This window comes from Olivibacter jilunii (assembly GCF_900607235.1).
GTDB classification, from domain to species: Bacteria; Bacteroidota; Bacteroidia; order Sphingobacteriales; family Sphingobacteriaceae; genus Olivibacter; species Olivibacter oleidegradans.
Genome location: NZ_LR027859.1, coordinates 115,344 through 164,550 on the forward strand (window position 1 = coordinate 115,344; position 49,207 = coordinate 164,550).

Annotated in this window: 42 protein-coding genes and 2 tRNA genes (1 of these 44 running past the window's edge); 17 read left to right on the forward strand and 27 right to left on the reverse strand. The window is 39.6% G+C overall.

The genetic code is table 11. The features are described from left to right. From acnA to ileS, 5 genes are all read right to left on the reverse strand, one after another. Nucleotides 1-2,147 carry the 5' portion of an aconitate hydratase AcnA gene (gene acnA, locus E0E36_RS25685; protein ID WP_013663374.1) on the reverse strand. It extends 577 nt beyond the left edge of the window, so 2,147 of the gene's 2,724 nt are visible here — the first part of the coding sequence; it begins with the start codon at nt 2,145-2,147; the stop codon falls past the left edge of the window. Between the two features lie 148 nt (nt 2,148-2,295). Further along, entirely contained in the window at nt 2,296-3,006 is a 711-nt protein-coding gene (locus E0E36_RS25690) for an SIMPL domain-containing protein (protein WP_013663372.1), read from the reverse strand. Nucleotides 3,007-3,158: 152 nt separating this feature from the next. Next, nucleotides 3,159-3,809 (reverse strand): lipoprotein signal peptidase, encoded by a 651-nt coding sequence (locus E0E36_RS25695; RefSeq protein WP_130858337.1) that lies wholly within the window; start codon nt 3,807-3,809, stop codon nt 3,159-3,161. Between the two features lie 82 nt (nt 3,810-3,891). Next, the gene (locus E0E36_RS25700) at nt 3,892-4,275 is read right to left on the reverse strand and encodes a TraR/DksA family transcriptional regulator (protein WP_013663370.1); all 384 of its coding nucleotides are present in this window, start codon (nt 4,273-4,275) and stop codon (nt 3,892-3,894) included. 82 nt (nt 4,276-4,357) lie between these two features. Continuing rightward, the gene (ileS, locus tag E0E36_RS25705; RefSeq protein WP_013663369.1) at nt 4,358-7,771 is read right to left on the reverse strand and encodes an isoleucine--tRNA ligase; all 3,414 of its coding nucleotides are present in this window, start codon (nt 7,769-7,771) and stop codon (nt 4,358-4,360) included. 207 nt (nt 7,772-7,978) lie between these two features. On the opposite strand from ileS, the gene E0E36_RS25710 reads away from it, so the two are divergent. The 5 genes from E0E36_RS25710 to E0E36_RS25730 all read left to right on the forward strand — a co-directional run bounded on the left by E0E36_RS25710 (nt 7,979) and on the right by E0E36_RS25730 (nt 11,221). Beyond that, nucleotides 7,979-8,179, forward strand: coding sequence for a signal peptidase (locus E0E36_RS25710; RefSeq protein ID WP_242627399.1), 201 nt, complete (start codon nt 7,979-7,981; stop codon nt 8,177-8,179). A gap of 2 nt (nt 8,180-8,181) precedes the next feature. Beyond that, a complete protein-coding gene (locus tag E0E36_RS25715) occupies nt 8,182-8,556 on the forward strand; it encodes a diacylglycerol kinase family protein (protein ID WP_130858338.1) in 375 nt (124 codons plus the stop codon). Then, nucleotides 8,546-9,268: a DNA repair protein RecO gene (gene recO, locus E0E36_RS25720; protein ID WP_013663366.1), complete on the forward strand. Its 723-nt coding sequence runs from the start codon at nt 8,546-8,548 to the stop codon at nt 9,266-9,268. The genes E0E36_RS25715 and recO overlap by 11 nt, the downstream gene beginning before the upstream one ends. Before the next feature lie 25 nt (nt 9,269-9,293). Continuing rightward, the gene (locus E0E36_RS25725; protein WP_013663365.1) at nt 9,294-10,253 is read left to right on the forward strand and encodes a M20/M25/M40 family metallo-hydrolase; all 960 of its coding nucleotides are present in this window, start codon (nt 9,294-9,296) and stop codon (nt 10,251-10,253) included. Between the two features lie 68 nt (nt 10,254-10,321). Then, entirely contained in the window at nt 10,322-11,221 is a 900-nt protein-coding gene (locus E0E36_RS25730; RefSeq protein WP_130858339.1) for a DUF72 domain-containing protein, read from the forward strand. A gap of 68 nt (nt 11,222-11,289) precedes the next feature. Here E0E36_RS25730 and E0E36_RS25735 read toward each other — a convergent pair whose 3' ends face one another. Further along, nucleotides 11,290-11,925, reverse strand: coding sequence for a hypothetical protein (locus E0E36_RS25735; protein ID WP_013663363.1), 636 nt, complete (start codon nt 11,923-11,925; stop codon nt 11,290-11,292). A 333-nt stretch (nt 11,926-12,258) separates the two neighbouring features. On the opposite strand from E0E36_RS25735, the gene E0E36_RS25740 reads away from it, so the two are divergent. Together E0E36_RS25740 and E0E36_RS25745 are read left to right on the forward strand one after the other, a co-directional pair. Beyond that, nucleotides 12,259-12,336 (forward strand) — tRNA-Val (locus E0E36_RS25740). Between the two features lie 52 nt (nt 12,337-12,388). Continuing rightward, nucleotides 12,389-12,463, forward strand: a tRNA-Val gene (locus E0E36_RS25745). Nucleotides 12,464-12,867: 404 nt separating this feature from the next. On the opposite strand, the gene E0E36_RS25750 is transcribed toward E0E36_RS25745, so the two are convergent. From E0E36_RS25750 to E0E36_RS25770, 5 genes are all read right to left on the reverse strand, one after another. Then, nucleotides 12,868-13,380, reverse strand: coding sequence for a glutathione peroxidase (locus E0E36_RS25750; protein WP_130858340.1), 513 nt, complete (start codon nt 13,378-13,380; stop codon nt 12,868-12,870). Nucleotides 13,381-13,392: 12 nt separating this feature from the next. Further along, on the reverse strand, nt 13,393-14,244 hold the full coding sequence (locus E0E36_RS25755; RefSeq protein WP_013663359.1) for an N-acetylglucosamine kinase: 852 nt from the start codon (nt 14,242-14,244) through the stop codon (nt 13,393-13,395). A 90-nt stretch (nt 14,245-14,334) separates the two neighbouring features. Beyond that, complete coding sequence (locus tag E0E36_RS25760) at nt 14,335-15,642, reverse strand: TolC family protein (RefSeq protein WP_013663358.1); 1,308 nt, start codon at nt 15,640-15,642, stop codon at nt 14,335-14,337. 13 nt (nt 15,643-15,655) lie between these two features. Then, a complete protein-coding gene (locus E0E36_RS25765) occupies nt 15,656-18,772 on the reverse strand; it encodes an efflux RND transporter permease subunit (protein ID WP_013663357.1) in 3,117 nt (1,038 codons plus the stop codon). 3 nt (nt 18,773-18,775) lie between these two features. Continuing rightward, entirely contained in the window at nt 18,776-19,834 is a 1,059-nt protein-coding gene (locus E0E36_RS25770) for an efflux RND transporter periplasmic adaptor subunit (RefSeq protein ID WP_130858341.1), read from the reverse strand. A gap of 268 nt (nt 19,835-20,102) precedes the next feature. Here E0E36_RS25770 and E0E36_RS25775 point away from each other — a divergent pair, with 268 nt between their 5' ends. Further along, nucleotides 20,103-21,872: a M61 family metallopeptidase gene (locus tag E0E36_RS25775; protein ID WP_242627400.1), complete on the forward strand. Its 1,770-nt coding sequence runs from the start codon at nt 20,103-20,105 to the stop codon at nt 21,870-21,872. A gap of 50 nt (nt 21,873-21,922) precedes the next feature. Here E0E36_RS25775 and E0E36_RS25780 read toward each other — a convergent pair whose 3' ends face one another. After that, nucleotides 21,923-22,417: a hypothetical protein gene (locus E0E36_RS25780; protein WP_013663354.1), complete on the reverse strand. Its 495-nt coding sequence runs from the start codon at nt 22,415-22,417 to the stop codon at nt 21,923-21,925. 268 nt (nt 22,418-22,685) lie between these two features. Here E0E36_RS25780 and E0E36_RS25785 point away from each other — a divergent pair, with 268 nt between their 5' ends. Continuing rightward, nucleotides 22,686-24,479 (forward strand): AMP-dependent synthetase/ligase, encoded by a 1,794-nt coding sequence (locus tag E0E36_RS25785; RefSeq protein WP_130858343.1) that lies wholly within the window; start codon nt 22,686-22,688, stop codon nt 24,477-24,479. A gap of 27 nt (nt 24,480-24,506) precedes the next feature. Here E0E36_RS25785 and E0E36_RS25790 read toward each other — a convergent pair whose 3' ends face one another. Continuing rightward, on the reverse strand, nt 24,507-25,373 hold the full coding sequence (locus E0E36_RS25790; protein WP_013663352.1) for a cupin-like domain-containing protein: 867 nt from the start codon (nt 25,371-25,373) through the stop codon (nt 24,507-24,509). 256 nt (nt 25,374-25,629) lie between these two features. On the opposite strand from E0E36_RS25790, the gene E0E36_RS25795 reads away from it, so the two are divergent. The 5 genes from E0E36_RS25795 to E0E36_RS25815 all read left to right on the forward strand — a co-directional run bounded on the left by E0E36_RS25795 (nt 25,630) and on the right by E0E36_RS25815 (nt 32,581). Further along, nucleotides 25,630-26,067 carry a MarR family winged helix-turn-helix transcriptional regulator gene (locus tag E0E36_RS25795; protein WP_013663350.1) on the forward strand — a complete coding sequence of 146 codons (438 nt, stop codon included), beginning with the start codon at nt 25,630-25,632 and terminating at the stop codon, nt 26,065-26,067. A gap of 60 nt (nt 26,068-26,127) precedes the next feature. Further along, nucleotides 26,128-28,557: a 3-hydroxyacyl-CoA dehydrogenase/enoyl-CoA hydratase family protein gene (locus tag E0E36_RS25800; protein ID WP_130858344.1), complete on the forward strand. Its 2,430-nt coding sequence runs from the start codon at nt 26,128-26,130 to the stop codon at nt 28,555-28,557. Nucleotides 28,558-28,579: 22 nt separating this feature from the next. Further along, complete coding sequence (locus E0E36_RS25805; RefSeq protein WP_130858345.1) at nt 28,580-29,752, forward strand: acetyl-CoA C-acyltransferase; 1,173 nt, start codon at nt 28,580-28,582, stop codon at nt 29,750-29,752. 62 nt (nt 29,753-29,814) lie between these two features. Beyond that, complete coding sequence (locus tag E0E36_RS25810; protein ID WP_130858346.1) at nt 29,815-31,608, forward strand: acyl-CoA dehydrogenase family protein; 1,794 nt, start codon at nt 29,815-29,817, stop codon at nt 31,606-31,608. A gap of 172 nt (nt 31,609-31,780) precedes the next feature. Next, the gene (locus tag E0E36_RS25815; protein WP_165447084.1) at nt 31,781-32,581 is read left to right on the forward strand and encodes a DUF4198 domain-containing protein; all 801 of its coding nucleotides are present in this window, start codon (nt 31,781-31,783) and stop codon (nt 32,579-32,581) included. 17 nt (nt 32,582-32,598) lie between these two features. Here the strand turns inward: E0E36_RS25815 and E0E36_RS25820 are convergent, their stop codons facing one another. The 11 genes from E0E36_RS25820 to pdxA all read right to left on the reverse strand — a co-directional run bounded on the left by E0E36_RS25820 (nt 32,599) and on the right by pdxA (nt 43,171). After that, the gene (locus tag E0E36_RS25820) at nt 32,599-33,987 is read right to left on the reverse strand and encodes a LutB/LldF family L-lactate oxidation iron-sulfur protein (RefSeq protein ID WP_013663345.1); all 1,389 of its coding nucleotides are present in this window, start codon (nt 33,985-33,987) and stop codon (nt 32,599-32,601) included. A 42-nt stretch (nt 33,988-34,029) separates the two neighbouring features. Continuing rightward, nucleotides 34,030-35,610, reverse strand: coding sequence for a M28 family peptidase (locus tag E0E36_RS25825; RefSeq protein ID WP_130858348.1), 1,581 nt, complete (start codon nt 35,608-35,610; stop codon nt 34,030-34,032). Between the two features lie 10 nt (nt 35,611-35,620). Further along, on the reverse strand, nt 35,621-36,061 hold the full coding sequence (gene rpiB / locus E0E36_RS25830; protein ID WP_013663343.1) for a ribose 5-phosphate isomerase B: 441 nt from the start codon (nt 36,059-36,061) through the stop codon (nt 35,621-35,623). A 12-nt stretch (nt 36,062-36,073) separates the two neighbouring features. Continuing rightward, complete coding sequence (gene tatC, locus E0E36_RS25835; protein ID WP_013663342.1) at nt 36,074-36,958, reverse strand: twin-arginine translocase subunit TatC; 885 nt, start codon at nt 36,956-36,958, stop codon at nt 36,074-36,076. Nucleotides 36,959-37,185: 227 nt separating this feature from the next. Next, the gene (accC, locus tag E0E36_RS25845) at nt 37,186-38,526 is read right to left on the reverse strand and encodes an acetyl-CoA carboxylase biotin carboxylase subunit (protein WP_130858349.1); all 1,341 of its coding nucleotides are present in this window, start codon (nt 38,524-38,526) and stop codon (nt 37,186-37,188) included. Between the two features lie 49 nt (nt 38,527-38,575). Continuing rightward, the gene (gene accB, locus E0E36_RS25850; protein ID WP_130858350.1) at nt 38,576-39,061 is read right to left on the reverse strand and encodes an acetyl-CoA carboxylase biotin carboxyl carrier protein; all 486 of its coding nucleotides are present in this window, start codon (nt 39,059-39,061) and stop codon (nt 38,576-38,578) included. A gap of 104 nt (nt 39,062-39,165) precedes the next feature. After that, nucleotides 39,166-40,155, reverse strand: a complete 990-nt coding sequence (locus E0E36_RS25855) for a beta-ketoacyl-ACP synthase III (RefSeq protein WP_013663339.1) — start codon at nt 40,153-40,155, stop codon at nt 39,166-39,168. Nucleotides 40,156-40,163: 8 nt separating this feature from the next. Beyond that, a complete protein-coding gene (plsX, locus tag E0E36_RS25860; protein WP_130858351.1) occupies nt 40,164-41,102 on the reverse strand; it encodes a phosphate acyltransferase PlsX in 939 nt (312 codons plus the stop codon). Between the two features lie 105 nt (nt 41,103-41,207). Next, a complete protein-coding gene (gene rpmF / locus E0E36_RS25865) occupies nt 41,208-41,399 on the reverse strand; it encodes a 50S ribosomal protein L32 (RefSeq protein WP_013663337.1) in 192 nt (63 codons plus the stop codon). A gap of 14 nt (nt 41,400-41,413) precedes the next feature. Continuing rightward, nucleotides 41,414-41,950, reverse strand: a complete 537-nt coding sequence (locus E0E36_RS25870) for a YceD family protein (protein WP_013663336.1) — start codon at nt 41,948-41,950, stop codon at nt 41,414-41,416. Nucleotides 41,951-42,115: 165 nt separating this feature from the next. After that, nucleotides 42,116-43,171, reverse strand: coding sequence for a 4-hydroxythreonine-4-phosphate dehydrogenase PdxA (gene pdxA / locus E0E36_RS25875; protein WP_013663335.1), 1,056 nt, complete (start codon nt 43,169-43,171; stop codon nt 42,116-42,118). A 207-nt stretch (nt 43,172-43,378) separates the two neighbouring features. Between pdxA and rsmA the strand changes: the two genes are divergently transcribed. Together rsmA and E0E36_RS25885 are read left to right on the forward strand one after the other, a co-directional pair. Continuing rightward, nucleotides 43,379-44,161: a 16S rRNA (adenine(1518)-N(6)/adenine(1519)-N(6))-dimethyltransferase RsmA gene (gene rsmA / locus E0E36_RS25880; protein WP_041386989.1), complete on the forward strand. Its 783-nt coding sequence runs from the start codon at nt 43,379-43,381 to the stop codon at nt 44,159-44,161. A gap of 8 nt (nt 44,162-44,169) precedes the next feature. After that, nucleotides 44,170-45,144 carry an NAD(P)-dependent oxidoreductase gene (locus E0E36_RS25885; protein WP_013663333.1) on the forward strand — a complete coding sequence of 325 codons (975 nt, stop codon included), beginning with the start codon at nt 44,170-44,172 and terminating at the stop codon, nt 45,142-45,144. Between the two features lie 93 nt (nt 45,145-45,237). Here the strand turns inward: E0E36_RS25885 and E0E36_RS25890 are convergent, their stop codons facing one another. Together E0E36_RS25890 and E0E36_RS25895 are read right to left on the reverse strand one after the other, a co-directional pair. Further along, nucleotides 45,238-45,591, reverse strand: a complete 354-nt coding sequence (locus E0E36_RS25890) for a HesB/IscA family protein (RefSeq protein ID WP_013663332.1) — start codon at nt 45,589-45,591, stop codon at nt 45,238-45,240. A gap of 90 nt (nt 45,592-45,681) precedes the next feature. After that, nucleotides 45,682-46,128: an acyl-CoA thioesterase gene (locus tag E0E36_RS25895; RefSeq protein WP_130858352.1), complete on the reverse strand. Its 447-nt coding sequence runs from the start codon at nt 46,126-46,128 to the stop codon at nt 45,682-45,684. Nucleotides 46,129-46,258: 130 nt separating this feature from the next. On the opposite strand from E0E36_RS25895, the gene E0E36_RS25900 reads away from it, so the two are divergent. After that, the gene (locus tag E0E36_RS25900) at nt 46,259-46,696 is read left to right on the forward strand and encodes an Hsp20/alpha crystallin family protein (RefSeq protein ID WP_130858353.1); all 438 of its coding nucleotides are present in this window, start codon (nt 46,259-46,261) and stop codon (nt 46,694-46,696) included. A gap of 74 nt (nt 46,697-46,770) precedes the next feature. On the opposite strand, the gene dnaA is transcribed toward E0E36_RS25900, so the two are convergent. Beyond that, nucleotides 46,771-48,201 (reverse strand): chromosomal replication initiator protein DnaA, encoded by a 1,431-nt coding sequence (gene dnaA, locus E0E36_RS25905; RefSeq protein WP_013663329.1) that lies wholly within the window; start codon nt 48,199-48,201, stop codon nt 46,771-46,773. Nucleotides 48,202-49,207: the final 1,006 nt, after the last annotated feature.

Consider the following 49,207-nt stretch of genomic DNA (forward strand, 5'->3'; position numbering starts at 1 on the left):
TTAACCTCGACGCCTTTGTTTTCCAGATATTGGCCGGCGGCCGTATCTGATTTGAAGGAACCGGCAGGCGAGATATGATCGGTCGTTACAGAATCACCTAAATATAGCAGTACACGCGCTTCTTTAATATCGCTTGATGGTGTAAGCTCGCTACTAATGTTTTTAAAGAAGGGAGCTTCCTGTATATAAGTAGAATGCTCGTCCCACTGATAATCGCTTCCGGTAGGTGCAATTAAATTTTGCCATTGTTCATTTCCGTCGAAGATTACGTCATACACTTTCTTAAAATCGCTCTGCTGAAGTGACGATAGAATGACTTGATTAATTTCCTCTTGCGTCGGCCAAATATCTTTTAAATAGACGGGTTCTCCATTCGGGTCCGTGTCGATGGGGTCATTTAAAATATCAACATCGATTCTGCCGATAAGTGCATACACAACAACGAGCATTGGTGAAGCAAGGAAATTCATTTTTACCTGAGGATGAACGCGTGCTTCAAAATTTCGGTTGCCACTTAGAATGGAGGCTACCACTAGTTCCGCTTGATCAACTGCTTCTGCAATGTGGGGCGGTAGCGGACCACTGTTGCCGATGCAAGATGTGCATCCATAGCCTACGTGATGAAATCGCAGGGCTTCAAGATCTTCTAATAAACCTGAGCGCTCCAAATAAGCCGTTACTACTTTGGAACCAGGGGCCAAGCTTGTTTTAACCCATGATTTGGTCCGTAAGCCGCGAGCAACGGCCTTTCGAGCGACTAAGCCGGCACCAATCATGACCGCAGGGTTGGAGGTGTTTGTGCAGCTAGTGATTGCAGCAATTACGATGGAACCGTCACTCAGTTCATATTCTTGGTTATTGTCGATTATTCTTACTGTTTTCAGTTGGTCACTTTTGATCGTAGTTTGCGGCGATGGATGGGGTTTCGTAGGCGTGAACTGTGTTCTGGATCCACCTTCCGACAGCCAGGTATTAACCTCCCTGTCTTTGAAAGAAACGTAGGTACGACTATATTCCTTTTCTAACAAGGCACCGAACTTGTGATATAGATCTTTGATCAGAATCTTGTCCTGAGGTCGTTTTGGACCGGCAACTGTAGGTTCTAAAGTATTCAGGTCCAAATGAAGGATATCGGTATAATGAATTTTTTCTTCCCCCGTACGCCATAATAGATTTTCCTTGCAATAATCCGCTACCAAACGAATGTGGTCCTCTGATCGATTTGTCCGCTGCATATAATCAAGTGTCTGGTGATCAATGGGGAAATAAGTGACGGTACAACCGAACTCGGGCGACATATTGGAAATGGTTGCCCGATCGGTAACCGTTAAGTTATCGAGGCCTTCTCCAAACACTTCTACGAATTTTCCCACAACTCCATAATCTCGGAGCAGCTTGGTAATAGCTAATACCATATCGGTAGCTGTACATCCCTCCGGTATTTTTCCCGTAAGTTTTAATCCGATGACTTGAGGGCAGGTGAAATATATCGGTTGCCCCAGCATCGCAGCTTCTGCTTCTATACCACCGACACCCCATCCCAACACACCGATGCCGTTGACCATCGGAGTATGTGAGTCTGTGCCTACCAAGGTATCCGGGAAATACCAGCCGTCTCGGTCAATAACGCCCTTGGCCAAGTATTCAAGATTTACCTGATGACAGATTCCCATTCCTGGAGGAACTACTGTAAAGTTATTTAATCCTTTTTGCGCCCATTTCAGTAATTGATAACGCTCTGCATTTCGTTCATATTCTAAGTCAACATTTTTTTCATAAGCATAGTCGGTACCGAAATAATCCACTTGAACAGAATGATCAATTACCAGGTCGACCGGGATTGCCGGGTTAATTTTATCTCCGTCTTTCCCCTTTCGTATTACTTCAGCCCTAATTGAAGCAATATCTACGACTGCAGGTACGCCGGTAAAATCCTGCATTAACACACGTGCAGGTTTGAATGGGATCTCTTTGTCAGTACCGGCGGGGTTCCACTGAATAAGTGTTTCTAAATGCTCATCGGTAATAGAAAATCCATCATGATTGCGTATAACATTCTCCAATAGGATTCGAATAGAAAATGGAAGTTTTTCTATAGGCTTTCCCTCCTTTCTCAATTGACTAAGTGAAGCTATTTTTTTGTCCATTTTAGTTTAGTTTTAGTACTATTATAATACTTCATTTTCCTTAAAAATGTTTTTAACTACATCATTCCTGAATTTTAAATGACTTATAAAAAGAAAAGCCAAGAGATGATTTAAAATCTCTTGGCTCATCAATATAATTCGGTGTTTATTACTTTAGTTCAAATACAACACGAAATTGATAGTTAATCTTAATTTTCTTAAAATCGATATCTAGTGATTCCTCCTGTGCATAATCTGCCGCTTTTCCGCGCATGGCCATTGCACTGTACATAGCTGGCTGCGGACTGCCTGCGTCTGTATTATTATCGTTTACTTCCAAGGCCTTTCCTAAGCTGTCGCCTAACGCTTGAGCTAACACGGTTGCTTTCTCCCGCGCATTTTTTACCGCTTTTATGCGTAGCTCATTCCGTATTTCGGTCATCCTGCTATGGTCATACCCAGCAATAGCGGTAGATTGAATTCCTTTTTCATCTACGCTTGAAAGAATGGAATTGATTGCATTTAAATTAGCTACTTTCACTTTGTATTGCTTGCTTGCTAAAAAACCGGGATCTTTCTTCTTCTTGGGATCTATATAATTATAGCTTGAGATGTTTTCTATAGTGAAATCCTCTTCCTTTATTCCGGCTTTTTTTACAGCAGTTGACAACTGCTTTTCCAATTCATCAATTGCTACCTTATTTTTGTTGTTATTATCCTTAAAATACTCTTTTAAGGATATGGACACATAAATAATATCCGGGGTTACTTCCTCCTCAGCAGATCCATAAACTTCTATCTTCCTTCTTGTATCAACATTTTGTGCTGAAGCGGATAATGCGATTGTTCCTAACAATACTGCTGCTAATATTTTTTTCATCTGCATAATTTTTTCTTAAAAGTGATGAATCCTGCATGAGCTTTGCACGTATTACTATGGCCCAAACAGGTTGCTTATGCTATAAGTTTTATATTTGTGTATGAAACGATACTGTAAAAGAAAATGCTACAATAGGTTATTTTTTTAGAATTTTATTCTTCTATAACTTCGCTGTGATAGCTTGCAGATTCTTGAACTTCCTCCTTAAAATAACGTTTCTGGAAGATTAGTATGATAATTACGCCTACTGAAATGGCAGAGTCTGCTAAATTAAAAACCGGTCTGAAGAAGATAAATTCTTCATTTGACCATAACGGAAACCATGATGGGAAAGTCCCTTGCAACAGAGGGAAATAAAACATATCTACTACTTTTCCGTGGAAAATACTACTATATCCACCTCCAGCAGGAAACAGAACCGCTTTTTCATACCACGTGCTTTCACTAAAAATCATACCATAGAAAGTAGAGTCAATGATATTTCCTACAGCACCGGCAAAAATTAACGATACACAAAGAATGAGTCCGCGGTGATATTTACGTTTAATCATGTAAACCAATCCATATCCAATGCCCAATACAGCCAATATACGGAACACAGATAATGCTAATTTTCCGCTCTCGCCACCAAATTCCATACCGAAAGCCATACCGTTGTTTTCAGTAAAATGAATGAGTGCCCGGTTTCCGACAATTTTAAATTCCTGTCCCAAGGTCATGTTGAGCTTGACCCAAAATTTGATAACTTGATCTAAAAATAAAACAACTAATACGAGGAAGAGCGGTCTAGTATATCCTTTCATTATTTCGTTCGCACAAAATCAATCAGCCATTTCCCTAAAGAAGAATGAGATCCTCCGTTAATGAGAAATGGCCGATTTGTTTTTAATATTGTTTTAATTTGGCTTCCATGCTTAGAGTAGTGTGGGGAACAGCGCGTAAACGCTCTTTTTGAATTAGTTTACCCGTTTCTCTGCACACGCCATATGTTTTATTTTCTATTCTTACCAATGCAGCCTCTAAATTGTCAATGAACTTTTTCTGACGAGCAGCTAATTGATTGATCTGCTCTTTTTCAAGCGTAGCCGAACCATCTTCCAACGTTTTGAAAGTACCCGCCGTATCATCTGTACCATTGCTGTTTGGGTTACTTAAAGATTTAGTCAAAGAGGCTAATTCTTCTTTCGCTACTCGAAGTTTTTCCAAGATAATTTCTTTAAACTCTTGTAGTTCGGCATCGCTGTAACGTGTCTTTTCTGTGTTTTCCATTTTTCAAATTTTTTAACAAGAATCTAAATCTGCCAAGGTTTTGCTAAAGACCTTGCTATAATACGGGTTATAGATTCTAAAACTACACTTTTTCAATTAATACATTTAGCTCAGTCTCTTCTATTTCAACACGTTCTCCACCGGTTAAGTTGTTTTCAACTTTAAACGAGTTGGCTAGGATCTCTGTGCTAATATAAGATAAATTATCTTTAATAGCATCGGCAATTAAGGAACTATTGCTTATCGTCACATTGATCTTATCAGTTACTTCAAAGTTAAGTTCCTTTCGAAGTGTTTGTATGCGATTCACAAGTTCACGTGCCAGGCCTTCATTTTTTAGTGTCGGTGTAATATGAACATCTAAAGCTACCGTGAGCTTGTCTAAGTTGGCAACTTGCCAGCCAGCTACATCTTCTGCGATTATTTCTACATCCGCTAAGGTAACTGTATAAGGAGCCTCCGTTAAGGTAAAGGATCCAGATGTTTCCAATTGACTAATTTCCGACTCTCCAAACGCTTGAATAGCTGCTGCAACCAGTTTCATATCTTTTCCAACCTTAGGTCCCAAGGCCTTGAAGTTAGGTCTGATTTTTTTTCGTATAATCCCGGAAGTATCCTTTATAAACTCTATTTCTTTGATGTTTGTCTCCGATAAAATCAAATCTTTCACTTTCTCTACTTTCTCCCTGAATGTATCATCTAACACCGGAAGTAGAATTTTGTTTAGTGGTTGACGAACATTTATACCTACTTTTTTACGTAGAGATAAAGTTAACGACGATATATCTTGGGCCAAGGTCATCCGTTCTTCCAGATTTTTGTCTACAAGCGCTTCATTATAAGTCGGGTAGAAAGAAAGGTGAACTGATTCCGCCCGATCTTTCTGCGTTGCGTTATTGAGGTCCAGAAATAGTTGATCACTGAAAAAAGGAGCGATTGGAGACATGAGTTTCGCAACTGTGTCTAAGCAGGTATATAGGGTTTGATAAGCAGAGATTTTATCTTCACTATATTCGCCTTTCCAAAAACGGCGGCGACATAGTCGTACATACCAATTACTTAAATGCTCATCCACGAAATTTTGGATGGCACGAGCTGCTTTTGTTGGCTCGAAATCTTGATAGAATGTATCTACCTCTTTTGTCAAACTATTCAAGAGTGATATGATCCAACGATCAATTTCAGGACGGTCATTATAGGCGATCTCTGCTTCCATGTAAGAGAAGCCGTCAATGTTGGCATATAGCGCAAAGAAAGCATAAGTGTTGTATAGTGTTCCGAAGAACTTACGCCGCACTTCATCTAAACCTTCTTCATTGAATTTTAAGTTATCCCAAGGTGCAGCATTGCTGATCATGTACCAACGGGTAGCATCGGCACTGTATTTTGAAATGGTGGCAAAAGGATCTACCGCATTACCTAAGCGTTTGGACATTTTGTTTCCATTCTTATCGAGCACCAGACCGTTAGAAACCACATTTTTAAATGCTACGGAATCACAAAGCATGGTTGCTATTGCATGCAATGTAAAAAACCACCCCCGCGTTTGGTCTACGCCCTCAGCTATAAAGTCGGCTGGATACGCCTCTTCAAAACCTTCTTTGAATGGAAATTTCTCTCCTTTTGCTAATTTTTCATGGTCTAACCCCCACTGTGCATACGGCATTGATCCGGAATCGAACCACACATCGATAAGGTCAGGCTCTCTAAACAATTTCTGAAGGCTATCAGACACAAGCACAATGTCGTCTACATAAGGTCGGTGAAGATCAAATTTATCAGTGTCGAGTTTTACCAGATATTCGCGTAGTTTGGCGCTTTCTTCTTCATTTAACACATTGGTAGTTAAACTAAACTCGATATATTCACGTAATTCCTGTATCGATCCTATACAAATTTCTTCATTTTCATCTTCTGAACGCCAGATAGGCAGGGGAGTGCCCCAATACCTAGATCGAGATAGATTCCAATCAACTAGATTTTCCAGCCAATTTCCAAAACGTCCTGTGCCGGTAGCTTCAGGCTTCCAATTGATCGTTTTATTAAGTGCCACGAGTTTTTCCTTAACGGCAGTGGTTTTTATAAACCAGCTGTCTAAGGGATAATACAAGATAGGCTTGTCGGTACGCCAACAATGTGGATAACTGTGTTCATATCGTTTGACATCAAAGGCTTTATTCTCCTCCTTTAACTTGATCGCAATTAACACATCCGTTGGTTTAAAGTCCGGCTCTTGCCTTTCTTCGTCGCTGTAGTATTCTTCCTTAACAAAACGTCCGGCGAAATCTGTAATTTCTTTGACGAATCGTCCCTGTTTGTCTACAATTGGAACATCTTTGCCATTTTCATCTTTTACTAAAACTCCGGGAACTCCGTTTTCACGACAGGCTCTAAAGTCGTCTGCACCAAATGTAGCAGCAGCATGTACGATACCGGTGCCATCTTCGGTCGTCACAAAATCCCCAGGGATGACACGGAATGCATGTTGCTGTAAATCATCATTAATGACATAAGGAAGTAGTTGTTCATAACGTAAATTGAGCAAGTCTTCTCCTTTAAATTCAGTTGCAAGTTCCCAAGGAATCAGTTTGTCACCTTCTTTGTAATCTTGGAAGGGAAGATCTTTCGCCTCCGATTTGAAATACTTGCCAACTAAATCTTTTGCCAAAACAATGCTGATCGGCTCAAATGTATAGGGATTAAACGTCCGTATCTTTACGTAGGTAATATTTTTTCCCACGACGAGTGCGCAATTTGCCGGTAAAGTCCAAGGTGTGGTAGTCCAGGCGATGATTGCCGTATCTTCTCCTTCCTCTTCGAACAACTGAGGCATTAATGGGTGAATCTGATCTTTGACGATTCTAAATTCTGCTACAATTGTCGTGTCTTTAACAGGTTTATAGGTGCCGGGTTGATTTAGCTCATGTGAGCTCAGGCCGGTTCCCGCAGCAGGAGAGTATGGCTGAATAGTATAACCTTTGTATAATAGGTCTTTATTGTATAATTCCTTTAATATCCACCAAATGGTTTCGATGTATTCGTTTTGATAAGTAATGTAGGGGTTTTTGAGATCAACCCAATAACCCATTTTTTCAGTCAGATCATTCCAAACATCCGTATAGCGCATTACTTCGCGCTTACAGGCGTTATTGTATTCCTCTACTGATATCTTTTTACCAATATCTTCTTTAGTAATACCTAAAGTTTTTTCTACAGCAAGTTCGATGGGAAGACCATGGGTATCCCATCCGCCTTTCCGCTTTACCTGGAAGCCTTTTAAGGTTTTATATCGGCAGAAAATATCCTTTATTGTCCTAGCCATGACGTGGTGTATGCCAGGCATACCATTGGCAGAGGGAGGACCTTCATAAAAAGTATAGGGCTTTGTAGAAGGCCTGCTGGTGACACTTTTCTCAAACACATTCTTTGCCTGCCAATTAGCTAAGATATTGTTGCCTATATTTGGTAAATCGAGCTGTTTATATTCCTTGTACATCAGTGTATTAATCCAAAAATTAAGGATGCAAAGTTAAGACATTAAGGCGAAAAGTGAAAACGGTGTAATCGCTTCCCTGCTTATTCCTGTATTTTCTTTCGATTTAAACCTTTAGATCGTCACAAAGCGAAAATTTATTATCTTTAACTGACAGTTTAGCTCTTAGTAGTTATGAATAAATATCTGAAACGCGGTATCCTAATTACAATGTTGGGAATTCTGATGGGCATGTTGGGCATGTATCTGAAAAGGTTGGAAAATGATTTCTATGGAATCACATTAACATTGGGTGTACTGGTATTTGGTGTCGGCTTTGTTACTATTGTCTATAGTTTAATTAGAAAAATAGAGCGTCAAAGCATCCTTGAATCAAGAGAAGAGCAACAGCAATCCTCCGAAAGTGATTAATTATGGGCTTTCTATCTGCGTTGAGATTTGCTTGGTATGGTTTACGTGATACATTTAAAACCGAAAGGAACTTCAGGATCCAATCTGCTTTTGCAATACTTGCCCTTATAATGGGGCTTTTATTGAAAATCGATCTCAATGAGTGGCTTTGGATTGGGGTATCCATTTTTCTTGTATTGGCTGCTGAGCTATTTAATACTGCGCTGGAAGCTTTAACCAATCTGGTTTCACCTACCTGGCATCCCTTAGCAAAAAAGGCGAAGGATGCCGCCGCCTCCGCCGTTCTGCTGTTGGCTGTATTTTCTATTATTTGTGGAATCATTATTTTTTTGCCTAAACTTGTGCAAGTAATAAAGCATTTCAATAGTGTTACATAAAACCAGAGGAATTGTCCTGAAGATTACTCCTTATGCCGAGACGAGTGTTGTGGCGCAAATATTTACGGAAAAGTTTGGTATACAGTCTTATCTTATCAACGGCGTAAAGAGGGCACGGGCGAAGATTCACCTTAATATATTGCAACCACTACATTTATTAGATCTTGTCGTATATCAAAAAACTACAACGGGATTAAACCGGATGGCGGAGGCTCGGCAATTACCGGTTTTTCAACGGATTCCCTACGATATTATAAAAAGCTCCATGGCCTTGTTTATTACGGAAATAATATATAAAAGCATTCGGCAGCAGGGGCCGGATGAAAAGCTTTTTGAATACCTCTTTAGTGCAATATGCTGGTTAGATTCGTCCGAGGAAACACCGATCAATTTTCATTTAGCTTTTCTTCTAAAACTCACCAAATATTTAGGCTTCTATCCAGCATCCCGAACAGGAGAACAAATTTATTTTGATCTTAAGGAAGGTGTTTTTACTCGATTCACCCCAGGTCATATCTTAGTTTTGCAGGAACCACATACCGGTCAGTGGAATACACTTTTAAATACCAGTTTTGCATCGCTTAACAATGTGAAAATAGGTAACCGGGACCGAAGAATTCTTTTGCAGAAATTGATCGATTTTTATCAACTCCATATCGATGGTTTAGGCGAAATAAAATCACTCGAAATACTGGAAGAAGTTTTGGCTTAAAGCAATCATATCATATACGAATAATATGTTTACATTCATTAAAAGTTACGTGCTGCCTTCTATGTTTTTTTTAACTGTTTCCTTTTGTCATGCTCAAAGCGGCGAAATTAAAGCAGACTCACTTTTGATAAAAAAGCATATCTATTTTTTGGCAGCAAATAAGTTGGAAGGTAGAGGAACGGGCAGTAAAGGTATAAAAAAGGCGGCGAAGTATATTGAGCGCTATTTTAAGAAATATGGCCTGAAGCCATTAGGAGATAAGGGTTATCGACAGCCGTTTATAGCAAAAGTGAAAAAGGTGGTTGTTCCCGATAGTTTGCGGAAAGCCGATAACCTGATAGGATATTTGGATAATAGGGCGACAAATACAATCATCATTGGAGCCCATTATGATCATTTGGGGCTAGGTACACAGGGCAGTTCTAAGGACGCTTTGCCTGAAGGGAAGATCCATCATGGTGCCGATGACAATGCCTCGGGCGTCGCGGGACTATTGGAACTAGCAAGGTGTTTTTCACAAAATGGACGGCAAGAGAATTATAATATTCTTTTCGTAGCTTTTTCGGGAGAGGAATTGGGGCTGCTGGGCTCTAAGTATTATGTAGAACATCCTGTTACATCAATGAATAAAGTGAATTTTATGGTGAACATGGATATGATTGGCAGGTATGATCCGGGGCGTGGACTTGGAATAGGCGGTTTCGGTACAAGCGATAGTTGGCCAGCCGTTTTTGAAGGTATTACAAGCGATATTAAATATTTTACAGACAGAAGCGGAAGTGGTGGTTCTGATCATGGCTCCTTTTACGCTAAAGGTATCCCGGTTCTTTTTTTTCACACGGGTGGACATGAAGATTACCATATGCCTACGGATACTCCTGAAAAAGTCAATATAACAGCATTGGCAAAAATAGTCGATTTGGAAATAGAAATCATTTTGAAAGCAATGAATAAAAATAAACTTAACTTTACGGAAGTCAAGTAAGATTTTTACATGTTTGTATATTTATGCGTGTGTCTCTTGATCGATGTCGATAATAAAAAAAATTAACAATGAAATTTGGACAAGTTGAAGACCCCGGGCAAGTGGATTTTACTTTGCCTGACACCCATTCGGATACAATTAACCTACTGAATGCTACTAGAAACAAGGCGGCTTTTAAGGTGAGCATAGGATGTGCTAAGTGGAATAAACAAGATCTAAAAGGATTTTATCCACGTGGAACAAAAGACGAGTTATCGTACTACGCAAACCAGTTTAATGCAATTGAACTCAATGCTACCTTCTACAATGCGCCGGATAAACAACAAGTATTGACTTGGAAGAATAAAGTGCCTGCTGATTTTAAATTTTTCCCAAAATTGCCAAATCAGATCAGTCACTACAGACGTTTATTAAATGCTGAGGAACCTACGATTGCTTTTTGCGATGCGATTAGCTTTTTTGAAGAAAAACTTGGCATGGCATTTTTGCAGCTTCATGACAATTTTAAACCAACTAATTTGGACCGCCTTTCTGCTTATTTGTCAGCTTTTCCAAAAGGCATACCATTGGCGGTAGAGGTTAGAAATGAAGAGTGGTTTCAGAATAAAGAGATATTTGACGAGTATAGTAATCTACTAAAAGAGCATCGTATGGCAAATATAATAGTTGATACCGCGGGTCGTAGGGATATGTTGCACATGCGACTAACCTCTCCTGAGGCCTTTATTCGCTATGTTGGGGCAAATCACTCAAGCGACTACGAACGTTTGGATCGATGGATAGACAGAATACAGGAATGGCGATCGGAAGGCTTGCAATCTTTGTACTTTTTTGTGCATCAGAATATAGAAAGGGAGTCGCCTTTACTCTCCTCTTATTTTATTGAAAAGTTGAACAGCGTTTTTGATCTTGACTTACACGTTCCGAAAGGACTAGCGGAGACAGGTGAACAGGCTAAGCTACTTTGAAAATAAGCTACAAAAAAAAGAGTGTCTCCTATATCTTGTCAAAAACATGGAGCACTCTATATTATGGTTTACAGCCTCTTGTTTAATTCATCTTGGAGCTGCCTGTTTAGCTTTTGTTCCCTTTCCATAGCTTTCTTGCGATGTTGCTCGAATTCGAGGCGTAGTTCTTCCAATGTTTTTTTTGCATCGGCAGTTACTAAATGACTTTGGTTGAAACGATATATATAAAACGTAAGTGCCAGAGCAAGTACACCAATTATACACCATATAAGTAAGTTATAGGTACTCTTCGGTAAGAGGATCCCTAAAAAACTAAAGCTCTCTTTTTGTTCCCTGGTAGTTTTGAGTTCCTGTGCTACCTTGTTCAAGCTATCTTGAAGAGAAGAAACCTCACGATCATGGTTGTCCAAAGTGGCTTTTACATTGGCCAGTTTGGTCTGCATAGCTTTGATTGAATCTGTTATGTTTGTCTCTAATTTTTCTAAGGAGGTTTTTCGAACTACTTTATAGTCCTGATAATTATTTGAAGTGTTGTTAATATAGTCAAACTGACTTGCAATAGATCCTCCGTTCAATCCCTGTTGTGATTTTGCCTGGGAAATTTTTGACGTTTTAACAGGTGAAGTAGGTGCAGTTTGCGCTTGTGCATTAGCTAAAGAAAAGGAAAGAACGAAAATGAAGAAAGAAAATTTTAGTCTTTGCATAAGTAATATAAGTTGTGTTTGACGTATTTAACTCCGGCAAATATAACACAAACCTTATAGAATGCCATGGTTTTCCGGTATTTGGATAAGACGGCAGACCGTGGGAGCAAACGAAAGTGTATAAAAAAGGCTTTAAATGACGATAAAAAAGCCCAGAAGGAAGGAATAGCGTCGATAAGTTTAAGAAAACCACTTTTACCAAAAGAGTAAAATATTAAAAATTAACTGATTACATAATAAGCGAAGAAATAGTTCAAAAATATTTTGCATTGTTGTGGAACAACTCTATATTTGCAGTCCCAAACGGGAAGAATACCTGGATAGGTAGGAAAAGGAGGCTTAGCTCAGCTGGTTCAGAGCATCTGCCTTACAAGCAGAGGGTCACTGGTTCGAATCCAGTAGCCTCCACCATAAGGTTTTTATAGGTTATATGATCTACTTTGTTTAAGTAGATAAAATTTAAGGAGGCTTAGCTCAGCTGGTTCAGAGCATCTGCCTTACAAGCAGAGGGTCACTGGTTCGAATCCAGTAGCCTCCACACTTAAGCATCTATTCAAGGTGCTTTTTTATTTTATATCTATTTTTATTCCCTTTTATTGTTTGATATTAAATGACACTCGATTGATGAGTAAAACTGATACTACTTTCTAACTGACAGCGATTACTGAATCTGTGTCATGACAATAAAAAAGATTGCAGTTTAATTTTGATTTATCACTTGTTTGTCATACTTTTATAAATACCGATTACAAACCTAAAATGTAAATGGGCAATCCGAAAAAGGGTTGCTCATTTTTTTTATTGGCATGGACTTTGTGGTAAGTGTTTTGACTGCTGTCATGCAGTATTAAAGTAGTCTTTTCATAATTTAGGTTTATAATTGGTTAAGTAAAAGCCTTGATGCCCATCATCAAGGCTTTTTATTTCAATTTTAATATATACTCAAAGTTGAGAAGTGATTTCAGTTGATAGCGGCTTGGTGGCGGAACGATAACGATGTATCAAGTGGCCGTTTTCGTCAATTAAGAACTTCTCAAAGTTCCATTTGATGTCGCCTGTAAAATCCGGATTCTCCGCTTTTGTTAAATAATCAAAAATAGGGTTAATATCGTCGCCTTTCACACTGCTTTTTTCTGCGAGTAAAAAAGTCACGCCATAATTTTGTTCACAAAACGACTTTATGTCGTCATTAGAACCAGGCTCCTGTGAGCCGAAATTGTTGGCAGGAAATCCGATCACGACAACCTTGTCTTTGAATCTTTTTGATAATTCCTCCAGTTCTTTATACTGGGGAGTGAAGCCGCATTTAGAGGCGGTGTTAACCAAAAAGATTTTTTTTCCTTTGAAATCTTTTAGATCAATTGTTTTACCGTCGATGGAGGTAAATGAAAACTGATAAATATTTTCAGGTGGGAGAGCCATAAACATGCTCATAATTAAAAGCAGCGTTTTCATGTTTCTATTGATTTAAACTGTTTCTCTTTCGATAACGAAGTTAAACAATTCTTCAATAGGCTGTTTAATTATTTTGCCGATTTGTACGGCGTATTGCTCGCATACGATCCTTAGTTGGTCACTGAAGTAATAAGCGATAGATCCCACAAAATGAAATAAATGATTTTGATAATCAGGGAACAATAAAATGTTTGTTTTTACAAATTCCTCAAAGCCACGGTGCAATAGACCCATAATATATGGGTGCGTTTGATTGCTTTCCATGAAAGGCGCAAAGGAGGCGAGATAGGTGTTTGGAGAATTCCTTTGATAAACGTTTTTGATAACCATTTCTTTATTGATCCGGTAAGTACTTTCAAATTTCCTGGAGAGCTCTTCGGGTAAAGCACCATAGAGAAAAGCTGTTATCAATTTTTTTCCGAACCAAGCGCCGGAACCTTCATCACCTAGTATAAAACCCAGTCCTTGCCTTGTTGGTTGTACCTGTTCACCATCAAAAAAGGTAACATTTGACCCCGTTCCAAGTACTGCGGTATAACCACTATCATTTCCACAGGTAGCATAAGCGGAGCCGATAAGGTCGGTTTCTACTGAAATAAAAGCCTTTTTGAAGATTTGAGAAAGAGCATTTGATACCATTTCCCGACGGTCGGGATTTGTGCAGCCCGATCCAAAAAAATAGACTTCTGAAATAAGATCTGCATAGGGTGCTATATCTGTGATATTCTGCACAATCTTTACGATTTCCTTCTCCGTGGTAAAAAAGGGATTTAATCCTCTTGTTCTGAAAGTTAAAGGTTCGCTGTTTGGAAGTGCAAGCATCCAGTCAGATTTATACGATCCGCTATCTACAACCAATATCATAGTAAAATTTGGTAGGCTTTATGTGTTAACGTTTTAGATACAAATATACTAAAATACTGGAATAACCATTTATAAAGTGTCTAAAGCACATTAATTGAGCGTGAGTGACCCAGCAATCTGTTTTAGACCAATTTCTGCCATTTTTGCTTCATATTGAGCATTGCTGAATCGAACGCTTGCATCAACATAGTTTCTTTGGGCTTCGCGAAACTCTAAGGGTGTAATGCTTCCTAGACGATATTTTTCGAGCGTTATATCCATATTTTGCTTAGCAACCATTTGATTTCCTTGTTCTCGATCAACTAATTCTAGATTAACGAGATAAGTCTGATAGGCAGATGAAAGCTGTGAAAGAAGTGCTTGATTCGTTTTCTCCAGGTTAATGCTCGCATTTTCAATGGCCAATGCTGCATTCCTCTCATTCCTTTTCTGTAAAAACCCATTGAATATATTCATTGATGCTGACACGCCGTAACTAAATCCATTGCCCTGATTTTTCGTCGCAAAGCCTAATTCAGCCGTAGTTCGTGTTCGTGTATACGCGGAATTTATGTCTATTGTGGGATAACGCTGACCTTTTACTTCTTTCAATTCAAGCTGTGCTATCCTTCGATTAATTAAAGCTGCTTGCAAAGCCGGATTATGTTGGAGTGCGAGATTTAATAAGTTATCATATTTAAGATTGTCTTCTATACTGATACTGTCCGTTACGTCAAAAAGCGTATTGACATCGCGAGCTAAGATTTCGTTCAATCTGATTTTTGTGTTGCTGAAAAGCACATTTTGACGCATAAGATTTGTGGTATCGGTATTTAAGTCGACTTTGGAGGCTAAAACCTCTAATTTAGAGGCTCTTCCAATCTGATATCGATTCTCAGCCATTTCTAGGCGATATTTTGAAAGGTCTAGTGCTGTTCGTAAGGCGGTAAGTTGTTGTTTTTGTTGTACCAGGTTAAAATATTCGCTAACGACGTTAAAAACGGTGGATAAAATTGCCTGTTTTAAATTCGCATCACCTAGCTTCTGTAATTCTTTCAATTGATCGTAACGCGCAAACATTTGAAACCCATCAAAAACAGTCCAATCCAGATTTGCACCATAAGCCATGGATGTGTTCCGTGCCCCTTTTAACGATCGGGTTTCACCGCTTAATAGTGTTTGTGTCGTGTTCTGTGTAGCAGCGGATGCAGAAGCATCGCCCGTAACACTTGGCAACATGCCGGCATTGGCCAAATTTGCATTGTTCTTTGCAATAGCAACATCATTGCTAACAAGCCTGATGTCATAGTTTTGTTTAAGGGCAATAGCGACAGCATCTTCCAAATTCAATATCTCTTGTGCAAAGGCAATAAAGGGCAAAATATATATCGGTAAAAAAATATACAATAATTTTTTCATAAACGATTAGCTATTATAGCATTGCCTGAGCGGCTTTTAGTTCCTGTCTTTCTACTTCTTCTGCTTCTTTCAAATCCAAATTCGGTTTATACTCTCTTGACCATAACGAGTAAATGGCAGGGATGACAAATAAGGTTAGGATCAATGAGAAAATCGTTCCGCCTACAATTACAACTCCCATGCCTATTCTGCTTGTTGCAGCTGCACCAAGGGCCAATGCAATGGGAAGAGCTCCCAATGCGATTGCAAAGCTTGTCATCAATATCGGTCGTAACCGAGCCTCGGACGCTTCTAAGATAGCCTCTTTAACGGTCTTGCCTTCTTCTTTAAGTTGATTGGCAAATTCAACTATCAGAATACCATTTTTAGTGACTAAACCGATCAACATAATAGTGCCGATCTGACTGAATACATTCCAACTTTCTCCAACCACCCATAAGGATAACAGTGCACCGGCCACAGCCATAGGAACGGTAAGTATAATGATAAATGGATCGAGAAAACTCTCAAATTGCGCCGCCAATATTAAATATACTAATAATAAAGCGAGCCCGAATGCGAATAAGGTATTCGACCCACTTTCCCTAAAGTCGCGTGATTCACCGCCTAAATCTGTAGAAAAGCTGTCGTCAAGTACTTTGGCTGCAATTCTGTCCATTGCATCAATACCTTCGCCGAGACTTACGCCGGGTGCTAATCCTGCCGATACGGTAGCCGACATAAACCGGTTATTATGATATAATTGAGGTGGGCTAGAACGTTCTTCGATCGTTACAACGTTGTCCAATTGAATCAATTGCCCTGTATTGCTTCGAACAAATATAGCGGCTAAATCCAAAGGAGAACTTCTGTCTACATCGTCAAATTGACCGATTACTTGATATTGTTTGCCATTCATGATAAAATAGGCAAAGCGTTGGCCGCTTAGCGAGAGCTGCAGGGTTTGAGCAACGTCGAGTACCGATACGCCTAAACTTTGGGCTTTGTCGCGATCGATGCTTATATTGAGTTCCGGTTTATTGAACTTAAGGTCAATGTCAACCACAGAAAACGTCGGATCATTGTTCGCTTCGTCCATAAATTCCGGTATTTTTTCACGGAGCTTGTCGAATGTTGGTGCTTGTATAATATATTGTACAGGTAGCCCGCCTCGTCTATTTACCGAGATTGTCGGCGTTTGCGTGACGAAGGTCCGGGCTTCGGTATATTTTCTCGTTTGTTTAGTTAATGCCTCTGCAATTTCTGCCTGTGAACGTACCCGGTCTTCCGGAGCTACTAGGGTCATGCGCATTCTCCCGCTGTTAATTGAAGATGAACCGAATCCCGGTGATGTCATGACCAAATTAACAGATTTTTCAGGAATGGAGTCATTAACGAGCTGTGTAAGTTCGGTCATAAAACGGTCCATGTAATCATAGGAACTTCCTTCTGGAGCTGTTACATTGACGCGAATCAGACTCCGGTCTTCATATGGAGCCGTTTCTTTTTTGATATGTGTCCAAAAGAAGGCAATCAATCCAAAACAGATGAAAAGGATAGGAAAGCTAAGCCATTTATGCTGTAGGAAATGAGTCAATGATTTACCATAACCAGTAGTCATTTTTACAAAATAGGGTTCGGTGAGTTCATAAAACCGAGAGTGCTTGGTGCCGCCCTTCTTCATTAGGTAAGCATTCAGCATTGGCGTTAATGTCAGCGAGACAAAGGCAGAAATGAGTACCGCCGACGCAATAACGACACCAAATTCACGAAAAAGCCGTCCTACAAATCCTTCCAGAAACATAACGGGTAAGAAAACCGCTGCTAAGGTTATCGAAATGGAGATGACAGCAAAGAAAATTTCATTTGATCCTTTGATGGCAGCCTGCATCGGTGACATACCTTCTTCCACCTTTTTGTAAATATTTTCGGTTACAACGATTCCGTCGTCCACAACAAGTCCGGTTGCCAATACAATGGCGAGAAGTGTTAATACATTAATGGAAAAACCAAAAAGGTACATAATAAAGAAGGTGGCAATTAAAGATACAGGGATATCGATTAACGGCCTGAAGGCGATCCCCCAGTTTCGGAAGAACAAAAATATGATCAATATAACCAATACCAGGGCTATAGCAATCGTTTCGGCCACTTCCGTAACGGATTTTTTGATGAACAGCGTGTTGTCCAATGCGACGTCTAGTATAATATCGGTAGGAATTTCGTTCTTTATTTGTTCAATTCTTTTGTAGAATGCTTCTGCAATTTCGATATAATTAGTTCCGGGTTGAGGAATCACAGCTAGCCCCACCATTGGAATACCTGATTCCGTCATCTTCGTTTCAATATTTTCAGGTCCCAATACGGCACGTCCAACATCGCTAAAACGTATAATCCGATTACCATCGGTTTTAATGATCAATCTATTAAAATCTTCTTCGGTTACAAGGTTTCCCGCTGTTTTAACAGTAAGCTCTGTATTGGCTCCCGTAATCTTTCCGGATGGCAATTCGACGTTTTGTAGCGTCAATGCGTTTCGGACATCTAGGGGAGTTAAACCGTAAGCGGCTAAACGCATTGGCTCAATCCATAGACGCATAGCGTAACGTTGTTGTCCCCAAATTTGAACGGTACTCACGCCGGGAAGGGTTTGTAATCGTTGTGCAATGACATTTTCTGCGATGTCATTTAGGTCTAATGGATCGCGCGTGTCACTTCTTACAGTCAAAGTAAGTATGGGTTCCGAATCAGCATCTGCCTTTGAAACAACCGGAGGTGCGTCTATATCTTGTGGCAGGCTTCTGAGTGCTTGTGAGACTTTGTCTCTTACGTCGTTTGCTGCTTCTTCTAAATTTTTACCAAGAACAAATTCTATGTTAATATTACTTGAACCTTGATTGCTGGACGATGAAATATTGCGAATACCATCTATTTGATTGATCGACTTTTCCAGGGGTTCCGTAATTTGTGATTCGATGATGTCGGGGTTTGCCCCGGCATAATTGGTACGGACCGAAACGATAGGGGGGTCGATAGAGGGGAATTCTCGTATACCTAAAAAGGTGTAACCAATAATCCCAAAAAGAATCAAGATTAGGTTCATGACGATCGTCAGAACTGGACGTTTTATACTGGTGGTTGAAAGACTCATGGCTTAATTTTTTAAGTTAACATGCACATTCATCCCGTTTTTTAAGGCCATGACACCCGAAGTGAGCACGGTATCACCGATAGAAATACCCTTGTTCACGAGGATATCTGTGCTTGTTCTGCTATCGCTTTCAATGTCCACCGCGCTCGCCTTGCCTCCCTTGCATACAAAAACTTGTTTGCCTCCTTGTACCGGGATAACGGCTTCCGTGGGGATTAAAACGGCTTCTTTTACCATATTGATGGGTAGTTGCACCCTGGCGAAAGAACCTGGAAATAACTCGCCTGAATCGTTGGCAGCTAAAGCTCTAATTTGTATTGTCCTTGTCTGTGCATCAATTCCAGGTTCGATGGCATATATTTTTGCGCCATACTGTTTTGACGAGCCGCTTATCGTAAAGTTTAAAGGCAGCCCTTCTTTTATTTGTGCTGTATATTTTTCAGGAACCGAAAATAAAATTTTTACCGGGTTGGTACTCATTAAATTTGCGACAATCGTAGTGGGTGTCAAATATTCTCCTGCCGATACCGAGCGAAGACCTATTTTTCCACTGAAAGGTGCCCTTACCTTTGTTTTCGCTATCTGCGCTTTTATTAATTGTGTTTGCGCCTGAGCTGATTGTAAATCTGCGAGTGCCACATCCTTTTCTTGCGTGCTGATCGCCTCCTTTTCTAACAAGAGGGAGGCTCGGCGAGCGTTCTCTTCCGCAAGTTTTTCTTCGGTTTGACGTTGCAATAATTGAGCTTGTAATTCTGTGTCGTCAATGTTAAACAGAATTTGTCCTTTTGTTACAAAAGATCCTTCATGGAAGTAAAGATTTCGTATAATACCTGAAACCTCGCTCCGAATTTGAACTTGCTCGTTTGGTTCAACGCTACCCGATACCGTTAAAATATTCTCAAAATCTTTCGGTGATACCACAATCCCATTTACTTCAATGGGAGCACCTTTTGGACTTTCACTAGGTGGGGCAATTTTACCTCCTTTTTCACTGGAAAACTTGTAGGCAACGAAAGCGATAATACCTACAATAATGATTAAGTAAATGTACTTTCTCTTCATTCAGAAAAAATTGACTGCGTTTTAGTTCTCTTTTATATTAGATGTTAGCTCACAAAAGTTGATCTGACGGATTCTGCCAAGCGTTACAAGGCATAAAGTTAATTATTATTTGCCATACAGTTTTGCAACATTATTGATGTTAAAATCGCCCTCCCAATGGAAGAGGACAAATAGGTGCAGTGATGCTGCTGTAAATTGCTACCTTTGCAGTTTAATTCTTTCACGCATGAACAATATATTTATTAAACTTTTTAGCTTTTTAACTATCATGATAACAACCTTATCTGCCGAAGCGCTGGCACTTAACCCTATTCGTTTTGAAGTGTCTTTTAAAGAGCCTCAGGCCCATTACGCGGAAATTACCATGGAAATTGATCGCGTTAAAGAAGATTACGTGGACGTAAAAATGCCTGTTTGGGCACCGGGCTCTTATTTAGTGAGAGAATTTTCGAAGAATGTAGAAGGGTTCCATGCCAAAGATGCCAATGGGAGGCCGCTGACCAGTCGAAAAGTAAGCAAGAATACCTGGAGGGTTTCAAGCAAAGGCGCCGGAAAGATTATGGTGAGTTATCGTGTTTATGCGTTTGAAGTATCGGTGCGCACTAGTTTTATTGATGCTTCGCATGCTTTTTTATCGCCGACGGGTATCTTTATGTATGTAGATAATCAAATAAATCGGCCTGCAGAGGTGAAAATCATACCTCACAAATCGTGGAACAAGATTTCAACAGGATTGATGGAAAAAGAAGGCGAAGTCAATACATATTTCGCAGCTGATTTTGATATTTTATTTGATGCACCGATAGAAGTAGGAAACCAAGATGTGTTCGAGTTTACTGCGGCCGGAATTCCGCATGAGGTTGCAATGGTTAGCGGCGGTAATTACGACAAGGTGAGGTTGGCTAAAGATATGGCTAAGATCGTGGAATCTGCTACCGCCATTTTTGGGGAGAACCCGAATAAAAAATATGTATTTATTGTTCATAACTACCATTCAGGAGGTGGTGGATTGGAGCACCTTAATTCTACTGTACTCGGTGCAAGTCGGTTTAACTATAACAGTGAAAGCGGATATAAATCTTTTCTCAGTTTAGTTGCACACGAATATTTCCACTTATGGAACATTAAAAGATTACGCCCGGAAGCTTTGGGGCCGTTTAACTATGATCAGGAGAATTATACTACTAACCTTTGGATAGGAGAAGGTTTTACCGCTTATTATGATAATTTATTAGTGCGACGCGCTGGTTTTCATACAGAAGACAGTTATTTACAGATGTTGGCGACAGACGTAACAGCCGTCGAAAACCGACCAGGCAACCAGGTTCAACCGTTAAGTGAATCAAGCTTTGATGCTTGGATCAAATATTATCGCCAGGATGAGAATTCATTGAACAGTATCGTCTCCTACTATAATAAAGGAGCTTTGATTGCGATGATGATGGACCTGAAAATATTGCATTCTACCAAAGGGCAAAAAGGTCTGGATGACGTCATGCGAGAGGCTTATAACGAATTTTATAAAAAACAGGGCAAAGGCTATTCTGATGCAGCCTTCAAAGACTTAGCTGAAAAAGTAGCAGGAACTTCTTTAGATGATATTTATCATTTGGTTAATACCGCCGGTTCGCCTGACTATAATAAATATTTGCAGTTTGTCGGATTGGAGCTTGTCGACTTAAACGCCGGCTACGAAACGCCGGATCTAGGCATTAAGACTTCAACAACAGATAATAAATTGTTGGTTCAGAATGTAATACGTGGTGGAGGAGCATGGGACGGAGGCATTAACGTGAAGGATGAGCTAATTGCAATTAACGGCTATCGCATAGACGCAACCGGAAAAGAGTTAGAACGAGTAGTTCAAGCCAGTAGAATCGGGGACGTTGTAAAAATGCTTGTTTCCCGTGATGGCATTATTCAAGAATTAGCTGTAAAAGTGCAGGCAAGTAAAACAGGAAAATATGCATTCATGCCAGCTGAAAATGTGACTGCTGAACAACAGCAACTAAGAGAGAAGTGGTTGGCTGAGCAATAAATAGTTGTTTAAGAGAGGGAAGGACGATTGCTTCCCTCTTTTTCGATTGTTTAAAAAGCGAAGCGAATGGAAAGGCCGAAACCGGCAAAGTCTAAACCGGTATTGTCGGGAGCAAAACGCATTTCCGGTTTCCAATCCAAAGAAAGGTTAATCGGCGCGCCATCAATTTTATAATCTAAACCTAGGACGCCGTCAATACTGAAAGCAGCGCCGCTATTATCTGTCTCTTTATTTTTATAAGTTCCGATACCAGCACCGGCACCATAATACCACCGTAGACCGGGAGCACCTTCAAAGTCATTATGGATTTCGTATAAACCTACCAGCTTGAAGGTGGATGATTTACTATTGGAGCGGAAGTTCAGAATCACATCCAATGCATTTTGGCCTTGTAGAAAAGTTTTAAAAGTCACTCCATTGGCGACACCAAAGCGACCTCCGATTGCACTTTTATATTCGTAACCGTCTGTGGCTTGCGCTTGTGATTTAACGGATATGAACAAAAGAGAAACCACACCCCATGCAATAAAAAGCAATTTTTTCATAGAATTAATCTTAAATAAATGTTAACAGTAAGTCGTCAGTTTTAAGCGCCAAAGTTACGCTAACTTGTTACAAAAACAATTTTTGATTGATTTTATTGTTCAAGAGACAAAATGTAAATGTCTTTTTATTATGTATACATAGCATATATTTGCCGTTTTACTTGTTCTGCTTCAATTTTTTCTTAGCTTAAAATGATACAGAGCCGATAAATTTTGCTATCTTTAATGGACGCTGAATAAACCGATTCATAAATTAATACGTAAACTTATGGCACTTTCGCGCGTTTTTGATTTGTTATCTAATTATAAGTCTTCCTTTGGACAAAAAACGGTTGTAGCGGGGAAGGAGGGAGGAAAATGGATGTGTTATGAAACCGATCATTTTCTTCAGATTGTTGATAACCTTAGTAAAGGCTTGCTCAATTTAGGCATAAAAAAAGGAGATAAGCTTGCCATTATGTCAGCTAACCGACCGGAATGGAACTTTACCGACTTTGCGATCAACCAAATAGGTGCTGCGGTAGTTCCGTTGTACCCAACCTTATCGGATCACGACCTAAATTATATTACCGAAAACGCAGAAGTGAAAATGGCCTTTGTAGGCACCTCGGATTTAGCTAAAAAATTGAAGACTGCACTTACCTTACACAATCTGGATATTCCATTATATACTTTTGATAAAGTAGAGGGGGAGAAATATTGGAAGGAAATTGAAGAGATTGGGGCATCGCTCACCACCGTTGATCTCGACGTTTACCGAAATGATATTCATGAAGATGATTTATTGACGCTCATTTATACCTCGGGAACTACCGGTAGTCCTAAAGGCGTGTTTTTATCACACAAAAATTTGGTAAGTAATTTCACCGATTGTGCCCATTTGCTTCCGGAGAATTATAAGACAGCCATTAGCTTTTTGCCTCTATGCCATATCTTTGAGAGGATGGTCGTTTACCTATACTTTTATAAAGGGATAAGTGTTTATTATGCGGAAAATATGGATACCATTGTTGCCGACATCAATGACGTGAAGCCGAATGGCTTTACAACAGTGCCCCGGGTATTGGAAAAGGTTTACGACAAGATTGTGGATAAAGGAAAGGCACTTACCGGGATTAAACATGCGCTGTTCTTCTGGGCTTTAGACTTGGGCTTGAAATTTAAAGAACCCCGTAAGAATTCGTTTTTCTACAAGATTAAGTTGGCAATAGCTAGAAAGCTTATCTTCAAAAAGTGGCAGATGGCTCTTGGAGGTAATATTGTGGGCATTATCAGTGGAGGTGCTGCTTTACAAGAGCGTTTGGCACGAGTATTTTGGGCCGCAGGTATCCCGGTGTTGGAAGGTTACGGTTTAACGGAAACTTCACCGGTTATAGCAGTAAATAATTTTGAGAGAAATGGATTGGGGTTTGGAACTGTAGGTCCTTTGTTAAAATCAGTGAAGGTAAAAATAGCTAGTGATGGAGAGATTCTGTGTAAAGGGCCAAATGTGACGAAGGGCTATTATAAAAATGATGAGGCTACACGAGAGGCTTTCGATGAAGATGGGTACTTTAAAACCGGCGACATTGGTGAGTTGACAACAGAGGGCTTTTTGCGAATAACAGATCGTAAAAAGGAAATGTTTAAAACGGCAGGTGGTAAGTATGTCGCTCCTCAGATAATAGAGAATAAATTTATGGAATCGACATTGATTGCACAAATTATGGTGATTGGAGAAGGAAAACGTTTTCCTGCCGCGCTCATCGTTCCTGCGTTTGAGGAATTAAAAAAGTGGGCAGGCAAAAATGGAATTTCCGGAAGTACGAAGGAAGATCTGATAAAAGATCCCAAGGTTATAGAAAAATATCAACATGTCCTTGATAAAACTAATGAAAGTTTTGGGCATTGGGAACAGGTTAAGAAATTTGTTCTGCTACCAAATGAATGGACGATTGATGGTGGTGAGCTGACACCGAAATTAAGCCTGAAACGAAAAGTGATATTAGAGCGAACCAAAGAACTGATTGATCATATTTATAGCGATGAACATGATCAGAAACCAAGGGAACAACATCCATAGCAGCTAAATAGAGGAAATTATAATCCTCTATTTAATCTTTTTAATCGCTCTGTTTGCCCGTGAAGTCGCTATAGCGATCTTGTACTGATACCACCTGTCCTTGAAGATTTTCCGCATCGTATTGTCGAAATGACGTGTGATCACCAGGTTTCTGAAACCGCGCCACTTGTCCATTCTTTTTGAAGGCAATGCCCGAACACTGATGGAATAGCCTTCTGTCACATACTGTATGTAGTGCCAATAGCCGGAAGGCATCAACAAGGTTTCACCAGGATGGATTTCCGCTTCATAGCCGTTTAAGTATTTAAGCGCTGGGTATTTAGCGTAGTCGGGATTTTTTAAGTTGGCAATACTATGAAAATTATAAGGAAGTTTGTACATCAAATCCGACTGGTCCAAAGGAAAAAGCCAGATTCGCTTGATACCTTTGTATTGTGTAATGAACACATGTGACATATCGATATCAAAATGATTCCGTGTGCTCGAGCCTTCTCCGCCGAAAAATAAAAAGGGAAGCCATTTAAGAACCTTGCCACCCGTTAAATCATTGTATATTATATCATTATTTAGTTCAGGTTTTAGTTTTATCAAATTAAACAAAAATATACGCAGGTCCGTTGGTTCACGTTCGATCAAATCCAGATATTCGGAGAATTTCATCTTCGTCACCGGAGCACTTTTCGCCCGATCGTTTGAAGTGTCCTCTTTGCCATATAGTTCAATAACATGATCGCCTGCAATCTCCTTGAAGTAGTCGTAGTTCCATTTACTGAATGCAGGACTATCTTTACTGACGAAATCTTCCAAGATAACCGGAACCCCTTTGTTAAAATATTGGTCAAGGAACTCTTTTGAGCTCAACCCTGATCGCCTATCTGTCTTCTTTAGTTGCACTTCTTATAGGTTATGACACGTGTAACTGCAAACTTATAAATTCTTTTGCATATGTAGTATGCTTTTTATTTAGATAAATTATATACAAGAGAAATGCCAAAATCGCTCTTAAGAGACGATATGATCTTAGAATTGAATGATAAAGACAGTGTGGAAGCCAAATTGCTTCGAAAATCCTCAATTAACTGAAAACTTTATAAAGTTCTTGTTTCTTATGGAATTATAGATTAGATTTGCTATGCAAGCATAATAAAAAATGAGCCAAGAGAATACCATTGATTATTACTTAAAGATTACCTGGCAGTCAATTGCTAGTAAATACAATCAATTAGCATCGAAACACGGCATTACACAGGCAACAGGATATGTTTTGATCAATATCAGAAAAGACGGGACACCCGTTACGCAAATAGCCGGATTATTAGGTGTTAAATCAACAAGTTTATCGCGTATGTTAAGCGGAATGGAACAACAAGGGCTAATTTATAGAAGAGCCGACGCACAGGATAAGCGTTCGGTACGTGTTTTTTTAACGGAGGAAGGACAGAAAAGGCGAGAGATTGCAAAAAATATTGTAAGGGAATTTAATAGTTACCTGGACAGCTTAATTAAAGATAGTGAGCGACAAAAACTTATAGATACATTGAAACGATTAAATGAATTGGCTGTTAAATATGTTCCGAAAGAAGGGTAAGCTGAATAAAAAGCTTGAAAAAAGCTATTGTCACTATGTTTTATCAAAAGCCTCTTAGTTATGATCAATAAAAGTATAAAGAAGGTAGCCGTATTGGGTTCAGGGGTAATGGGGTCTCGTATTGCCTGTCATTTCGCCAATATAGGTGTTTCTGTTTTATTATTGGATATCGCTCCGACGGAGCTTTCCCCTGACGAACAGGCCAAAGGTCTAACTTTGGAAAGCCGACAGGTTAGAAACCGTATCGTTAGTCAATCATTAGAAACCGCATTAAAGACAAACCCATCGCCTATATATAGCAAGCAATATGTTCAGCGTATCACAACAGGTAACTTTACAGATAATATGGCTGATATAGCGCATGTCGATTGGATTATAGAGGTGGTTGTAGAGCGTTTGGATATTAAGCGACAGATTTTCACGCAGATAGAACAATATCGAAAACCAGGGACGCTTGTTAGTAGTAATACCTCTGGTATTCCTATGCATCTAATGATTGAGGGACGAAGTGAAGATTTCAAAAAACACTTTTGTGGTACTCATTTCTTTAACCCACCTCGTTATCTGAGGTTGTTGGAAATCATCCCATCACGCGAAACGGAACCTGCGATTATCGAGTTTTTAATGCATTATGGAGATAAATTTCTAGGCAAAACAACTGTGTTGTGCAAAGACACTCCCGCATTTATTGGAAATAGGATTGGTGTATACTCAATGTTGGCCGTCACACATTTGGTTAAGAAGCTAGATCTCACCCTAGAAGAAGTAGATAAATATACAGGTCCTGCTATGGGACACCCCAAATCTGCCACTTTTAGGACCTCGGATGTTGTCGGGTTGGATACGATGGTGAATGTTGCAAAAGGCCTATACGAAAATGTTCCTGAAGATGAAGCGCGGGATATTTTCGTTTTGCCGAGCTATATTGACAACATGGCTGAAAGAAAGTGGCTGGGTGAAAAAACTAAACAAGGCTTTTATAAGAAAGTAAAAGATGAGAAGGGAAATAGTGAAATCCTGGTGCTTGACTTGGGCACCATGTCTTATCGAAAGCAGGAAAAGATAAAATCGGTAACATTAGAGGAAACCAAAAAGATTGATGACCTGGCGAAACGAATGAAAGTTTATGAACAGGGAAATGATAAAGCAGCGGAATTATTTCGCGCCATGCATTATCCACTGTTTGAATATGTATCTAAACGTATTCCGGAGATAAGTGAAGAGTTTTATCGAATTGACGATGCGATGCGCGCGGGCTTTGGTTGGGAATTAGGACCCTTTCAAGTATGGGATGCGCTAGGTGTTGAGGAAACATTAGAAAAAATAAAGCAAGAAGAAAAGCGGATTCCAGGGCAAACGGGCGAAGTCGCATCGTGGGTATTGGAAATGTTGCAATCCGGGCATAAAAGCTTTTATAAGGTCGAAAACGGGAAAAGATTATTTTATGATATTCAGAGCAAAGACTATAAAGAAATCCCTGGTATAGCTGATTTTATCAACTTAGACGATCTCCGAAAAACGAAGACCTTATGGAAAAATAGTGGCGTATCAATCATCGACCTAGGTGACGGGATACTTAATGCAGAGATCCATACGAAGATGAATACGATCGGTGGAGATGTGATTCAAGGCATTAACAAAGCAATTGATATGGCCGAAAAAGAATATAAGGGCTTGGTTATCGGGAACGACGGAGCCAACTTCTCTGCCGGAGCCAATATCGGGATGATTTTTATGATGGCCGTAGAGCAGGATTACGATGAGTTAAATATGGCCGTTAAGTTATTTCAGAATACGGCCATGCGCTTGCGTTACTCGAATATACCCGTCGTAGTTGCTCCATTTAATCTGACCTTGGGAGGAGGGTGTGAATTTGCTATGCATGCTGATTTCGTGCAGCTCCATGCGGAAACTTATATGGGACTCGTTGAATTTGGGGTTGGGGTGATACCGGGTGGTGGTGGCTCGAAAGAATTTGCCTTAAGGGCTTCAGATGAGTATAAAGCAGATCAAATTAGTCAAAATGTGCTAAAGGAACGTTTTTTAACCATCGGCCAAGCAAAAGTAAGTACTTCCGGAATAGAGGCATACGAACTAGGTTATCTCCAACAAGGTAAATTTGCCATTACGATGAATCGTAGCCGATTGCTTGCGGATGCAAAGGCAAAGGCTTTAGGTCTGGCTGAAGCCGGCTATACTGCGCCTATTCCGAGAAACAATATTAAAGTATTGGGAAAGCAGGGATTAGGCATCGTGTACGTTGGAGCAAACTCAATGAAATCAGGAAATTATATTAGCGAACATGATCAGAAAATATCAGAGAAGCTTGGCTGGGTATTGTGTGGGGGAGACCTCTCGGCACCTACGGAAGTTTCCGAGCAATACTTGTTGGATCTTGAAAGAAAGGCCTTTTTGGAGCTGACAGCGGAAAGGAAAACACTGGAACGAATACAGCACATGTTAACTAAAGGTAAAGCACTCAGAAACTAAGTTATCTTAAAATAGTGAAGATATGGAAGCATATATAATAGCGGGTTACAGAACGGCTGTAGGAAAGGCTCCAAAAGGCGCTTTCCGATTTACACGTGCTGATGATTTGGCTGCGGCGGTCATAAGACACCTGGTCAATTCTGTTCCTAACCTTAATAAAGAAGAAATAGATGATGTCATTGTTGGAAACGCTACGCCTGAAGCAGAGCAAGGGTTAAATATGGCAAGGCTCATTTCTTTGATGGCACTCGATACTGATAAGGTTCCCGGCGTTACGGTCAATAGATATTGTGCATCAGGTTTGGAGACAATAGCAACTGCTGTGGCTAAAATAAAAGCAGGAATGGCAGATGTAATTGTTGCCGGCGGTGTTGAAGTGATGTCGGGTATGCCTATGGGGGGGTGGAAAGTGGTTCCAAATTCAGATGTAGCAAAGACACACCCCGACTGGTATTGGAATATGGGCTTGACGGCCGAAGCGGTCGCTAAAGAATATAAGGTGAACAGGGAAGATATGGATTCGTTTTCTTATCATTCGCATCAAAAGGCAATTTCAGCGATTACAAAGGGTTTGTTTAAAGAGGAAATTATGCCTTTTACGGTAATGGAAAACTTTGTTCGCGATAATAAGATCGGTACGAGAGAATATATAGTGGATACAGATGAAGGACCCCGGGCTGATACAAGCCTTGAAGCGCTGGCTAAACTGAAGCCTGTTTTTGCGGCGGACGGACTTGTAACAGCTGGTAACTCGAGCCAGACGTCAGATGGTGCAGCGTTTGTATTGGTTGTATCAGAGAGAAAGCTAAAGCAATTAAATTGCCAACCGATTGCCAGATTAGTTAGTTATGCCGTAGCCGGTGTTCCACCACGTATTATGGGAATAGGTCCCATATTTGCTATACCAAAAGCGCTGAAACAAGCGGGACTAAATTTGGATGATCTTAGTCTTATTGAATTAAATGAGGCCTTTGCTTCCCAATCGCTGGCCGTTATTCGCGAGTTAAATTTAAATCCTGATTTAGTTAATGTAAATGGCGGAGCTGTTGCTTTGGGACACCCATTAGGTTGTACAGGAGCTAAATTAAGCGTACAAATTTTTAACGAACTAAAAAGAAGGAGGCAAAAATACGGAATGGTGACGATGTGTGTCGGAACAGGGCAAGGGGCTGCAGGAATCTTCGAAATGCTTTAGTGTTTATGCTTTATGTTGTGGAACTTAAGACCATTGCCTAACAATTACTAAAAATACAGATTATGGAAACCGTGGATAAAAAGAGAGCAATAAAAGGTGGCGAATTCGTTATTAAAGAGACCCGTTACGAAGACGTTTTTATTCCTGAGGAGTTTGATGAGGAACAGCTGATGATCAAGAAAACCTGCCAAGATTTTCTTCAGACGGAGGTTACTCCAAATTTAGAAAGAATCGATAATCAAGAAGAAGGCCTAATGCAAACCTTGCTTGATAAGGCAGGAGAACTTGGTTTGTTAGGTGTTTCTATACCGGAAGAATATGGGGGCTTTGGAAAGAACTTCAACACGTCTATGCTTGTTACAGATGCAGTGGGTGCCGGACATAGTTTTGCAGTAGCACTTTCTGCTCATACCGGTATAGGAACTTTACCTATCCTTTATTACGGGAATACCGAGCAAAAGCAAAAGTACATTCCAAAACTAGCCACAGGAGCGTATAAAGCAGCTTATTGCTTAACGGAGCCTAATGCAGGGTCGGATGCTAATAGCGGTCGCACGACCGCTAAATTAAATGATGAGGGAACGCACTATCTGATCAACGGTCAAAAGATGTGGATTACAAACGGTGGTTTTGCCGATATATTTATCGTATTTGCTAAGATTGATGATGATAAGAATCTTTCGGCGTTTATTGTAGAGCGTGCCTTTGGGGGTATTACGATGAATCCCGAAGAACATAAACTGGGAATTAAAGGTTCTTCAACAAGACAGGTGTTTTTTAATGATTGCCCTGTCCCAAAAGAAAATCTGCTATCAGAACGCGAAAACGGATTTAAAATAGCGGTCAATATTCTAAATATTGGGCGAATTAAACTTGGTGCAGCAGCTATCGGCTCTTCACGTAAGGTTATCTCGCAAGCAATTAACTATGCAAATGAACGGGTGCAGTTTAAATTGCCAATTGCGAAATTCGGTGCAATTCGGTATAAACTTGCGGAGATGGCAATTCGAAATTTCGCAGTGGAAAGTGCCGCTTACCGTGCAGGGCAGAATATTGATGATGCCTATGAAGCGCTTGTTTCCGACGGTATGGAACCCGCCAAAGCTAAACTAAAGTCGACCGAACAATTTGCTATTGAATGTGCAATTCTTAAGGTTTGTGGTTCAGAAATGCTCGACTATATCGTTGATGAAGGCGTGCAAATTTATGGTGGAATGGGTTATTCAGCCGACGCTCCAATGGAGAGGTCTTATCGCGATTCGAGAATTAATAGAATATTTGAAGGAACTAACGAAGTAAACCGTTTACTCATTGTTGATATGTTACTAAAGCGAGCGCTCAAAGGTGAACTTGATCTCATGGGGCCAGCACAAGAGGTGGCAGGAGAATTAATGGCTATACCTGACTTTTCAGAACCTGAGGATGTTTTGCTTGCTTACGAAAAAAGAGTTATTGTGAATCTGAAGAAAGCGGGCCTATTAGTTGCCGGTGCTGCCGTTCAGAAGTTAATGATGACGCTACAAAAGGAACAGGAGATCTTAATGAATATCGCCGATATTATCGGCACCGTTTATCTTGCTGAATCTACTTTATTAAGGGTGGAAAAATTAGTACACTTCAAAAATGAGCAAGAAGTGGCGGGACAAATAGAAATGGCACGGATCTTTTTATACAATGCAGTTGACAAAGTGTACTTGGCTGGTAAAGAAGCACTGAATTCTTTTGCAGAAGGCGATGAGTTAAAAATGATGTTGGCAGGCTTACGAAGATTTACAAAGCTAGAGCCATTTAATGTTAAAGAGGCGAGGCAACGAGTGGCCAAGCTGCTTATTGATGCCAACGGATATTGTTTTTAGATAAATTATTAGCAAAGTCAAACCTCATGGCAAAATCGAAGTTTTGCCATGAGGTATTGATCAAGGTCATTAATGTTGGAAAAGTGTTAAAATTAGTTCTAAGGCTTTTTGAAGTAAAAATTTTATGTTAGGTTTGGACTTACTTAACGTTGAGGATAGTCCAATGTATAATATGATCAAAAGTTTCCTAGTCATCTCTTCTTTTCTTGTTTTATCGATTTTTCAAGCCAACGCGCAAGATTATTCCCTGATTGCCGATAAGTATGTCGCTTCATCAGGAGATAGTGTAACTTACACCATATATCAAGGAAGAGGCTTAGAATCTTCAGAAATAGCACCGGAAGCAGTTAAAAATCTAATTTATGCAAATTATACCCAAGGAGGAAAGAAGGTGGCCGACACTATTCCATTGAATAAAGACTTTCTAAAATATGCGGCTGTTCAACAAAATGGGGGACAAAGTCTATTGACAATTGAGTTTAAAGGCGGAGCAGTTACTTATGACCAACTAGTAGTAGAAGATTTCGCAAAAACTGAAAATTTGACTGATTTGGCTTCGGTTATTGACTCATCGGGGTTTACCACTGAATATACTGCAAATACTTTTTTTACTGCGAAGGCTCTTACAATCACTGACAAGTCAAATGGAAATCTTTATAAAGCAAAGGAATGCAAACAGCTGGAAATTATACTTGAACAAAATCCCTATAAATTACAATATGGAGATGATATAACTGCCGTAATCTTATTGGATGGCAAACCATTGGAAGGAACGAGTACCACTATTTACACGAAATCAGGCAATGGGCAAGTGCATGCGGCAAAATATCGCTCCAATGCAGAGGGTAAAATATACTTTAAACTTAATCGATCCGGGTTGTGGCTTTTACAAACAGTGTACGCTAATCCAAGTCAGGAAAAGGGCATTAATTACAACTATTATCAAAGCTCCTTTTCCTTTCGGTTTCAATGATAATCGGTGTATCCGTATCAGATCTTGTCCTTTTGCTGTTCTTTCCATTGCTTGCTAAAGGATTCAGGGGCAATAGAGGGTAATGTTCTTTTGGTTCCCCAAGCTTTTGCAAAAAACCTGCTTAGAAAGAAATTTTTCCATTTGCCACCCCAAAAGTCTAGCCATTTCCTTTTGGTTGCAATCTTCACGAAAGCCTTCCATCCCCAGTTTTCAACTTGAGGGTTTAGTCCTTCCTTAACGGAGTCCCGCCGATTTAGTAAAAGCATTTTATGAATATCAATTTTAACGGGACATACTTCTGAACACTTGCCGCACAAGCTACTGGCATAACTTAAATGCTTGAACTCTTGCATCCCCTTCATATGGGGCGTAATAATTGATCCTATAGGGCCGCTGTAGGTTGTGCCGTAAGTATGGCCCCCAACATTTTTATAAATTGGGCATGCATTCAGACAGGCTCCACAGCGGATGCAATAAAGTCCCTGTCTTTGATCTTTCTGTGCTAATAAATCTGTCCGACCATTATCGAGTAAAATAACATACATCTCATCAGGTCCGTCAGACTCGTTTTCTCGCTTCGGGCCACTTAAAATGGTGTTATAAACGGTGAGGTTTTGGCCAGTACCGTGATTGCCCAAAAGAGGCCAGTATAAATCCAAATCGCTGATAGACGGAATCAGTTTTTCTATACCAACAACGGCTATGTGTATTTTTGGAAAGCTCGTGCTTAATCGTGCATTCCCTTCATTCTCGGTAATGGCGATGCTACCTGTATCTACAAGGAGAAAATTTGCGCCTGTAATTCCAACATCGGCAGACAGATATTCATCTCTTAATAACTCCCGTGCTTTCAAGGTAAGTTGTTCTGCACTTGCATTTTCGGGTGTGCCGAATTTTTCGTGGAATAGCTTCGCTATATCGGGCAAGCTGAGATGCATAGCTGGAGTGACAATATGATAGGGCTTTTGACCAAGCAGCTGAACAATATATTCTCCTAAATCAGTTTCAACTGATTCGATTTGATTGCTTTCCAAGAAGGCATTCAGTTCAATCTCCTCGGTTACCATTGATTTTGACTTCACTACCTTCTTCGCCTGTATTCTTTTCAGTATCGTTAGTATTTCCTGCTGCGCTTCTTGTATATCATTAGCCCAAATGACTTTTCCGCCATTTTTTTGGAAATTCGCTTCAAACTCAGGTAAAAGCTTATCCAAATTTTCCATTACCCGCCACTTCAGGCTGTGCGCTTTGCGTTTTGCATTTTCTAGATTATTCCATCGCTTAAGCCCATTACTGACTGCCGTATCATATCGGTCAATATTAAAGCTAATAACCCTTCGATGTTGTAGATCAAAGGCTTTGCTCTCGCTCGCTAATATGAAATTTGATGCAGTTTTTGTAGACATAGGGCAGCGTGTTTTTACTTTAATAACGTAAATACCCGATCGTTATTTTTTATGTGAATCGACAATGGGTTTTGTATCTCTCGTGACTAAATCCCATGCTGTATAAAAGACAAGCTTTGCTCGTTTGCAGAGCAGTGGGAAATCAATTTTATCCACTGTATCTCCAATATCATGATAATCCTCATGGACGCCATTAAAGTAAAAAATAACAGGGATGTCGTTTTTTGCAAAATTGTAATGATCCGAACGATAATATATCTTTTCGGGATCGTTAGGATCGTTATATCGATAATCTAAATCCAATTTGGTATATGTTTTATTCGCCGCTTCACTAATGTGATGAAGTTCTGAACTCAATTTATCCGAACCTACCAAATAAACGTAATCCGCTTTAGCGAAATGCGACGGATCAATTCTACCAATCATATCTATATTAAGATTGGCGATGGTTTTATTTAATGGAAATACAGGGTGCCTCGTATAATAGTCGGATCCTAATAGACCTTTTTCCTCGCCTGTAACCATCATAAATAAGATACTTCTTCTTGGAGAATGACCATTCTCCTTCGCTCGTGCGAATGCCTTTGCAATCTCAAGTACAGCCGTAACCCCCGAGCCATCATCGTCCGCTCCATTGTTTATTTCACCATTTGGGTTAACCCCAATGTGATCATAGTGAGCTGTTATCACTAAAAGTTCGTCCTTTAAGTCGGTGCCCTCCAAATAGCCCAAAACGTTTTGCGCTTTGACATCAATGATTTTTTGCCCGAAGGATAATTTTAAGGTACTTTTAAGCACCCGACTTCTAGGTTTTCCACTTTCGGTAATCTCCTGCTTCAATTTTTCAAGATTGGATCCGTGGGATGATAATATTAAATTAGCCGTTTGTGGAGAAATATAAACAACTGTAGGGGAATGATCCGTGCTTAGATTTTCCTGTGTCAAATCTTCTTTTAATTGAATCTTTTCTGCATATTTTTTCTTACTGATTTGCTGTATTAAGGTGTCTGCATTTTTTGATATAGCTAAAATCAATTTTGGCTTCTTACTGATTATATGCTGCATTCGCTTGCTATTGCTGGTCGACCAAATAGAGCCTTTCGTTTGCCCCGTTATAAGTGATTTCCCCATCTTATCCCTCGGTTCATCCTCATTAAGTAACAGAACTACCTTATCAGCAATATCGATTTTAGCTAAATCGTCGTAATGCTTGTCGCTAATACCATAACCAATAAAAACCATCCGGTCAGTTTTTATTTCCTGTTCCGATCTTTTGCCAATAATCAGAAAATCCTTCTCATGCCGAAAGGTATGTTCACCTACTTCAAAGGTATCAACCGAAAAAGCTTTCGTAGCTAGTTCCACGGGTTGGTAATAGCTACTGTTAACGGGTGCCGTTAAACCTAATAGTTCAAATTGCTGCGCAATGTAATTCGCAGCTTTGTCTGCTCCTACTTTTCCCGTTTCCCTTCCCTCAAACTCATCTGATGCGATAATTGTTAAGTGTTTTCTCGCAGATGTAGGGTCGATGAGCTCGGCATAGGTGGAAGGTACGCTGTGTTGTGCGTAACATCCGATAAGAACGAAAAAAAGTATTGTAGTGACTATCCCTTTAATCGACATAGGCCAAAAACTATAAACAGGCTATCTTATTAACACGAGTACCGTGTCTACCCCCTTCAAATTCGGTAGCGAGAAAGATCTGTACCATTTCTTTACATTCTTCTATGGATGTGAAACGTGCCGGCAAACAGATAATATTTGCATTGTTGTGTTGGCGAGCAAGCGCTGCTATCTCTGGCTTCCAACAAATGGCAGCCCGTATTCCTTGGTGTTTATTAGCTGTAATGGCGACACCGTTAGCACTGCCGCAAACCAATATGCCTATATCGCAAGAACCACTTTCTACTGCGCTCGCAGTAGGATGGGCGAAATCAGGATAATCTACGGATTCAACACTATCCGTTCCAAAGTTGCGCACGGTATATCCTAATTCTTCTAAATATTGAATAATGGCTGCTTTATATTCGAAGCCTGCATGATCGCCGCCGATAGCTACTGTTTTGATTTGCATCTTTATACTGATTTATTGTTCGTTATTGTAAAATGCTTTTTCTGCTTTTAATTTAGCTCTTTCAACCCGTCCCGCAATTACTATACTAAGCTCATATAGCAAAAACAGAGGGAAGCTTACCGTTAACATGGTTAGTATGTCTGGCGTAGGTGTCACAATAGCGGCTATCACTAAAATGACGACGATAGCATAGCGTCTAGTTGCTCTCATAAATTGGGGTGTCATAATGCCGATTTTCGACAGAATGTATATAATGATCGGTAGCTCAAAAACGATACCTGTACCCAGGGTCAATGTGGCAACCGAAGATAAGTATGAGTCGACCGTTATTTGGTTATCAATCTCCGGACTTACCGAATAATGCGCCAGAAAATTGACAGACAAAGGAGCAATCATGAAATAGCCAAAAAGGATTCCTAAAATGAATAAAAGTGTCGCGTAAAATACAAAACCATTGGCCGACTTTCTTTCAATATCGGTTAAGGCCGGTTTTACAAAGAGCCATATTTCGTAGAGAAGATAAGGAAAGCCCAAAACCAAGCCAATTAAAAGCGAAGAGTTCAATTGCAAGGTGAATTGTCCCGCCATATCAGTGTTTATAATATTGATCGGGATTTCGGTTACACAGAAATCAGGGCCTAAATTAAATTTTTCTCCAATGATACACATCATTCTATATGTCCAAAAATCAGGTTTTTTCGGACCCATAATAACGGTATCGAAAATGAAATCATAGAAGGCGAAAGCCAACCCCATAAATATCGCTATTGCTATGGCTGAACGAATCAGATGCCATCTTAGAACCTCCAAATGGTCAAAGAATGACATTTCGGCTTCGATGGTTTTGCCTTTTTGTTTAATGGTTTCAATAATTTTTTTTCCGGAGATTTCACTCATAATATTTAGTAGTAAATAAAAACCAATCAAAGTGTTAATGAAATAGGTTGATCCAACTCACCAATCGTATTTCATAAGAAAACAAAAATACCATTCTTAATATAAGAATGGTATTTAAATTAAAGATTATCGCATGAAAAGCTCATATCTTAAAAGACTTTCGCTTATAAAAGCGTATTTTATTTTGAAAGCTAGCGACAAGAGTAGCGTTGCCGGGGCTATAACTATTACTCTGAAAGGTCGAAGTTTTCCATAAACTTTGTTGTGAAATTTCCCGCTCTAAAGTTAGGATCTCTCATTAATCGTAAATGCAAAGGAATGGTAGTTTTAATACCTTCAATAACAAATTCGCTAAGAGCTCTTTCCATTGTCGAAATAGCTTCTTCTCTAGTTTGTGCAACACAAATAAGCTTAGCGATCATAGAGTCATAATTAGGCGGGATCTGGTAACCTGCATAAACATGTGTGTCAACTCTAACTCCGTGACCGCCAGGTGAATGAAATGTTGTGATTTTTCCAGGGGATGGACGGAATCCGTTGAAGGGGTCCTCTGCGTTTATTCTACATTCTATTGCATGCATATTCGGCTCATAATTCCTGCCAGATAACGGAACACCTGCTGCAACTTTTATTTGCTCTTTTATTAAATCGAAGTTAATGACTTCTTCCGTTACGGGATGTTCCACTTGAATGCGTGTATTCATCTCCATAAAGTAAAAATTTCGGTGTTTATCCACAAGAAATTCGATGGTACCGGCTCCTTCATAATTCACTGCCTTTGCACCTGCAATTGCTGCATCACCCATTTTTTGTCTGAGCTCAGGTGTAATAAAGGGAGATGGCGCTTCCTCTACCAGTTTCTGATGGCGTCTTTGTATAGAGCAATCTCTTTCGGACAGATGACAAACGGTTCCATACTGATCGCCAATGACCTGGATTTCGATATGACGTGGATCTTCCACAAACTTTTCTAGGTAGATACCATCATTTCCAAATGCTGCACCTGCTTCTTGACGTGCCGAGTCCCATGCCGGTTCAAATTCACTATCTTTCCAAACAACACGCATACCTCGTCCACCACCTCCAGCGGTAGCTTTTAGAATGACAGGATAACCTATCTCGTTCGCTATTTTTAACCCTTCCGAAACATTGGGAACCAAACCATCAGATCCAGGTATTGTGGGTACGCCAGCATTTTTCATGGTCTCTTTGGCTGAGGCCTTATCTCCCATACTGCGAATCTGCTCAGGCGTTGCACCGATAAATTTAATGCCATAGTCTCGACATATAGCAGAAAATTTCTCATTTTCCGATAAGAAACCATATCCGGGATGGATCGCGTCCGCATTAGTGAGCTCAGCAGCGGCAATAATGTTAGGAATGTTAAGATAAGAATCTTTACTGGCTGGAGGGCCGATACAGACAGCCTCATCGGCAAAACGCACATGTAAGCTCTCACGGTCGGCAGTTGAGTATACAGCAACACTCTTAATCCCCATTTCCTTACATGTCCTTATAATTCGTAGAGCAATTTCTCCTCTATTTGCTATTAAAATTTTTTTAAACATGAATTTTTTTCAATAAACCAGTGTACTAAATTCGGTCCAAAAGTTACTATTATGAAGGATCAACTAAAAACAAAGGCTGATCGTATTCCACTGGTTGTGCATTGTCTACCAGTATTTTAACAATTTTTCCTGAAATATCTGATTCAATTTCATTGAATAGTTTCATTGCTTCTACAATACAAACCACTTGCCCTGTTTTCACTTCGTCTCCTACATTCACGAAGGCTGGTTTATCTGGGCTTGAAGAACGATAAAATGTACCGATCATTGGTGATTTGATCGTTAAATATTTTGAAGAGTCTTCTGCAGGCTTTGGCGTATCTGTGTTTAATACCGGCACTGCTGCAACAGGAGAACTTACAGGAGTTTGTGGCACCACGGGAGTAGCAGTGGGCAGGGTTGCAGTGACATAAGTTGGCTCTTGATTTGTTTTTATGGTTATTTTAAAGTCTTTTTCCTCAATAGCAACTTCATTGACTCCTGATTTTGCGACAAACTTTATCAGGTCCTGAATTTGTTTAATATCCATGCTCATATTCGTTGGTTCTAAGTTTAATATCTAACAATTGTATATTTTACGAAATCGATAAAGAGATTGCAAAGTTAGTATCTTTGATCAAAACTGAAACTAAAATTGTATTAATAAGCCCATTTGAGGTATACAGAACCCCAAGTGAAGCCCCCGCCAAAAGCGGCTAAGATCAGCACGTCGCCTTTCTTCAGCTGGTTTTCCCATTCCCACAAGCACAAAGGGATTGTACCACTGGTTGTGTTCCCGTATTTTTGAATATTGATCATTACTTTTTCGGGACCTAGTCCCATTCTTTCAGCAGTTGCATCGATAATGCGTTTATTTGCTTGGTGAGGAACAAGCCAGTTGACATCTGCAGCGGTGAGTTGATTCCTTTCCATGATCTCAGCGGCAACGTTAGCCATATTGGTAACAGCAAATTTAAATACTGTTTTACCTTCCTGAAAAGCATAATGCAACTTTTGATCGACAGTTTCATGGGTTGCAGGCATTAAAGATCCTCCCGCTTTGATATTGAGGTATTCTTTTCCACTGCCGTCACTTTTCAAAATAGCATCCAAAACTCCCAGTCCTTCTGTATTAGGTTCTAATAAGACAGCCCCACAACCATCTCCAAATATGATGCATGTCGCTCGATCTTCATAATTTATAATCGAAGACATTTTATCTCCGCCAACTACTAATACCTTTTGATGTTTTCCGGACTCGATAAATTGGGCACCGGTAGTAAGACCATAAATAAAACCTGAACAGGCCGCTTGAAGATCATAGCCCCAGGCATTAATAGCGCCTATTTTATCGGCTAAAATGTTCGCGGTAGCAGGAAAAGGCATGTCTGGAGTGCTGGTACAGAAAATGATTAGATCAATCTCCTCCGCTGAAATCCCTCGTTTGCGTAAAAGGCCCTCAACAGCCGGTACTGCCATGTCAGAGGTCGCTTGTCCTTCCCCTTTTAAAATGCGCCGTTCCTTAATACCTGTTCGTGTGGTAATCCACTCATCGTTCGTTTCAACCATAGTCTCCAATTCCTGATTTGTTAGTATATAATCAGGAACATATCCGTTAACGGCAGTTATGGCAGCATGAATTTTAGACATTCTCTTATTTATTTAAAAGCAGCTTTTACCTTATCTACGAATTTTGATTCAATCATATCCCGAGATAAAAGGATCATGTTTTTGATTGCTTCCGGATTGGAAATACCATGTCCTATGATCACGGGGGCATTGACCCCTAAGATTGGACTACCCCCATATTGTTCATAATTGAATCGATCAAAAAATGGATCTTTAAAACCTTTTTTTACAGTTAAGCTGTAGAAAGACTCTGCAAGCTTTAATACAACATTTCCTGTAAATCCATCACATACGATAACGTCAATATGATCTTCAAACAAATCTCTGCCCTCAATATTTCCGATAAAATTAAAAGCTTGTGCTTCTTTCATTAAGTTATGGGCAGCGTTGGTAAGCATATTGCCCTTTTCTTCCTCTTCTCCTATGTTTAATAAAGCAACTGCAGGGTTTTCACTGCTGTAGACATGTTGGGCATATAAACTTCCCAATATACCAAATTGCAGTAAATTATCAGGTTTACAATCTGCGTTTGCACCAACATCTAATAAAACGCTGAATCCACTGGTTAAACGTGGCACATTTGTAGCTATGGCTGGTCTGATAACACCTGGTACAGTTTTGACACTGAACATAGAGCCAACTAGCATGGCACCCGTATTACCTGCAGATGCGAAAGAGTCAATGCCTCCTTCTTTTAGCAATTGAAAACCTAAACTAATACTTGCGTTGGGTTTGTGAGTGATTGCCTTTGTTGGATGCTCGCCCATACTGATTGTTTCGGTAGTATGTATAAATTCAAATAATGACGCGTCTATACCTGCCTGTTCAAAAATGGGTAATGCTAGTTCCTTATTGCCAATCAGTACTAATTGCTGATCGTTCGATAATACCTTTGAGGCCTCTATTGCACCTAAAACAGTGGCGTTTGGTGCAAAGTCTCCGCCCATGATATCTAAACCAATCTTCATCCTTGATTATCGTTTGCTGTTCTATTAACTAAAAACATCCCAAAGTACCGCATTTTTTCAGAAATAGCGAACCTTGGGATGTTTTTTTAATATTGAAAAATCAACTTAGGCAATCGAGGTGTTTTCAATGAGTAACTTGCCGTTATAATAAAGATTGCCGTCAACATTGTAAGCACGGTGTGGCAAATGTACTGCACCGGTAGTTTGGCAGGTCGTAAGTGTAGGTAACTCTGCCTTATAATGTGTTCTTCTTTTGTCTCTTCTAGACTTAGAGGTTTTACGTTTTGGATGTGCCATCTCGTCTTTTCTATTTAATTATTGTTTTTTATTTTTTTTAATATTTCCCAGCGGGGATCTGTATCGGTTGATGCATCGTCCTGACTATTTAAACTGTTTAATTTATCAATCATCGACTGATCGCAACTAACATTTATCCCCTGTTCCTCACATCGACTATAATACGGTACGGATAATGTGATATACTCGTAAAATATATTCGCCAAATCAAGTTCGTGTTCGTTCTTTTTAAGAACCATTATTTCATCCGTAAGATCTGAAACACTGTCTTCATCATCAAATTTGATAATGAGTCGCTGCAAAATATCCGACTTACCCCAAAATTGATTGAGACAAACATCGCAGGTCAATTCTATCTTGCCGGTGATATGGATATCTGCAACCATCATTGTCTCTTGCTTATCAAGAACAAGGGAAACTTTTAGCTCACCATTTTTAACCAAGGAATAGTCGAATTCCTCAAAAAAAAGTTTGCTTATCTCAAATTCAAATTCGTGTTTCCCAGGCTTTAAACCCGTAAATGGTATTCGATATTGATCTAAAGTTTTCAAAGCACGACAATTAAGCTCGCAAATTTAGAAATAATAAATTAGAACTGAAAGTTTTTTTGAAAGTAGTGTGTCTACTGGCTTGGATACGATGTAGAGATTTTACCACCCCGTTTTGCTCCTTGCAAGTAAGCGTATCGATGATAAACGATGGATGCTATAAGATTGTTAATCCCTATCCTTCGAGAGTTTTCTTATTTTGAGTGGATTTGCCATCAGTTCTTCCTGTTCTCTTCTTCTCCTGACGATTTTGAGAGCAGTAAAAATAGCTTCTCTAAAGGATGTTTCTGATGCTTTACTCTTTCCCGCGATATCATAGCCCGTTCCATGGTCGGGAGAGGTTCGGATAACAGGTAATCCGGCCGTAAAATTGACGCCGTTGTGAAAAGCAATCTGTTTAAACGGAATAAGGCCCTGATCGTGATACATGGCTAATACACCATCGAAGTTTTTATAATTGTCTCCCGCAAAAAAACCGTCTGCAGCATAGGGCCCAAAAGCAAAAATATCGCGTTCATTGGCTTCTCGTATGGCGGGAAGAATGATTTCAATATCTTCTGTGCCAATAAGTCCGTTGTCGCCAGCATGAGGATTCAACCCTAAAACGGCAATTTTTGGTTTCTGGATCCAAAAATCTGTTCGCAAACTTGCATTCATCAACTCAAGCTTTTTTAGAATGGCTTCTTTTGTAATTGACTTTGCAATTTCGTTGACCGGAATATGCCCAGTAACCACCCCTATTTTCAATTCGTCACTTACCATAAACATAAGTGCGTCATCTGCTCCTGTTTTTGCTTGTATATATTCGGTATGCCCTGGAAAAGAGAATGCTTCTTGCTGAATGTTGTGTTTATTTATTGGAGCCGTGACTAAAACGTCGATTTGGCCATCTATCAAATCTTGAGTCGCCCGTTCTAAGGATAAGAAAGCATATTTTCCTCCTATTTCATTTGACTCTCCGAGTGTGATTTTGACATCTTCCTGCCAACAATTAATCATATTTGGTCTTTTGTCATGCGCTTGCTCCGGACTATTGATTACATTAAAACTGAAATCGTTGACTCCTATTGTTTTGCGGTGAAAAGAAGCAACTTTGGTGTTTCCATATACAATTGGTGTGAAGAAATCTAATATTCTATTATCCGCAAGAGTTTTTATAATAATCTCTAGGCCGATTCCATTCACGTCTCCAATAGTTATTCCAACCTTCAGTTTGTCGCTCATATTAACTGCTTCTTTTAATAGGCCAAACTTATGTAAAATTGAACTTATATGCAATTCGGATAATGCTGCTTAAAACAATTATTAGACAGAACACAGGAACATGGAACTCTTTTATCTGCCCTTTATGCCAAATTGCAGGATAAAACTGTTTATCTAAAAGTACATTTAAGCTAATAAATGTATCTTTGGCGAAAGGTACCATCAAAGATGACAGTAGTTCGCGCGAAGAAACATTTAGGGCAGCATTTTCTCACGGATAAGAATACAGCAAAGCGCATAGTGAACGCTTTGCGACCCGAGAAGGGTTTTGATAAGGTTTTGGAGGTAGGTCCAGGGATGGGGATATTATCAGATTTTCTCCTTGAAGATAAACGATTTGAATCTTGGTTAATTGATTTGGACATAGAATCAGTTGAATTTTTGAAGACTAAGTACCCCTCACTTGATAAAAGATTAATACATGGCGACTTCTTATTATTAGATTTTGCTTCTGTTTTTCCCGGACCGCTAGCGATCATCGGGAATTTCCCTTATAATATATCTTCTCAAATTCTATTTAAAGTGTTAGAGCATAGACATCAGGTTATTGAGTTGGTGGGAATGTTTCAAAAGGAGGTCGCTGAACGCTGCGCGGCGAAGCCGGGGGGTAAGGATTATGGTATCTTAAGTGTGTTTTTGCAAGCTTATTATGATATTGCTTATCTTTTTACCGTGAAGGCGGGGGCGTTTAACCCACCACCAAAAGTTTTATCCGGCGTTATTCGTTTGGAGCGTAATAGCATTGACAGGTTGGCTTGTAACGAAAATCTTTTCCAAAAAATCGTTAAGGCGGGATTTAACCAACGTCGAAAAACATTACGAAATGCCTTAAGCGTAATAGCTGATAAGGCAAGGATGCCCAATCATCCATTTTTAGATTTGCGTGCCGAGAGGCTATCGGTCGACGATTTCATAGAGTTAACGAATGAAATCGAAAAGTCGCTAAAATAAATATTGTAATGGCTCAAAAAGACAATTCTTTTATGTGGAGAGTTTTGGTTGTAGACGATATCCATGGGGTTTTTCTTGATAAATTAAAAAATACAGGGGTGATTTGTGATTATCGTCCTGAGATTACGCGTTTCGAAGCACTTCAAATACTTCCTAACTATGAAGTTTTAATTATTCGATCTAAGTTTAGGATCGATGCGGAGGTTCTCCATGTTGCACAGCGGTTGAAATGCATAGGAAGGGCAGGAGCAGGTATGGACAACATTGATGAGCCTTTAGCGGTAGAGAAAGGTATACAATTATTAAACGCTCCTGAAGGCAACCGGGATGCAGTGGCCGAACATTTGATAGGTATGTTGCTTGCCATGATGAACAATTTAATTCGGGGAAACGTTCAAATCAGAGAGGGGCAGTGGTTGCGTGAAGCTAATCGAGGCTTTGAATTGGCGGGACGGACGGTAGGTTTAATTGGCTACGGCAATAACGGACAGGCGATGGCAAGAAAACTCAATGGATTTGGTGTAAAGGTCATAGCGTACGATAAATATAAAACTGGTTTTTCTGATATATATGTGGAAGAAGTTCGTATGGAACAAATGGTGAAACAGGTAGATGTGTTGAGTTTGCATATTCCATTAACACGAGAAACTCGTAACATGGTGAATGAAGAGTATTTGTCGCAATTCCGTAAGCCGATTTTCTTTCTAAACGGAGCACGAGGTGAAATTGTTGACGTGAACGCTGTGCTTAAAGGGATAGAGAAAGGTAGAATTTTAGGCGCATCGTTTGATGTCTTGCCAATCGAGGGCTTCCCTGCTTTGACACAAAGCGATTGGTACGAGAAATTAAAAATGAACGAGAAGGTGTTGATGAGTCCTCATGTAGCGGGATGGACAGTTGAGTCGTATTATAAAATAGCGGCTATTTTAGCCGATAAGGTAATTGAATTTTTTCATGCGAATGAAACTAAACTCCACATATAGCTTGGATTGAATCGTTTCTGCCTAATAATTTAAGAACGCTGCGATATCCGGAACGACATCACAGCGTTGCTATAGCTTTCGGTTTCCTATTATTTAAGCAGAAAAAGAAGTCCCGCATCCGCAAGTGCTGGTTGCGTTAGGATTATTAAATGTGAACCCGCGGGCATTCAATCCGTTTTGAAAATCAATTTCCATTCCAGCGAGATATAATCCGTGAGCTTTATTCATGAACACTTTAATTCCTGAGATAAGGTATTCCGTATCGCCCTCTTTTCTTTGATCAAAACCTAAAATATAATTCATGCCGGCACAACCACCGCCTTCGACGCCGACGCGTAAACCGAAGTCATCTGCAATCTCTTGCTGTTCCCGGAGCTTCTTCAATTCCTTTACTGCACCTTCGGTCAAGGTTAAGGGTGCAGCACTTGTTATTACTTCTGTACTCATAATCGTTTCTTTTATTCGCTTTCCTTTTGAAATTTGAATACTTGTTTACAAAGATACAGGAAATCAGTGTTTTTTCGAAGTGCTATGGCTTTATGACCCTTTATTAACAAAGTGATTAAGCTCTTGCAGCATCAGTTTCTTTTGCTTCTTTGGGATCAAAACTGTTTCGTTGCTTCTGTAATCGATACATACACATACAGTTTTTGCCTTGGCATGTGTCGTTAGCTTCCCATTTCGTTTCGAGATCATAAGATACTCCAGTTCGAAACTTTTATTTCCCACTTTTGATGTTCTTATATATACGCGCAGATTATTTTTGAGCGTTAAAGGACTCAAATAATCAACTTCCGCACGCGCGATAATCACGCCGATTGTATTCCAGTTCCATTTAATCTTTTGGTTCCAATAAATAGTACGCGCAATTTCACAATAGGTGAGGTAGTTAGCATTATTGACATGCCTAAAGGCATCAAGATCAACAAAGCGGATCTGAATTGATGTTGAGAACGCAAAATTGGCTAATTGATTTTCTGTCATATTGTCGTTATTTGATGGATTTAAATGACAAAATGTCTTATTGTTTCTGATTTCGCATTATTTGTTTCTGTTGGTATCCAATTTGAACAAAGTTTGTCAAATAAAAAGTAATAATTAGGAGGACAATATAATGAACATTTCAAGATTTATTGATACGAATAACCGTGTTAAAACCTTTGATCCATGGGTAAGTAATTTAATTGACAATCTGTTTTATGATGGATCCGGTCGTAGCTTATCGAAGTTCCCTGCCGTAAACGTTTCTGAGTCAGCGGAGGGTTTTCATGTTGAATTTGCGGTACCTGGATTTAGTAAAGAAGATTTTAAAATTAGTGTAGAAAAGGATGTTTTAGCTGTTAGTGGCGAGCATAAGGCAGAGAGTTTAGATGAAGCGAAGCAATATAGCCGCAAAGAGTTTAGTTATAGCTCTTTTAAACGTTCCTTTACTCTGCCAGAGAGTGTAGATGTGAATAAGATCGAGGCTAATTTCAAAGATGGTGTGCTGACGTTAACTGTAGCAAAGAAAGAAGAAGTGAAACCGGTTGTAAAGGAAATTTCGGTAAAGTAAGTTGATGCGAATAAAATAACAAAAGGCCTATACGGCCTTTTGTTATTTTATTCGCATTTTCGTTCAGAAGGTTTTTAACTCATTTTAAGCTTTTTCTGAATGTCCTGCACGTAAGCTTTAAATTTTTTATCAGTATCTATTAAATCCTCTACCGTTTGGCAGGCGTATATCACGGTAGAATGGTCACGGCCACCGAAGTAAGCCCCAATTGATTTAAGAGAAGTTTTAGTGTGATTCTTGGCAAGATACATAGAAATTTGTCTCGCCTGAACGATTTCTCGTTTTCTGGTTTTTGATTTAACCATCTCTACAGGAACTTCAAAATATTCACAAACTAGTTTCTGTATGTAGTCAATAGAGATTTCTTTATGCGAATTCTTGATGAAATTCTTTAGCATTGACTTGGCTAAATTCAGGTCTATTTCTTTTTTGTTCAATGTCGCTTGCGCTAGTAGCGAAACCATTGCCCCTTCAAGCTCACGGACGTTGTTGTCAATATTGTTAGCCACATATTCCACTACTTCATAGGGGAGTTCAATACCATCTGCATACATTTTTTTCTTGAGGATGGCCATTCTCGTCTCTAAATCGGGTACTTGCATATCGGCCGAAAGTCCCCACTTGAAACGACTTAACAGCCGCTCTTCTAATCCAGCTAAATCCTTGGGCGCTTTATCCGATGTGAGTATGATCTGTTTGCCTGATTGGTGAAGGTGATTGAAAATATGAAAGAAAATATCTTGAGTTTTATCTTTTCCTGCAAAATTGTGCACGTCATCCATGATAATCACATCCATTGCCTGATAGAAGTTGACAAAATCATTGATCGTGTTGTTTTTTAAGGAATCAACAAATTGTTGACAAAACTTTTCACAGGAGACATAGATGACCAACTTGTCTGGCATATGACGCTTTACTTCATTTCCTATAGCTTGGGCAAGGTGCGTTTTTCCCAAACCGACGCCACCATATATCATGAGTGGATTAAAAGAGGTTCCACCAGGTTTGCTAGCTACCGCAAAACCTGCTGATCGTGCCAGGCGGTTACAGTCGCCTTCGATAAAATTATCAAATGTATAATTTTGGTTAAGTTGTGGGTCGACTTGAAGCTTTTTTAACCCGGGGATAACAAATGGATTCTTTATATCTTTATTGAGTGCAACAGGTACGGGGATAGATTGTTTTTTGCCTTCTGCGCCATTCCCATTAGAGGGCATGTTTGTTGTATAAGGTATGTTTTTATTCGATGACTTTTCTACAACAATGTTATATTCTAGTCGACCATTCTCTCCTAATTGCTTCTTTACCGTTTTTCGCAATAAGCCAACATAGTGTTCCTCCAACCATTCGTAAAAAAATAAACTGGGTACCTGTATGGTTAATACGTTTCCTTCCAAACGCAAAGCCGATATTGGTTCGAACCATGTCTTGAAGCTTTGAGCCGGAATGTTATCTTTGATGATTTCTAGACAGCTATTCCATACACTTGTACTCGTTTTTTCCATACCGTAAATTCTAATATTCTGATTATCAATAATCGAAGGTTAAAATGTTAATAACCTATCGGAGAGTCGAAGTTCACAAAAAAAAACAACTAAAAAAATTAAAATTTAAATAATGTTTTAACTGATTGTTTTATAGTTTATTATATCGTTTATATGCTGTTTATCTATACTTGTTTTTTGGAATGTGAAATTTTTCCACAACCAGATAAAGTGTGGTTTTTTTCACCCATGTTTTTGTGCTTTTTTTTGGTAAAAAATGATAGTTGAATTCCCTTCGGTGAGGGTTCTATGTCTGCCATAAATTTCTCAAATTAATCCTAAAAAAAAAATAAAAATTTAAATTAGCTTTTTCTTTTGTCCCGCTGTTCGATAAGGGAGTTTATGAAGCAGTTTAAAAAATGAGTGACTATTATATATAGGCGATAAGATTGGCTATCAATCGCAGCGGACAATTATCATGCTATTTAAATGTCATTTAACAGAGCTTACTTGTCTAGTACTATAAAAGGTGTTATGAATCTATTCATAGTACCCCTAAATGGAGCTAGATCTTTTTTCGGCGCTGCCTTCCCGCATGGTCTGTAGATCGCGTAAGTACAAATGGTGCATCAAATAACGAAAGGAGTAAAGGATAAGATACGGCAGGTTCTAAGTTATGCGATTTATGAATGAATCCATATTCAAAGCTTGCATAGCGGGAGGAAAAAAAACGATTTGATTTCCAGTTTGTTGTAAAAAAAGCTGTTGTCCGGGGCGTGAAACATTTGCGGGAACGGCGGAGATTCGTACCTTTGCCATCCCGTTCGGAAGGCGGGCGTTCCGCAAACGAAGGGATGCGGTTGTTTTTTGAGGTACGGAGGTGAACGGCAGGAAGGAGGAAAAAATATTTTAAAAAAATATTTTGGAGAAAAGAAAAAAGCTGTTACCTTTGCACTCCCAATCGGGAGAGAGGGGACGACGGAACGGGCGCGATGCCCGGGAAGGTGAAAGAAAAAAGCAGGAAGTA

Bases quoted from the DNA above. Each gene is read 5' to 3' on its own strand.
- dnaA (WP_013663329.1), bottom strand. From the start codon at position 48,201: ATGGAAAAAACGAGTACAAGTGTATGGAATAGCTGTCTAGAAATCATC.
- E0E36_RS25885 (WP_013663333.1), top strand. From the start codon at position 44,170: ATGGCTCAAAAAGACAATTCTTTTATGTGGAGAGTTTTGGTTGTAGAC.
- tatC (WP_013663342.1), bottom strand. From the start codon at position 36,958: ATGAGTGAAATCTCCGGAAAAAAAATTATTGAAACCATTAAACAAAAA.
- E0E36_RS25770 (WP_130858341.1), bottom strand. From the start codon at position 19,834: ATGAAGAGAAAGTACATTTACTTAATCATTATTGTAGGTATTATCGCT.
- E0E36_RS25810 (WP_130858346.1), top strand. From the start codon at position 29,815: ATGGAAACCGTGGATAAAAAGAGAGCAATAAAAGGTGGCGAATTCGTT.
- E0E36_RS25800 (WP_130858344.1), top strand. From the start codon at position 26,128: ATGATCAATAAAAGTATAAAGAAGGTAGCCGTATTGGGTTCAGGGGTA.
- E0E36_RS25805 (WP_130858345.1), top strand. From the start codon at position 28,580: ATGGAAGCATATATAATAGCGGGTTACAGAACGGCTGTAGGAAAGGCT.
- E0E36_RS25760 (WP_013663358.1), bottom strand. From the start codon at position 15,642: ATGAAAAAATTATTGTATATTTTTTTACCGATATATATTTTGCCCTTT.
- E0E36_RS25715 (WP_130858338.1), top strand. From the start codon at position 8,182: ATGGGCTTTCTATCTGCGTTGAGATTTGCTTGGTATGGTTTACGTGAT.
- ileS (WP_013663369.1), bottom strand. From the start codon at position 7,771: ATGTACAAGGAATATAAACAGCTCGATTTACCAAATATAGGCAACAAT.
- pdxA (WP_013663335.1), bottom strand. From the start codon at position 43,171: ATGAGCGACAAACTGAAGGTTGGAATAACTATTGGAGACGTGAATGGA.
- E0E36_RS25695 (WP_130858337.1), bottom strand. From the start codon at position 3,809: ATGAAAGGATATACTAGACCGCTCTTCCTCGTATTAGTTGTTTTATTT.
- E0E36_RS25750 (WP_130858340.1), bottom strand. From the start codon at position 13,380: ATGAAAACGCTGCTTTTAATTATGAGCATGTTTATGGCTCTCCCACCT.
- E0E36_RS25900 (WP_130858353.1), top strand. From the start codon at position 46,259: ATGAACATTTCAAGATTTATTGATACGAATAACCGTGTTAAAACCTTT.
- plsX (WP_130858351.1), bottom strand. From the start codon at position 41,102: ATGAAGATTGGTTTAGATATCATGGGCGGAGACTTTGCACCAAACGCC.
- E0E36_RS25785 (WP_130858343.1), top strand. From the start codon at position 22,686: ATGGCACTTTCGCGCGTTTTTGATTTGTTATCTAATTATAAGTCTTCC.
- E0E36_RS25690 (WP_013663372.1), bottom strand. From the start codon at position 3,006: ATGAAAAAAATATTAGCAGCAGTATTGTTAGGAACAATCGCATTATCC.
- E0E36_RS25735 (WP_013663363.1), bottom strand. From the start codon at position 11,925: ATGCAAAGACTAAAATTTTCTTTCTTCATTTTCGTTCTTTCCTTTTCT.
- E0E36_RS25895 (WP_130858352.1), bottom strand. From the start codon at position 46,128: ATGACAGAAAATCAATTAGCCAATTTTGCGTTCTCAACATCAATTCAG.
- rsmA (WP_041386989.1), top strand. From the start codon at position 43,379: ATGACAGTAGTTCGCGCGAAGAAACATTTAGGGCAGCATTTTCTCACG.
- E0E36_RS25825 (WP_130858348.1), bottom strand. From the start codon at position 35,610: ATGTCGATTAAAGGGATAGTCACTACAATACTTTTTTTCGTTCTTATC.
- accB (WP_130858350.1), bottom strand. From the start codon at position 39,061: ATGAGCATGGATATTAAACAAATTCAGGACCTGATAAAGTTTGTCGCA.
- E0E36_RS25775 (WP_242627400.1), top strand. From the start codon at position 20,103: ATGATAACAACCTTATCTGCCGAAGCGCTGGCACTTAACCCTATTCGT.
- E0E36_RS25710 (WP_242627399.1), top strand. From the start codon at position 7,979: ATGTTGGGAATTCTGATGGGCATGTTGGGCATGTATCTGAAAAGGTTG.
- E0E36_RS25730 (WP_130858339.1), top strand. From the start codon at position 10,322: ATGAAATTTGGACAAGTTGAAGACCCCGGGCAAGTGGATTTTACTTTG.
- accC (WP_130858349.1), bottom strand. From the start codon at position 38,526: ATGTTTAAAAAAATTTTAATAGCAAATAGAGGAGAAATTGCTCTACGA.
- E0E36_RS25780 (WP_013663354.1), bottom strand. From the start codon at position 22,417: ATGAAAAAATTGCTTTTTATTGCATGGGGTGTGGTTTCTCTTTTGTTC.
- E0E36_RS25795 (WP_013663350.1), top strand. From the start codon at position 25,630: ATGAGCCAAGAGAATACCATTGATTATTACTTAAAGATTACCTGGCAG.
- E0E36_RS25765 (WP_013663357.1), bottom strand. From the start codon at position 18,772: ATGAGTCTTTCAACCACCAGTATAAAACGTCCAGTTCTGACGATCGTC.
- E0E36_RS25855 (WP_013663339.1), bottom strand. From the start codon at position 40,155: ATGTCTAAAATTCATGCTGCCATAACTGCCGTTAACGGATATGTTCCT.
- rpmF (WP_013663337.1), bottom strand. From the start codon at position 41,399: ATGGCACATCCAAAACGTAAAACCTCTAAGTCTAGAAGAGACAAAAGA.
- E0E36_RS25890 (WP_013663332.1), bottom strand. From the start codon at position 45,591: ATGAGTACAGAAGTAATAACAAGTGCTGCACCCTTAACCTTGACCGAA.
- E0E36_RS25725 (WP_013663365.1), top strand. From the start codon at position 9,294: ATGTTTACATTCATTAAAAGTTACGTGCTGCCTTCTATGTTTTTTTTA.
- E0E36_RS25755 (WP_013663359.1), bottom strand. From the start codon at position 14,244: ATGATATTGGTTGTAGATAGCGGATCGTATAAATCTGACTGGATGCTT.
- E0E36_RS25700 (WP_013663370.1), bottom strand. From the start codon at position 4,275: ATGGAAAACACAGAAAAGACACGTTACAGCGATGCCGAACTACAAGAG.
- rpiB (WP_013663343.1), bottom strand. From the start codon at position 36,061: ATGCAAATCAAAACAGTAGCTATCGGCGGCGATCATGCAGGCTTCGAA.
- E0E36_RS25815 (WP_165447084.1), top strand. From the start codon at position 31,781: ATGATCAAAAGTTTCCTAGTCATCTCTTCTTTTCTTGTTTTATCGATT.
- E0E36_RS25820 (WP_013663345.1), bottom strand. From the start codon at position 33,987: ATGTCTACAAAAACTGCATCAAATTTCATATTAGCGAGCGAGAGCAAA.